At 55.8% G+C, this 57,671-nt stretch carries 51 protein-coding genes and 1 pseudogene (1 of these 52 cut by a window edge); 26 read left to right on the top strand and 26 right to left on the bottom strand.

Translation table 11 applies throughout. The features are described from left to right. Positions 1-284: the 3' end of an MFS transporter gene (locus CKK19_RS06120; RefSeq protein WP_063853496.1), read on the top strand. It extends 1,105 nt beyond the left edge of the window; 284 of the gene's 1,389 nt are visible here — the last part of the coding sequence; its start codon lies beyond the left edge, outside the window; it ends in the stop codon at positions 282-284. On the opposite strand, the gene CKK19_RS06115 is transcribed toward CKK19_RS06120, so the two are convergent. From CKK19_RS06115 to CKK19_RS06090, 6 genes are all read right to left on the bottom strand, one after another. Continuing rightward, positions 263-820 carry a hypothetical protein gene (locus CKK19_RS06115; protein WP_157507572.1) on the bottom strand — a complete coding sequence of 186 codons (558 nt, stop codon included), beginning with the start codon at positions 818-820 and terminating at the stop codon, positions 263-265. The two genes, CKK19_RS06120 and CKK19_RS06115, sit on opposite strands and share 22 nt — an antisense overlap. A gap of 120 nt (positions 821-940) precedes the next feature. Beyond that, positions 941-2,077, bottom strand: coding sequence for a type 1 fimbrial protein (locus CKK19_RS06110; RefSeq protein WP_032624240.1), 1,137 nt, complete (start codon positions 2,075-2,077; stop codon positions 941-943). Between the two features lie 23 nt (positions 2,078-2,100). After that, positions 2,101-2,679 carry a fimbrial protein gene (locus CKK19_RS06105; protein ID WP_063853494.1) on the bottom strand — a complete coding sequence of 193 codons (579 nt, stop codon included), beginning with the start codon at positions 2,677-2,679 and terminating at the stop codon, positions 2,101-2,103. Further along, positions 2,679-5,261 carry a fimbria/pilus outer membrane usher protein gene (locus tag CKK19_RS06100; protein WP_063853493.1) on the bottom strand — a complete coding sequence of 861 codons (2,583 nt, stop codon included), beginning with the start codon at positions 5,259-5,261 and terminating at the stop codon, positions 2,679-2,681. The genes CKK19_RS06105 and CKK19_RS06100 overlap by 1 nt, the downstream gene beginning before the upstream one ends. 38 nt (positions 5,262-5,299) lie before the next feature. After that, positions 5,300-5,983: a fimbria/pilus periplasmic chaperone gene (locus tag CKK19_RS06095; protein ID WP_063853492.1), complete on the bottom strand. Its 684-nt coding sequence runs from the start codon at positions 5,981-5,983 to the stop codon at positions 5,300-5,302. A 44-nt stretch (positions 5,984-6,027) separates the two neighbouring features. Next, positions 6,028-6,555, bottom strand: coding sequence for a fimbrial protein (locus tag CKK19_RS06090; protein WP_022648149.1), 528 nt, complete (start codon positions 6,553-6,555; stop codon positions 6,028-6,030). 367 nt (positions 6,556-6,922) lie between these two features. Between CKK19_RS06090 and CKK19_RS06085 the strand changes: the two genes are divergently transcribed. Genes CKK19_RS06085 through CKK19_RS25355 form a run of 4 tightly spaced genes read left to right on the top strand, consistent with a single transcriptional unit; the run spans position 6,923 to position 11,900 of the window. Beyond that, positions 6,923-7,534: a fimbrial protein gene (locus CKK19_RS06085; RefSeq protein ID WP_063853491.1), complete on the top strand. Its 612-nt coding sequence runs from the start codon at positions 6,923-6,925 to the stop codon at positions 7,532-7,534. A 59-nt stretch (positions 7,535-7,593) separates the two neighbouring features. Then, positions 7,594-8,262 (top strand): molecular chaperone, encoded by a 669-nt coding sequence (locus CKK19_RS06080; protein ID WP_023300135.1) that lies wholly within the window; start codon positions 7,594-7,596, stop codon positions 8,260-8,262. Positions 8,263-8,306: 44 nt separating this feature from the next. After that, positions 8,307-10,811 carry a fimbria/pilus outer membrane usher protein gene (locus tag CKK19_RS06075; protein WP_225455056.1) on the top strand — a complete coding sequence of 835 codons (2,505 nt, stop codon included), beginning with the start codon at positions 8,307-8,309 and terminating at the stop codon, positions 10,809-10,811. Positions 10,812-10,826: 15 nt separating this feature from the next. Continuing rightward, positions 10,827-11,900 carry a fimbrial protein gene (locus CKK19_RS25355; protein WP_023306219.1) on the top strand — a complete coding sequence of 358 codons (1,074 nt, stop codon included), beginning with the start codon at positions 10,827-10,829 and terminating at the stop codon, positions 11,898-11,900. Positions 11,901-11,903: 3 nt separating this feature from the next. Here the strand turns inward: CKK19_RS25355 and CKK19_RS06065 are convergent, their stop codons facing one another. From CKK19_RS06065 to CKK19_RS06055, 3 genes are read right to left on the bottom strand one after another with little or no spacing between them, the layout of a single operon-like run. Next, on the bottom strand, positions 11,904-12,899 hold the full coding sequence (locus CKK19_RS06065; protein WP_063149941.1) for a DUF2891 domain-containing protein: 996 nt from the start codon (positions 12,897-12,899) through the stop codon (positions 11,904-11,906). Positions 12,900-12,908: 9 nt separating this feature from the next. Beyond that, positions 12,909-13,895: a DUF979 domain-containing protein gene (locus CKK19_RS06060; RefSeq protein WP_038416071.1), complete on the bottom strand. Its 987-nt coding sequence runs from the start codon at positions 13,893-13,895 to the stop codon at positions 12,909-12,911. Further along, complete coding sequence (locus CKK19_RS06055) at positions 13,892-14,614, bottom strand: DUF969 domain-containing protein (protein WP_022648156.1); 723 nt, start codon at positions 14,612-14,614, stop codon at positions 13,892-13,894. Before CKK19_RS06055 ends, CKK19_RS06060 begins: the two co-directional genes overlap by 4 nt. 224 nt (positions 14,615-14,838) lie before the next feature. Between CKK19_RS06055 and CKK19_RS06050 the strand changes: the two genes are divergently transcribed. Beyond that, a complete protein-coding gene (locus CKK19_RS06050; protein ID WP_022648157.1) occupies positions 14,839-15,387 on the top strand; it encodes a winged helix DNA-binding protein in 549 nt (182 codons plus the stop codon). On the opposite strand, the gene glgX is transcribed toward CKK19_RS06050, so the two are convergent. Genes glgX through treZ form a run of 3 tightly spaced genes read right to left on the bottom strand, consistent with a single transcriptional unit; the run spans position 15,384 to position 21,727 of the window. Further along, complete coding sequence (glgX, locus tag CKK19_RS06045) at positions 15,384-17,459, bottom strand: glycogen debranching protein GlgX (RefSeq protein ID WP_022648158.1); 2,076 nt, start codon at positions 17,457-17,459, stop codon at positions 15,384-15,386. The genes CKK19_RS06050 and glgX overlap by 4 nt on opposite strands. Before the next feature lie 15 nt (positions 17,460-17,474). After that, a complete protein-coding gene (gene treY, locus CKK19_RS06040; protein WP_063853489.1) occupies positions 17,475-19,943 on the bottom strand; it encodes a malto-oligosyltrehalose synthase in 2,469 nt (822 codons plus the stop codon). After that, complete coding sequence (treZ, locus tag CKK19_RS06035; protein ID WP_063853488.1) at positions 19,940-21,727, bottom strand: malto-oligosyltrehalose trehalohydrolase; 1,788 nt, start codon at positions 21,725-21,727, stop codon at positions 19,940-19,942. The genes treY and treZ overlap by 4 nt, the downstream gene beginning before the upstream one ends. A 130-nt stretch (positions 21,728-21,857) precedes the next feature. Between treZ and CKK19_RS06030 the strand changes: the two genes are divergently transcribed. The 4 genes from CKK19_RS06030 (at position 21,858) to CKK19_RS06015 (ending at position 25,376) form a co-directional block, all read left to right on the top strand. Further along, a complete protein-coding gene (locus CKK19_RS06030) occupies positions 21,858-22,385 on the top strand; it encodes a GNAT family N-acetyltransferase (protein ID WP_022648161.1) in 528 nt (175 codons plus the stop codon). Between the two features lie 111 nt (positions 22,386-22,496). Continuing rightward, positions 22,497-23,381, top strand: coding sequence for an SDR family oxidoreductase (locus tag CKK19_RS06025; RefSeq protein WP_022648162.1), 885 nt, complete (start codon positions 22,497-22,499; stop codon positions 23,379-23,381). Positions 23,382-23,488: 107 nt separating this feature from the next. After that, positions 23,489-24,466, top strand: coding sequence for an MBL fold metallo-hydrolase (locus CKK19_RS06020; RefSeq protein WP_063841992.1), 978 nt, complete (start codon positions 23,489-23,491; stop codon positions 24,464-24,466). 1 nt (position 24,467) lies between these two features. Beyond that, positions 24,468-25,376, top strand: a complete 909-nt coding sequence (locus CKK19_RS06015; RefSeq protein ID WP_045622684.1) for a LysR family transcriptional regulator — start codon at positions 24,468-24,470, stop codon at positions 25,374-25,376. Here CKK19_RS06015 and CKK19_RS06010 read toward each other — a convergent pair. Next, on the bottom strand, positions 25,367-26,251 hold the full coding sequence (locus CKK19_RS06010; protein ID WP_063853487.1) for a LysR substrate-binding domain-containing protein: 885 nt from the start codon (positions 26,249-26,251) through the stop codon (positions 25,367-25,369). The genes CKK19_RS06015 and CKK19_RS06010 overlap by 10 nt on opposite strands. Before the next feature lie 111 nt (positions 26,252-26,362). Between CKK19_RS06010 and CKK19_RS06005 the strand changes: the two genes are divergently transcribed. The 3 genes from CKK19_RS06005 (at position 26,363) to CKK19_RS05995 (ending at position 29,558) form a co-directional block, all read left to right on the top strand. Continuing rightward, complete coding sequence (locus CKK19_RS06005) at positions 26,363-27,844, top strand: UbiD family decarboxylase (RefSeq protein ID WP_063853486.1); 1,482 nt, start codon at positions 26,363-26,365, stop codon at positions 27,842-27,844. A 129-nt stretch (positions 27,845-27,973) separates the two neighbouring features. Then, the gene (locus tag CKK19_RS06000; protein ID WP_023300148.1) at positions 27,974-28,261 is read left to right on the top strand and encodes a VF530 family DNA-binding protein; all 288 of its coding nucleotides are present in this window, start codon (positions 27,974-27,976) and stop codon (positions 28,259-28,261) included. A 7-nt stretch (positions 28,262-28,268) separates the two neighbouring features. Continuing rightward, entirely contained in the window at positions 28,269-29,558 is a 1,290-nt protein-coding gene (locus CKK19_RS05995; RefSeq protein WP_022648168.1) for a glycoside hydrolase family 10 protein, read from the top strand. Positions 29,559-29,596: 38 nt separating this feature from the next. Here the strand turns inward: CKK19_RS05995 and dsbG are convergent, their stop codons facing one another. From dsbG to CKK19_RS05940, 11 genes and pseudogenes are all read right to left on the bottom strand, one after another. Next, complete coding sequence (gene dsbG / locus CKK19_RS05990) at positions 29,597-30,373, bottom strand: thiol:disulfide interchange protein DsbG (protein ID WP_022648169.1); 777 nt, start codon at positions 30,371-30,373, stop codon at positions 29,597-29,599. A 41-nt stretch (positions 30,374-30,414) separates the two neighbouring features. Next, on the bottom strand, positions 30,415-30,972 hold the full coding sequence (locus CKK19_RS05985; protein WP_022648170.1) for an RNA polymerase sigma factor: 558 nt from the start codon (positions 30,970-30,972) through the stop codon (positions 30,415-30,417). Between the two features lie 5 nt (positions 30,973-30,977). Then, positions 30,978-31,391 carry a hypothetical protein gene (locus CKK19_RS05980; RefSeq protein WP_032624227.1) on the bottom strand — a complete coding sequence of 138 codons (414 nt, stop codon included), beginning with the start codon at positions 31,389-31,391 and terminating at the stop codon, positions 30,978-30,980. A gap of 191 nt (positions 31,392-31,582) precedes the next feature. After that, entirely contained in the window at positions 31,583-33,133 is a 1,551-nt protein-coding gene (locus CKK19_RS05975) for a methyl-accepting chemotaxis protein (RefSeq protein WP_063853485.1), read from the bottom strand. A gap of 95 nt (positions 33,134-33,228) precedes the next feature. Beyond that, complete coding sequence (locus CKK19_RS05970) at positions 33,229-34,245, bottom strand: LacI family DNA-binding transcriptional regulator (RefSeq protein WP_017693400.1); 1,017 nt, start codon at positions 34,243-34,245, stop codon at positions 33,229-33,231. Between the two features lie 28 nt (positions 34,246-34,273). After that, positions 34,274-35,680 carry a sucrose-6-phosphate hydrolase gene (locus CKK19_RS05965; RefSeq protein WP_063853484.1) on the bottom strand — a complete coding sequence of 469 codons (1,407 nt, stop codon included), beginning with the start codon at positions 35,678-35,680 and terminating at the stop codon, positions 34,274-34,276. Continuing rightward, entirely contained in the window at positions 35,680-37,050 is a 1,371-nt protein-coding gene (locus tag CKK19_RS05960; RefSeq protein ID WP_038416083.1) for a sucrose-specific PTS transporter subunit IIBC, read from the bottom strand. Before CKK19_RS05960 ends, CKK19_RS05965 begins: the two co-directional genes overlap by 1 nt. A gap of 66 nt (positions 37,051-37,116) precedes the next feature. After that, entirely contained in the window at positions 37,117-38,634 is a 1,518-nt protein-coding gene (locus CKK19_RS05955; protein WP_063853483.1) for a carbohydrate porin, read from the bottom strand. 171 nt (positions 38,635-38,805) lie between these two features. Then, on the bottom strand, positions 38,806-39,702 hold the full coding sequence (locus CKK19_RS05950) for an aminoimidazole riboside kinase (RefSeq protein ID WP_063853482.1): 897 nt from the start codon (positions 39,700-39,702) through the stop codon (positions 38,806-38,808). A gap of 88 nt (positions 39,703-39,790) precedes the next feature. Further along, positions 39,791-41,002: pseudogene (locus CKK19_RS05945) on the bottom strand (diguanylate phosphodiesterase). Between the two features lie 87 nt (positions 41,003-41,089). Continuing rightward, on the bottom strand, positions 41,090-42,565 hold the full coding sequence (locus CKK19_RS05940) for an alpha/beta hydrolase (RefSeq protein ID WP_032676226.1): 1,476 nt from the start codon (positions 42,563-42,565) through the stop codon (positions 41,090-41,092). Positions 42,566-42,832: 267 nt separating this feature from the next. Here CKK19_RS05940 and CKK19_RS05935 point away from each other — a divergent pair, with 267 nt between their 5' ends. Genes CKK19_RS05935 through CKK19_RS05905 form a run of 7 tightly spaced genes read left to right on the top strand, consistent with a single transcriptional unit; the run spans position 42,833 to position 49,661 of the window. Next, a complete protein-coding gene (locus CKK19_RS05935; RefSeq protein ID WP_023300159.1) occupies positions 42,833-43,687 on the top strand; it encodes a MurR/RpiR family transcriptional regulator in 855 nt (284 codons plus the stop codon). A 12-nt stretch (positions 43,688-43,699) separates the two neighbouring features. Continuing rightward, the gene (ddpX, locus tag CKK19_RS05930; protein ID WP_225455055.1) at positions 43,700-44,272 is read left to right on the top strand and encodes a D-alanyl-D-alanine dipeptidase; all 573 of its coding nucleotides are present in this window, start codon (positions 43,700-43,702) and stop codon (positions 44,270-44,272) included. A 15-nt stretch (positions 44,273-44,287) separates the two neighbouring features. Further along, positions 44,288-45,820 carry an ABC transporter substrate-binding protein gene (locus CKK19_RS05925; protein ID WP_063853480.1) on the top strand — a complete coding sequence of 511 codons (1,533 nt, stop codon included), beginning with the start codon at positions 44,288-44,290 and terminating at the stop codon, positions 45,818-45,820. 23 nt (positions 45,821-45,843) lie between these two features. Then, a complete protein-coding gene (locus tag CKK19_RS05920; protein WP_003857077.1) occupies positions 45,844-46,866 on the top strand; it encodes an ABC transporter permease in 1,023 nt (340 codons plus the stop codon). Beyond that, complete coding sequence (gene ddpC, locus CKK19_RS05915; RefSeq protein ID WP_022648185.1) at positions 46,863-47,759, top strand: D,D-dipeptide ABC transporter permease; 897 nt, start codon at positions 46,863-46,865, stop codon at positions 47,757-47,759. The genes CKK19_RS05920 and ddpC overlap by 4 nt, the downstream gene beginning before the upstream one ends. Then, on the top strand, positions 47,756-48,742 hold the full coding sequence (locus tag CKK19_RS05910) for an ABC transporter ATP-binding protein (RefSeq protein ID WP_063841978.1): 987 nt from the start codon (positions 47,756-47,758) through the stop codon (positions 48,740-48,742). Before ddpC ends, CKK19_RS05910 begins: the two co-directional genes overlap by 4 nt. Then, positions 48,735-49,661 (top strand): ABC transporter ATP-binding protein, encoded by a 927-nt coding sequence (locus CKK19_RS05905; protein WP_023306245.1) that lies wholly within the window; start codon positions 48,735-48,737, stop codon positions 49,659-49,661. The genes CKK19_RS05910 and CKK19_RS05905 overlap by 8 nt, the downstream gene beginning before the upstream one ends. Before the next feature lie 30 nt (positions 49,662-49,691). On the opposite strand, the gene CKK19_RS05900 is transcribed toward CKK19_RS05905, so the two are convergent. Together CKK19_RS05900 and CKK19_RS05895 are read right to left on the bottom strand one after the other, a co-directional pair. After that, entirely contained in the window at positions 49,692-50,120 is a 429-nt protein-coding gene (locus CKK19_RS05900) for an OsmC family protein (protein WP_003857069.1), read from the bottom strand. A gap of 69 nt (positions 50,121-50,189) precedes the next feature. Then, positions 50,190-51,077: a LysR family transcriptional regulator gene (locus CKK19_RS05895; RefSeq protein ID WP_074172137.1), complete on the bottom strand. Its 888-nt coding sequence runs from the start codon at positions 51,075-51,077 to the stop codon at positions 50,190-50,192. A gap of 111 nt (positions 51,078-51,188) precedes the next feature. Here CKK19_RS05895 and CKK19_RS05890 point away from each other — a divergent pair, with 111 nt between their 5' ends. The 6 genes from CKK19_RS05890 to CKK19_RS05865 all read left to right on the top strand — a co-directional run bounded on the left by CKK19_RS05890 (position 51,189) and on the right by CKK19_RS05865 (position 57,493). Beyond that, positions 51,189-52,040: a Vmh family MBL fold metallo-hydrolase gene (locus CKK19_RS05890; protein ID WP_063853479.1), complete on the top strand. Its 852-nt coding sequence runs from the start codon at positions 51,189-51,191 to the stop codon at positions 52,038-52,040. Positions 52,041-52,091: 51 nt separating this feature from the next. Next, positions 52,092-52,613 carry a VOC family protein gene (locus tag CKK19_RS05885; protein WP_023306248.1) on the top strand — a complete coding sequence of 174 codons (522 nt, stop codon included), beginning with the start codon at positions 52,092-52,094 and terminating at the stop codon, positions 52,611-52,613. Positions 52,614-52,754: 141 nt separating this feature from the next. Then, complete coding sequence (bdm, locus tag CKK19_RS05880) at positions 52,755-52,970, top strand: biofilm-dependent modulation protein (RefSeq protein ID WP_022648192.1); 216 nt, start codon at positions 52,755-52,757, stop codon at positions 52,968-52,970. A 95-nt stretch (positions 52,971-53,065) separates the two neighbouring features. Then, entirely contained in the window at positions 53,066-53,203 is a 138-nt protein-coding gene (gene sra / locus CKK19_RS05875; RefSeq protein WP_023300167.1) for a stationary-phase-induced ribosome-associated protein, read from the top strand. A 176-nt stretch (positions 53,204-53,379) separates the two neighbouring features. Then, complete coding sequence (locus tag CKK19_RS05870) at positions 53,380-55,077, top strand: NAD-dependent malic enzyme (protein WP_022648194.1); 1,698 nt, start codon at positions 53,380-53,382, stop codon at positions 55,075-55,077. Positions 55,078-55,783: 706 nt separating this feature from the next. Next, positions 55,784-57,493 (top strand): ABC-F family ATP-binding cassette domain-containing protein, encoded by a 1,710-nt coding sequence (locus CKK19_RS05865; RefSeq protein WP_063853478.1) that lies wholly within the window; start codon positions 55,784-55,786, stop codon positions 57,491-57,493. Positions 57,494-57,671: the final 178 nt, after the last annotated feature.

Below are 57,671 nucleotides of genomic sequence, written 5' to 3'. Positions count from 1 at the left end.
GAAGCCTGGTTTGCGGGATGGGATTTGGCTGCTTTCAGAGTCCCAATAACCGGGAAATGCTCTCAAACGTTAGTCGTGACTATGCGAGCTATGCATCCGGTGTGTTATCCATTATGCGCACGTTCGGGCAGTGTCTGGGGGCCGCCGCTGTGGGCGTACTGCTGGCGACAAATGAGAGAGCAATTCATGCTGCACTGTGGATCGCTGCGGCGGCTTCTGCCGTAGCGGTCATCGTCAGCGCGAGCCGACTGCGTAAAATCACTCATCCTGCGGAAACAGGTTGAGCGAGCAAAAGCTCCCGGGTCGCATCTTCAAAATTAGGGCGCGGCCCGTACACCACTTTTACATGCTGTAATTCATTAATGATTTCATTACTGATGTCGTGACCATAATCCACTGTAGAGGCGCTATCTTTATTGAAAACGACCGAATAGTGATGATCTATTCTGTATCTTTCAACGGTATCAGAAATAACTCGCTGGCTTATATGCCGCAGGCGACCCTGCTCTGCCCGCAGTTGCGTGTTTTTACTCATATCATCGATCGCTTTCATTTCACGGCGCAAGGGTTCTGGCAGAGCATAATATTTTTTCTCAACTTCAAGCGCGGATTTTTTAGCTAATGCGAGAAGTATTTCGTTCTGCTTTTTTTCCTGTGCCAGTAACGGTGATTCACGCAGGATCCGCTTGTAAGAAATACATGCAACCCCTTTTTGTCCGGCGTGAGGCTTAAGGTGACCGTTAAAAGAATATAATCCTACAAGACACACAAAAATTAACAGAATGACTGAAAAGCGTGGCTCAGACCGTTTAGTAATCATTGTCAGTTCCACCGAAAAAATAGGGTCGCAGAGGAAATGTACACGACAAAAACACATAACGGTAGCGCAGAGGTGTACAAAAATAAACCGCAGCGCTACCCCCTGTCATGATCAAAGGTATCAATTATATTTAAGGGTGATTGTCCCGGTGGCATTTGCTTGCCCTGGCGTGACAACGTCACTGGTTTTGTAATACCACGCTTTGAAACGTAAGGTTTCAGACTCTCCGGCCCCGCCTGCATTTGCCGGATCGCTATAGGTTGTTGCGGAGCCGATATCAGCAAGCGCGGTACCATCGGCAGCCAGCCCACTGCCTTGTGATGCGGCTTTTACACGACTGGAATTAAAAGCTTGTACCTCCTGACCAATGGCCCAGTAGGTAAAACTGCGTAGCGCCGGTTGATAGGCTGATATCACGACCCCCACACCGGTCGCCGTCGTACCCGATTCAGACTGGTCTAAAGCAATCACTGAACCATCATCGTTGTCGCCCTCGGCAAGCGGCCCGTTGATGGTCAAGGTCACGTTGGTGCCTGGCTGACAGCTCAGACCAACATCCTGTTCGGGTCCTTCCACCATCTTAAGATTATCAAACGCAGAGGTATCCACATCGCCCATATTAAACAGCAGGGAAGAAACGGATGCTGAGCATCCCATCGCATAGACTTCTATCTGTGTATTTGACAAATAGACTTCTGACGCATTATCACCGTTATCCGAACTGCTTTGCCCTTCACGAAATTCCACTGTCGCCAGTTTGCCGCTCTCAAGGGCCAGATTACCGCTCGGGATTGTACCCCCCGTCGCAATCAACTGCACACGATAGGCCGAGCCCGCCAGCGTATGGCTGCTCTCGCCATCGCCGGACTGCCATGAGTTATCAACCGCACGTTCATAATCATACGGACCGGCCTGGTTAAGCGTGTAGGTCTTAATGCCGATACCCGGTATCGTGGTCGGGTAGATATTATCTCCCACCGGCGACGCCGACGCTAAATGAGTCGGGTTATAATGAAATCCTACGTAATAATCCCTGCTACAGTTTTTAATCGTGACATCCCCATCCGTCCCGCTGATATATCCAGAATCGTATAACACTTCGCCAAAGGTATAATTTTTCGCACTGACCAACAGTTTCGAGGGTAATGGGATCGTCGTGACGGTAACATCATCGCCGTTATCCCGGTTACAGGCTGCATGACTTAATAGTGGGACTGTCCCCAGCAATAACACCAGATAATATAAATATTTTGACATGAAATTAGTCTGCTCACTTAAGCTCAGTTATAAACAACATTCAATGTAATCGCACTGCTGAATGCACCCGGTGTTGGGGTCCCATGTGGGGTATACATTCGGGCAGTAAAAGTCATCGCGCCGGTTTGGTTTTCGAGCGCAACCGGGTAGCTCACGCCGTTGGCCAGCGCGACACCGCTGATGGGATGTTCGTGGTCACGGATAAACAACTGAAGGCCGACATCGGTCGCGCCGCCTGCATCTGCCGCCACCTGATTGGCGTAAATGACAGAGGCATAAGCCGGATCTTCAGCGTAAGGTGCGCCTGTAAAGGTAACCGTTGCCTGGCTTAACCCTGCGGTGCAGCTGTCAAACGCGATGGTCACTGGCACATTTCCTGTGTTCCCCCCCGCTACGGCAAAGTCTTTCCAGTAATATTTCCCGAGGTCGACTGCCTCCGGTTTGGTGACGTTACATGAGCCATCAATAATGTTTCCGGTGACATGGAACTCAATATCATTGCGATCGGTGTACGCCATTGCCGGCGGCACGCTCAGCATGAATACCATTCCCGGGCCGATGAGCGATTTAAGGCCGGAACGGAGAATAATGAAGCGTGACATTAATTTGCTCCCGATACGGGATGGCAAACCCCGTTGATGAATAAAATATCGGCCTCTGTTTTAGCGCCGGCAAGTGTGTAATCAACGGCGCACTGCTTGTTCGCCGTCTCCCCCCACTTAACAATTAACCGCCCTTTCCCGGCGAGCCCGACGAGATACACTTCCCCGCCGTCGCCAACAATACTGCTGCGCGTGTCATCCGACTCGCCGCTGGTTTGTGTTACTACTGCGCCAAACGGCACCGGTTTACCGTTGTAGGTCAGCGTCATCATCGCCTTTTGTCCAATCCAGGTGTTGTACTTCACGCGTACTACCGCCCCTTTGGTCGGCACCACGGTTTTGGCGATGTTATCAATGGCCGCAGAAGTATCGCTGGCATCCACTGTGTTGAGTGAGATCGAATTGCTGTGATACGGACGAACGTACGGCACAATGGCGTTACCGAAATAATCGGTATGAACGTTCGTCTGCCCGTTGATCGGCATACCGGAAACACCCGGTGTTTCAACCAGCGCTACGCTATCGTTGAGCTGACGCGCCAGGGTGATACCGTCGCGATGCAGCACCATGCCCCCGCGCAGGCTGTAATTCACTCGTCGGCTGTAATCGTCGTAGCTATAGCCTGCGGACATATCGGCATAAGTACTTTGATAACCCACAGTGACATTGCCGTTAGTAGCTTCAGAATCGGCGTTATAGCCTTCTGAAACCTGCCAGTTCAGCTGGTTTTCCTGCATCGCGGTACCGGAAATTCCGATGTTGTGCGTGGTATCGCCGTTTTTACTACTGTTCATCGAATAGTTAGCCGAAACAGACCGGGCCGCTTCACTGTGGCTGAAGGCGCTGAACGGTACGCTCAGGTTAAGCGAGAAGACGTTATCGTCGTCGTAGTTATCGGAATCGTTATTGTAACCGCCATTGACGTTTTTAGAGTGGGCATAGTTCAGCGAGTACGACACCGGTCCAAGCGTGCTGCTGAAGCCCAGGTTCATGGAGTCCGCATGTTCACTGTTCCAATAAGAGGCGTCGTACATGCTCAGTGACAGGGTGCCGAAAGGCAACGTCTGTGAGATTGTCACATCAAAACGGTTTCGCTCGCGGCCATTATCAATAGTGCTATTGCCCGGATCCCAGTCATTGAGGAAGTCCTGAAACGAAAGATAACCCCGGGTTGAAAATTTATAACCGGCGACGGCAATATCGGTGTTGGTCTGCTGAAGCGTCTTACTGTAGCGCACGCGATACGACTGGCCGCTATGGTGTTCCTGTTGTCGCATGTTGTCCGGCTGCGGGATATCCGCCCACGACTGGGAAATATCAAATGAGAGCGCTCCGGCGCTGCCCATATTAAAACCGGTTCCGGCAATCAAGTTGGAATAATTGTCTTCCGCCTGAATATAGCCGCCGTAAAGCGTGATCCCTTTTCCGACGCCCCAGGCCGCTGATCCCTGAATAAAGTTAAAATCCTCTGCACGTGAACCCGACCCGTCCTGACGGGTTTTGCCCGCCACCAGGCCATACTGCACCTGACCTTCACGTTGCAATACCGGCAGCGTGGCGTAAGGCACAATAAAGCTACTTTGCGTACCGTCGGACTCTTTGATCACCACCTGTAGATCGCCGGAGCTGCCGGTCGGATACATATCGCTGAATTCAAACGGCCCCGGCGGCACGGTAGCCTTATAAATGCTGTGACCGTTCTGGTATACCGTCACTTCGGCATTGCTGCGGGCTATACCGCGTATTACACGGGCGAAGCCTTGCATGCTGTCCGGCTTCATATCGTTATCCGAGTACATCTGCACCCCGGTGAAACCGACGCTATCAAAAATGCCGCCGCGCGTGGTTCCTTGTCCCAGTACCAGCTGGCTTTTAAGAGATTTAATATCCCGTGAGGCGTAGGTATACACGGAATCCCAGTCATTTTCGGATTCGGAATGGGTATAGGTGGAATAGTTGCGAAAGCGCCAGGCGCCTACGTTCAGCCCCGGTTGCAGGCTAAGAAACTGATTACTGCTGTCGGTGCCGTTGCGTTGATGCAGATCCTGTTGACCTGAGACGCTGTAATTAAGTAAACCCGCCGTGATCCCTTCATCCCAGCGCTCCGGTGAAACATAACCCCTTGCGGTGTTAAATAAAGCAACCTGCGGCAGGATCAGGTCGAAACGCTGCTGCGCCAGATCGATTTTTTCGTCCGCGCCGGGGATGGTAAACAGATCCACACATTCGCTGGCTTTTTCCTGTTCGCCAAAATAGTTATCGACACGAACGTTCCAGGCTTTCAGCTGAGTGACGTTTAAGCATGCCCCTGTGCGGTCTGACGTAGGGGCACTTTTCAACCGTCGAAAAGAGAGGGTTTTACTGTCTACCAGATTGCCGTTGATAAAAATGTCGACGTTATAGTCCCCGGGCGGCACCTCATCTTTGGCAAACAGACTGAGATCCATTGCTGGCACTTCTGCGCTGTCTGTTTCCAAAAGATGAGGGTTGAAATGTTCCTGCGCACGTGCGCTGAAAGAACTAAAGACAACACTGAGCCCGAGCCCTAAAGAAAGGACGTAGGTTTGTTTCACTTTTTCCATTGTAACCCTGTATCCGTGCGGGAGACTTACGGTGTCGATTAATATGAGGTGACTTTGTCCGGGCCTTTCACGCCATAATCATTAATAAGCGACCAGGTTACTTTGCCGTGAGGTGACATAACACCTTCAGAAATACTCAACGTGGAGAATGGCGCGACAAAATACTGCCCGCTTAACGCCTGGTGATTAATTTCAATTCGTGAGAAGTTCATATAAAAAGGTGTCGGGTTATTGACCTGTAAACCCTTCGCGGTCAGGTTCCACTTAAGCTTTTCCGCATTGGATTCTGGCGTCTGCCCCTTTAATGCTGCCGGACGGTAGATCAGCTTAATCTTTGAGTTGATGGCAATTTGCATCGTATTTTTACCTTCACTACCGTCGGTAGCGGGGATCCCTTTCACGTTCAGCCATAACAGCGATTCACGATCTTCCGGAACAGGTAAACCTGAACGCACAATACGAATTGACGCTTTTTTCCCGGCTTCCAGACGGAATAGCGGTGGCGTAATAATCATATTTTCTTTTTTTAACGGGCTGCCTTTAGCCGGGCTAATCCACGACTGTACCAGGTTGGTAACCTTGTCAGAGTTTTCAACGGACAAAGAGGCGGCCTGGCGGGAGCCATCAAAAATAACCCGCGTACTCCCGGTAACAATACTGGCGGACGCGTTCAGGCTGGCGGCGCTGGCCACGCAAAAAATAACAGCGGCGATGGGTTTCATAATGCACTCACAAACTAAAAAGGAGGGTTTCCCCTCCTGTGGAATCAGTTATAACGGACGTTATAGGTAATAACAGCGTTAACATCGCCGGCAACGGCCTGCCCGGTGGCAATCATCTGCGCGGTATAGGTTTGACTCGCTGTGCCATCGGTGAAAGTAATAGGATCGTTATCTGCATTATTTTTGACGATGGTACCATTTGAGCCGCCCTGCTTGAGCTGAACGGCCACGTTGGTTGCCGCACCCAGCGTAGCAGTGTTTGCAAAATAGGATGGATCGGCTGCAACAGCATCAACAGGGCCTGAGAAAACAATATTTGCAGTCGTGCTGGTTGGGCAGTTATTCAGGTCGAACACAAACTGTTTTGGCGCGCCAAGGTCGCCTTTTGTAGCGAGGTCGGTTGCCGCCGTTGAGCCCAGATCAACGGTCGCATTTGCCGTGCCGCCATCAACGGCAATATCACAACCCTGATCGAGCACCGTTCCATTAAATGTGATAGTGTTAGAAGCCGTCGCCGCGCTCGCGCCACAAAAAGTCAGAATAAGCGTCGCACCAATTTTAGTCAGTTTCATTCGTTGATATCCCAATAGAAATAATAAATATCTTCATTTTTATTCCTGCCAGGACGAGACAATAACAAAGTAGCTCCACTGAGCTCACAATGAATAATGCACCGTTTGTGACAAGGCAAATATAAACCCTCAGGCAGGAATTAGATTCGCAACATCAATAAACGACATCAGCAAACCCGAAGTAAGGTTACAAGAAAGTTACGGAGTTTCGTAAAATAAAGTAATTTAATTTTAGACAACCTTTTGTTATGGCCTGGATTGGCATTTTGTTAGCATTCGCGCTGTTTTTTCTGAGCAATAACGCCACCGGCAGTGTTGCTAGCAGCATATCCAGACTGACATATTTGAGCGAATGAGAACAATTGGCATGATCAACAAAAAAAACATGATCGCGTTAACCCTTTGTGGCCTGATGATGGCAAGTGGCAGTGCGCTGGCGGGCCTTCCTTCTGGTGACAGCGACAATAATATTAATACCAACCCAGAGAACGATGCGGGGACTCAGGGCACGGGCGGCGTAGTCCATTTTACCGGTAAGATTACCGATGCATCCTGTAATATCACCACCGACTCAGCAGGGCAAACCGTTGAATTAGGCACCTGGGCTGCAAGCTACTTTGCCACCCAAAAAGAGACCACGCGCACGCCTTTCCAGATCTCAGTTGAAGGTTGCCCGGATTCCGTTAAAACCGTTGCCGTGTTGTTTGATGGTAACAAAGATGCGAATGATAATACCCTGCTGGGTTTAAATTCCTCCGTGGACAGCGATGGCAATACGGCGACTGGCGTTGCCGTTAAACTCTATGAAAGCGACCGTAACACGCAGATTAAAATTGGTGATATTTCTCAGAGTATCGACCTTGCCGAAGGGGAAGATTCAAAAACACTCAATTTCTACGCCAATTATAATGCCACCAACGATGTCGTCAGCACCGGAGAAGCCGACGCAGATGCCAATTTCCTGATGGTTTATAACTGATCGACTGATGATAAGCAGAGCTTGCTCTGCTTATCTTTTACCTCTACGGGGATCTGAAAATGAAGAAACTCACCGCGGCCCTGTTCTTTTATTCGCTCGGCATGAGTCTGTCAGCACACGCGGGGGTTGTGATGGGCGGTACGCGTGTTGTTTACCTTGAGGGGCAAAGAGAAGTGGCATTTTCCATTACCAATATGGAAAAAGAAACCCCTTATCTTATTCAGTCGTGGATTGAAAATATTGACAGTAAGAATAAAACCGCTCCGCCCTTTATCGTGACGCCTACGTTATTTCGTTTAGATGCGGAACAGAAAAACTCGCTGCGCATCAATTATCTTGGAACGCCATTACCCACTGACCGGGAATCTGTTTTTTGGCTTAACATCAAAAATATTGCCCCGAGCAAAAAAGCAAACAGCAACAAATTGCAGATTAACGTGAAGTCAAAATTCAAGTTATTTTTCCGTCCCGCAGGGTTGAAAGGCAATGCCGAACTTGCCTACAAAAAATTAAAATTTACCTGTCGTAATAATACGCTTAGCGCACACAACCCCTCGCCCTGGTTTGTATCGTTTTACAAGGTCAGCGTTGGGAACACCGACGTTGAAATGCCGGGAATGATTGACCCCTTCTCCGATCGTCAATGGCACATTCCCTGCTCGGGGACCATTCGCTGGCAGGCGATCAACGATTACGGCGGGCTGACGAGAGTCGCCACGCAATCCTGACGCTGTGACAACACGCCTTTGGCGAATGTAGCCAACGACCGCACATGCATTCTCTCGTCCCACGCAATTTACCCCGCATTTATACGCTCGCGATGCTTGCGGGTGCGGTCACGTCTGGCATTCATGTGCGCCGGGCACAGGCCGATGAGTACTTCGATCCTCAGGCGCTGGAGATCACAGCAGATCAGCAGCAGGCTAGCGACTTAAGCTATTTTTCCCGACAAGGCGGTCAGCAGCCGGGACATTATCGTGTCGCGGTTGTTGTTAACCAGACGCAGCGGGATGAGCGCGAAATTGCATTTGTCGATACCGGGGGAACGCTCTCACCAGTCCTGAACCTGGCGTACCTCAAGAGACTTGGGGTAAACATCGCGGCCTTCTCTTCGTTCGATGCGCTGCATGACGAGGAGACATTTACGGACATCGGCAAATATATTCCCGATGCGTCGACGCATTTTGACTTCACCCATCATCGGCTGGTTTTCAGCATTCCGCAGGCAGCCATGTTGCAAAAAAGTGCCGATTATATTCCTCCCGAACAGTGGGACGACGGCATCCCCGCTGCTTTTGTCGATTACAATCTTACGGGCTCGACAACCAACATCGACAATATTCATGACAACAGCAGCTATCTGAGCCTGCGATCCGGTATCAACCTGGGGGCGTGGCGTTTACGCAATTACGCCACGTTTGAATATGGTAATACCCATCACTGGCAGTCTCAGGGAACATCACTCCAGCGGGCCATTACGCCGCTGAAGAGCGCGTTAACAATAGGGAATGCCTACACGTCTGGCGAGGTTTTTGACAGTTTTCAGTTTACGGGGCTTCAGCTTGCCTCGGATGAGAATATGCTGCCGGACAGCCAGCGCGGTTTCGCGCCCACGATCCGCTGGGTCGCTCACAGCAATGCCCGCGTCAGCGTTCGCCAGCACGGTTACACCATCTATGAAACCTATGTTGCGCCTGGCGCATTTGTCATTAGCGATCTCTTCCCCACTTCGCAAAGCGGCGATCTTGAGATCACGGTCCATGAAAGTGATGGCAGCGAACGCACGTTCACCCAACCCTACTCCTCGGTGGCCTTCATGCTACGGGAGAAACGACTGAAATTCAGCGCCAGCGCCGGACGGTATAACAGCCCTGACGCCGAGGGCGACACCCCGCCGTTTGTTCAGGCCTCCGCCTTTTACGGATTGTCTTCAAGCCTGACGCTGTACGGCGGAGCGGAGCTTTCCGGCCACTATCAGGCTCTCGCGCTGGGATTAGGTAAAGATTTTGGCCGGTTTGGGGCACTGGGTGTGGACACCGTTGCGGCGAAAGCACACCTCAGTGATGACAGGCTGGCCCTCGGGCAGCAAATACGCGCTCAGTACCAAAAAAATCTCGCTGAAACGAACACGTCGCTCACCCTTTCGACCAGCCATTACACGACGCATGACTTTTACAGTTTCAGTGAAGCAAATGATGACAGCGATCCAGACCAGCACGTGCATAACCGGCGTAACCGCACACAGTTCAGTTTGACGCAGGATCTCGGTGCGCTGGGCAATATCAGCGCATCCTTTTACCGTCAGGATTACTGGAACGCCTCGGCGGTCGATCAAACCGTCCATCTTGGCTATTACGCTAACTACAAAGGGGTGTCGTTGAGTGTTGGGTATTATCTCACCCGCTCAAGCGCTGATGATAGCGACAACGAACGGGCGATAAACCTTAGCATCAGCGTCCCACTCAGCCGCTGGCTACCCGGCGCAACAACCAGCTACAGCCTCAACAATAACCTTGATGGCCATACTACCCGGCAGGTTTCGCTGTATGGTACGGCCCTGGCCCACGATCGCCTGAACTATAACCTCCAGCAGGGCTTCGACAACCAGGCCAATACCGCGAACAGCAACCTTGCGCTGGCTTATCACGGCGGTTATGGCAGCGCCAGTCTCGGGTACAGCCACGATCGCTATAGCAACCGCGTGAACTACGGCGCGGCAGGCGGCATTGTGGCAACACAGTATGGGGTGACGTTGAGCCAAAGCCTTGGGGATACCCTGGCGCTGATCCGCGCTGACGAGGCGTCGGACGTTCAGGTTGAAGGGGCGACCAATGTTCACACCGACTCCCGAGGTTATGCCGTGATGCCAACCTTATCGGCGTATCACAAAAACACCATTTCGCTGGATACCGAAACGCTGGCAGAAAATGTCGATCTGGACCAGAACAGCAGAACGATTGTGCCGACCAGCGGCGCGGTCATCCTGGCGAATTACCATACCCACGTGGGCATCAGAACGCTCATCACCCTTACGGCACGCGGGCGCCCGCTTCCATTTGGCGCCAGCGCGTATGTCTCGAACGGGACGTCTGCGAAATCAAGCGTCGGCATCGTTGGCGAAGCAGGACAGGTCTATCTCAGCGGCGTGCCGCTACGCGGGACCTTGCATGCCAGCTGGCGGCAGAAAGGCCAGGATATGCGCTGTAGCGCCCCATTACGCCTTCCGGATACCGCTGGCCGCACTCCGGTCACGCTTATGAACCTTCAGTGCCAATAACTTACTGAGATATCTGTGAACAATATCAACCGTTTAATCAATCTCCTGATGCTCGCTTTTTTGCTGATTCACGCTACGGCAAGGGCGTCTCAGACCTGCCCGCCGACCATGGGCGATGCGGTCATTAACTTTCAAAACTACTCGATCACTGATAACCCATCGATCCCTCCGGGGTCGATGCTTTCAGGCGCTATCCTGGGCCAGGAAAACCGCTCGTTTTATAACTGTCCTGAGGGAACCGGCCCGGTAACGATGCGCTTTGTGGCCAATAACGCCTTAACCGTAGCGCCCGTCAGCGGCGTGGCGCCGAACGGTACGGGCGCCCCGGCCTCCGTTTATGACGTGCCAGATATTCCCGGCGTCGGGTTTGCGGTGGGCATTCGCGAAACCACGCACTGTGCAGCCGAACCCGTGCATTACATCGCCTCGGGGGATGACAGCGTTGCGATTTGCAGCACAAACGATCCCTCGCAAATGGCGACCCAGTTCTTCGTCGTGTTTTATAAAACCGCGCAGGAGATTGTCTATGAACAGCCGAACAGCGGGCAAATTCGCGCAGGAACGCTGATTCTGGAGGATACTAACGGCGCGGTGATATCTGAAGCTGGCGTGACGGTGGAAGTCGCTGCCGCCGACCTGAAAGTGCATAAATCGAGCTGTTATATCTCGGATAACAACATCACCGTCAATATGGGACAAAGTAGCGTAAGCGATCTCAACAAAGGAATGGATGGGGATAAACACCGCTTCATCATCCCTCTGGTCTGTGACGCATCCCAAACGGCAGCGGTGAAGATCGGGTTCTTTGGTCCGACTGAAAAAGACGCGCAGAATCACGATGTGCTGGCGCTAAGTCAACAGGAGAGCGCCGCTACCGGCGTGGGGATCCGCATTCTGTATGGCGATAACTACGGTGCCGCCAGAGGTACAACCGTTCCTCTCAACAGCACCGGTGTCGAACCTTTTGCCAACGCTGCCCGGCAGACCGCGTTTTCCCTGGATTACGACGCACAATATGTGCGCACCGAAACCCAGGCCACCGCGGGGCTGGCAGACAGCCTGGCGACATTTAGTCTGATATACAACTAAGCGCTACTCCAGTGCCAGCAGCGCAAAACTCGCCAGCCAGTGCCCGCCGCTGTAGTGACTGCCGACAACATGCTCCACGCTTGCCGAGAGATGGCGCGCAACGGCATCGCGTAATGGCTTCCGGGCGTGATGATTTTCCGGCAGGGCGCGGGCAATGTGCTTCATACACCAGGCACGGCTGAGGTTGAGACCGTCCAGATGCGCGATTTTCGGGTCGGTGCGATCGCTCACCTCAGCCGGGTTCATGAGCGCAGAAACGGCGCCCACTTCAGGCAGAAACGCATCGAACCAGGCCGGGAAATCCTCCACCACCTTACTCATCAGCAGGGCCTCGGTCAGCGCTCCGGAGATATACTCGTCGCCACCCGGCTCATAATGCGCAGGATAATGCGTGTCCGCGAGGTAAAACCGCGTTGCCGCGTCCAGGATGGCGCGCTCAAGCGTGTCATCGTTCACCGCCCGGGCATAATCCAGCCCCAGCGCGAGCGCAAACGCCGTGTTGTAGTGCGTCCCGACGCGGATCGGATAGGTAAGCTTGCTGAGGTAATCCACCAGCCGCTGGCGAATATCCCGCGTTAACGGTTGCAGCGTCTGGTACCAGCGCTCCGCCTGCGGCAGTGACGATTGTTTCAGCTCCTGGGCCAGCGCCAGCAGCCAGCCGTAGCCATAAGGTCGCTCAAACGACGCGCGGAACGGCGCGGTAAAATAGGCCAGCTCCTTCGCCACCTTCTCGTCGGTCAGGTGTTCTTCGAAGAGAGTGATGATCTCTTCCCGACACGGCAGTTCGGGCCAGAGACGCAGGCAGCGCAGCAGCAGCCAGTAGCCGTGCACCGCAGAGTGCCAGTCAAAACAGCCGTAAAAGATCGGGTGCAGCTCGCGAGGCGGCAGAACGTCGCCGTCATCGTTGAGCAGATGCATAATGTGGTTCGGGTATTCCTGACGTAGATAGGTCAACGGCATTCTGGCGAAGGCGTCAGCCTGATGTTGCGTTAATTCCATTGCAGCTCCTTAGCGAAACACGAGGAAATACATTAAGAACACGTTCACCACCAGCAAGGTTAACGCGGTCGGGATCTGGATCTTGATAACCTGATATTTGTCTTTTAGCTCAAGCAGCGCGGCGGGCACAATGTTGAAGTTGGCGGCCATCGGCGTCATCAGCGTGCCGCAATAGCCAGCGTACATACCGATAGCCAGCAGCGGCGCCGGGTTACCGTGATGGACGTTAATCAGGAATGGCAGAGCGATACCGGCGCTTAACACCGGGAAGGCTGCGAAGGCGTTACCCATGATCATGGTAAACAGCGCCATCCCCACGCAGTAAATCACCACCAGCATGAAGCGGCTGTCCGGGTTCACAAACAGGCTGACCACCTTTTGTACCGATTCGCCGGTATTCGCCACCACAAACACCCCGCCGAGCATGGCGAGCATCTGCGGCAGGATCACCGCCCAGCCAATGGTATCGACCAGCCGACGCGACTGACGAACCGCATGCAGCGGCGTACCTTTTGTCAGCCACCAGCCGGTGAGGATAGCCGCCACACAGGCCACGCACAGCGCTGCCAGCGTAAGCTGCTTCTGGTCGAGCAGATAGACACCGCCAATCGACACGCCTTTCAGAAACAGCGTCCCGATGACCGTCACCACCGGGATCATCAGCGCGGGCAAGAATAGCCAGTTTTTCAGCCGGTGTGATGAGGCAACCCGCTCCTCCTCGGTGGACATTTTATAATGCCCCTTCCCGACCAGCCCGAAACCGGCCAGTAGCGCAATCACGATAACGGCGCCGCCAATAATGCGATACGCCAGCGACTTACCCAGCTCCTGCACCATCAGATCGCCAAACAGGAAGATCCCGCCAAACAGAAACCAGAACAGCGCGGTGGTATAGCGTTTCGGGTTAGCGCGATCGCGAAGGGTCATCACAACCAGCAGCATCACGACAAAGCCGATCAGGTAGTACACGCGGTTAATGGTGATAAAGGTCATCATGGTGCGATCTCCTGCGTACCCTGCTCTGCTCTCCAGGCCATCACGTCGCGACGAATGCTGGCGTCGAGGCGCAGCAGACGCGTCATATGGATGATCAGTGCCGCAATAGCGGTCGGAATGGCCCACAGGCCGATATGCAGCGGTTCGATCCCCTCGATCCCGTTCTCTTTCAGGAACGCATCAATCAGCAGTACCGCGCCAAAGGCGATAAAGATATCTTCCCCAAAGAAAACCGCGATATTGTCACACGCGGCGGCATGGGCTTTGATTTTGTCGCGGATAGTCTGCGGCAGTTCGCCGTATTCATTCAGGGCCGCCCCTTCGGCCATCGGCGCCAGCAGAGGACGCACCGTTTGTGCGTGGCCGCCAAGCGACATCAGGCCCAGCGCAGCCGTCCCTTCGCGGGCAACAAAGTAGAGCATCAGGATACGCGCCGAGGTGGCGCTGGCGATCTTCGCGACCCAGGCCTGGGCGCGCTCTTTCAGCCCGTAATACTCCAGCAGGCCAATCACCGGCAGGATCAGAATGAAAGTGGCGAGCGATCGGCTATTCACGAACTTTTCGCCAAAGGTTTCCAGCAGCATACCGAAATCCATGCCAACCAGCAGGCCCGTTGCCAGCCCCGCCACCACGACAACCAGCAGCGGGTTGAAACGCAGTGCAAAACCAATAACCACCACCGGAATCCCGATAAGTGGCAACAGTGTAGAACTGTCCATAAACGTTACCCTATCCAAAGTGAGCGTTGCGCGCCGACGGCTATTTTTTATACTTCGCAGCAGAGCGAAGCCGGTGCATTACGGCGCGCGATGTTGTGTGTTGCGTGAGGCTCCACAGAACCTGCACTAAAAAGCTATATCTGAACGTCAAAAACATGTAAACAATTTATCAATAAAATGTTCTTATTTTATCGACGGGTTTACATTCTGGAGAAAGGATCGGTATGACGACAAAGAAAACGAAAACAGCGTTAAACCACGACGATATTGCGGACGGGCGTATCGTCTCCTCCCGCCATCTCGTCTCAGAGCGGTGTGCTGAATTATCAGAGCTGGAATATGCGCTGATCATGACCAGCAATGCGTTTAACAAATGGATGGTGCGCTGCATGACCGCAGCAGGTGAACCGGATATGGGCGCTTTCGACGTCTCGCTTCTGCACCACGTAAACCACCGCAACCGCAAGAAAAAGCTGGCCGACATCTGCTTTGTGCTGAACGTGGAAGATACCCACGTGGTGACGTATGCGCTGAAAAAGCTGGTAAAGGCGGGTTACGTCACCAGTGAAAAAGCGGGGAAAGAGCTCTTTTTCTCGACGACGGAGGAAGGTAAAGCGCTGTGCATGAAGTACCGGGAGGTACGGGAAGCCTGCCTGATCAACATTCATGCGGAAAGCGGCATTCCAGGCGCGTCGATTGGTGAGACCGCGCAGTTACTCCGCGCGATCTCCTCCCTGTATGATACCGCCGCACGCGCGGCGGCCTCGCTTTAAGGACGGCGGAAAAGCGTTATGCTCCGCCCGGCCAGTTCATAATCGACGGATTCCGTGATGATTTCCCCTGTGGGGGCATCATCCGCCGTCGAAAGCTCCAGCACCCAGCCCCCTTCGCCAAACTGCGGGATCTGGAATGGCACCGTGCCTTCAAACGGGTTAAACAGCATCAGCACGTCGTGCCAGATGCCCTCTTCCTGCTCAAGATCAGGACGGCTGATGGCAAGACCAAGAGTGGAACCCTCGTCCCACTGTTCCGACTGCTGCGGTCCGCCACCGGCGTTAAACCAGCGGATCTCAAGCCCGTCGCGCCAGTTTTCACGGCGCAGCAGCGGCTGCTCAGCGCGCAGAGCAATCAACCGACGGGTAAAGTCGCGCAGCTTCTCGTCGTTTTCAGAGAGTCCTTCCCAGTTTATCCAGGAGATCTCGCTGTCCTGGCAATAGCCGTTATTATTGCCCTTTTGCGTCCGGCCAAACTCATCACCTGCCAGCAGCATCGGCGTGCCGTGGGAGAAGAAGAGCGTGGTGAGGAAGTTGCGCTTTTGCCGCTCGCGGGTGGCGATAATATCCGGATTCTCCGTCGGCCCTTCTTCACCGTAGTTATACGATCGGTTATCGTTATGTCCGTCGTTATTATCTTCCCCGTTATCGGCGTTATGCTTCTCGTTGTAGGATACCAGGTCGTTCAGCGTAAAGCCGTCATGCGCGGTGATAAAATTGACGCTGGCCCACGGACGACGTCCGCGCAGATCGTACAAATCACCGGACCCTAACAGACGGGCGGCAAAATCGTTAGAAACGTTATCTCCCTTCCAGTATTCACGTACCGTGTCGCGGTATTTGTCGTTCCACTCGCCCCAGCCTGGCGGGAAGCCCCCCACCTGATACCCCCCTGGGCCAATATCCCACGGTTCACCGATAAGCTTCAGCTTCGACAGCACCGGATCCTGGGTCACGGCATCAAAGAAGCCGCCGCGCGGGTCGAATCCCTCCGGCTCGCGTCCGAGAATGGTTCCGAGGTCAAAGCGGAAACCGTCAATCTGCATCGATTCCGCCCAGTAACGCAGGGAGTCCATGACCATCTGCAACACGCGCGGGTGCGAGGTGTTTACGGTGTTTCCGGTGCCGGTGTCGTTGATGTAATACCGATGCTGATCCGGCATGGTGCGGTAATAGCAGAAGTTATCAATCCCCTTAAACGACAGGGTTGGCCCCAGCTCGTTGCCCTCCGCCGTGTGGTTATAGACCACGTCGAGGATCACCTCGATGCCCGCGTCATGATAAGCACGCACCATGTCGCGGAAACCCTGGATCCCCGCCGGGCCGTAATAGCGGGACGCTGGCGCAAAGAAACCGAGCGAGTTATAGCCCCAGAAGTTTTTCAGGCCGCGATCGAGCAGGTGCTGATCGTCAGGGAACCAGTGAACCGGTAGCAGCTCGACCGAGGTAATGCCGAGGCTTTTGATGTACTCCACCGAGGCTTTATGCCCCATCCCCTCAAACGTACCGCGCAGTTCAGGCGGAATAGCCGGGTTAAGCTGGGTAAAGCCTTTTACGTGGCTTTCATAGACCACGGTATGCGGCCACGGGATATCGGGCCGGCGTGAGTCCTGCCAGTCAACGGCATTGGGGTCGATGACCTTACATTTGGGCGTAAACGGCGCGCTGTCTCGCGTGTCAAAACTGAGATCCAGCTCGTCGTGTCCCAGCTCATAGCCGAAGTGGGCATCGTTCCACTCAATTTCACCTACCAGTTCACGGGCATAGGGGTCAATAAGCAGCTTATTGGGGTTGAAGCGGTGACCGTTCTCCGGATCGTAGGGGCCGTAAACGCGGTAGCCATACAGCGCCCCCGGTTTCAGGTCCGGCACATAGCCGTGCCAGACCTCATGGGTATATTCCGGCAGTTCCAGACGGGCGATTTCTGTTTTTCCCGAAGGATCAAACAGACACAACTCCACCCGCTCAGCGTGGGCGGAAAACAGGGCGAAGTTCACCCCTTTCCCGTCATAATTTGCGCCCAACTGCTGGCCATGACCGGCCCGAATTTCAAACGTTGTATCCTTTGGCATTTTTGTTCTCCTCGATTATTCGCAGGTAAGCAGAACCAACAAACATCCCTTTTCAGACGTTAAATCCAGCGTCTCTGGCAGAAGGCGACGCTCACCGGTAAACAGATCCCGGTAGTGCTTCCCGGCCAGCGTCTGGGGTATGGCCACGGTAGTATTGGCCCACAGCATCGCATTATCGGTGACGTCAAACACCAGGCGCGGCACGGCGACGATCAGCGCCTCGTCATCTTTGATGCGGGCATAAACGATCAGATTCTCCTCCCGCTCGCCGGTTACCTTCAGCGGCAGCCAGTCGCCGTAGCGGAAAAGCGCGGGGTAATGTGGCCGAAGCCGTAACAGCGTGGCGGTGACGTACTGCTTCACGCTGCCGTCTCGCCAGCGTTGCGCATCGTTAAAAACGGTGCCATCCGCTACGCTGAGGTTTTCCGCCAGTGCGGCGAAATCCGGTTCGCGGCGGTTATCCGGGTCGACGAGGCTGAAGTTAAGCCCCTCGCTGCCCTGGTAGATGTCCGGTACGCCAGGCGCAGTCAGTTTGATCACCGTCTGGCTCAGGCTGTTCATTAACCCAGCCCAAATAAACGGCTGGAGTGCGGCACTGAAATCACGCAGGAACAGGGTGTTATCCGGGGAAAGCAGATGGCGCACGTAGTCCAGGACCACGCTCTCGTAACCTTCGTTGCTGTCGATCCAGTCGGTACGCAGCTTGGCCTCGCGCAGGGCTTTCTCGATAAAGCCGAGGAAACGCTCTTCCAGTGACTTAAGGCCATCACGATCCTCAGGCGACAGGGTTGCTGGCCAGACGCCCGCCAGCGCCTGGAAGATCATCCAGGTGTCGGCGGCGTTCGGCGCGGTGCCATCGTTGAGGAATCGGACCTGCGTCTGGTTCATCTGCCGCCAGCGCGCCAGATTTTCTCCCCACAGATCTGGCGCTTCCGTCAGCGTATACAGACGAGCTCGTGCATCCTCGCCGCGTTTGGTGTCGTGGGTGGAAGTTCCCAGCAGCGCATCGGGCTGGCGGGCAAGTCGAATACGCATCTCCTGATGAAAACGGGAAAGTGAAAACGCGCGCGGCGTCGGGTCGGCGCCGACTTCGTTCAGGGCCAGCTCAAGGTTATGGCGGAAGAACAGCGTATCCTCTACCGATTTCGCCATCAGCGGCCCGGTCAGCTGCTGAAAACGGGTGCGGAAAAGCGAGGCCAGCGCGTGGTCATGCGCCGGCAGATCGCCGGTAAGAATACGCACGATAAGGCTCAGAGCGGGTTCAGAGGTGTTGACGCTGGCGACCACGCGGCTGAGCAGCGCCACATCCGGTGACGTCAGCCCCTCAGCGGTGCCGTAGGTGCGATACACCGGAAACGCGATAAGCAGCTCGCGCAGGGCATGGCGGATATCCTCATGCTCCACTTCGGCACCGTTATGCCCGGCCAGCTCGCTGGCTATTTTGAGCAGCGTGGTAAATTCACCTTCAAAATTACGATCGGTCATCAGGCCTTTGGCGTTGCGAAGTTCCGCCTGCCTGTCAACGGTCGTACCCAGTGTCTCGTCGTAGAGCGTCTCCAGCCGCGAGAGGTTGGTATCATCCACCAGCACTTCCGCCAGGGAGGCGATAAACTCATAGCCCGTAGTACCTGAGATGGGCCACTCCGGAGGAAGCTGTTCCCCTTTGGCGAGGATCTTCTCTACCGTGATGTAGCAATCCGGTCCGGTCGCCGCACGCAGTCGCTGCAAATAGCCCAGCGGATCGGCAAGCCCGTCCACATGGTCAATGCGCAGGCCGTCGACAACCCCGGCGTGGACAAGCTCAAGGATCAGGCGGTGCGTGTCTGCGAATACCGCCTCATCCTCTACCCGCACGCCGACCAGCCCGGTGATTTCAAAAAAGCGCCGCCATGAAAGCTGTTTCGGCGCTTCCCGCCAGGACATCAGCCGCCAGCTTTGCGTCTCGTGGATCTCAGCGATGCTCTTGCCTTCGGCATACGTGCCGGGATTAAGCGGATAGGCGGTATCATAGTAAACCAACGCCGCGCTGTCGGTGACACTGTCACGTTTTAGGGTGATAGCCCCCCGCTCCAGCTCGGCTTCAAAGGTGTCGCCAAGAAACGGCAACGTCAGCGGTCGGGACCAGTCGATATCAAAATACGCCGCATAGCGGCTCTGCCGACCGTGCTCGATAACATCGCGCCACCAGCGGTTTTCCAGCGAGGTCGACATATGGTTAGGAACGATATCCAGAATCAGCCCCATCCCCGCCTGTTTCAGCGCTGCCGCCATGCGGTCAAACCCTTCCCGCCCGCCAATCGCCGGGTCGATTTCGTTGGGGTCGGTCACGTCATAGCCGTGGGTGGAATCCGTGGTTGCGGTGAAAACAGGCGACGCGTAAAGATGGCTAATTCCGAGGTCTTTCATATACGGAATCAGGTCCACCACGCGATCGAAGGTCATGCCGTTGCGAAACTGAATTCGGTAAGTAGAGGAAGGGATCATAGCGCTGCTTCTCCATCAGCAAAGCGAACAACAATGCTGTTCGGCGGCAGGTTTTCGACTGCCTCCGGCCAGCTAAAGATCGTTTTTCCGGGCAGGTCCGCTAAGGCGAGGGGCTTTTTGCCGATATTCAGCGCCAGCGACAGCGTACCGGACGGAAAACGCCAGCTCACGGCAACCATGCCGAGCGCCGTTTGCAGGACGTTACCCTCCACGGCGCCTCGCTGTTTCAGTAACGGGACGATAAAGCGTTGACGCAGCGCAATCAGTTCGCGCGTAACGTGCAGCCACGCCCTGCCTTCCTCTGTGTCTGCCTTGTTCCAGTCAAGCTTCGACCGCATAAAGGTATTTACGTCATTGGGATCCGGTACGGTTTCATCGTGCCCGGCATGGCCGGTAAACTCTTTCGCGCGACCCTCCCGCACGGCTTTCGCCAGGTCGCCGTGGAAGTCGGTGAAAAAGAGGAACGGATGCGTTTCGCCATACTCCTCACCCATAAACAGCAGCGGGATATGTGGCGACAGGAGCAGCGCCGCGAACAGCACGCGCGTTTTCTCCGCCCCAGCCAGAGAGATAAGCCTCTCCCCCTGGGCACGGTTGCCGACCTGGTCGTGATTCTGAATAAAATCGACAAAAAACTGCGGTGGTTGCTCGCGACACTCTACCCCGCGCGATTTCCCGGTCTGAAGCGAGATTTCCCCCTGGTAGACAAAGCCCTCTGCCAGCGCCCGCGCCAGCTTTTTCTCCGGCTCAAAGGCAAAATCCTGATAATAGGCGTGTGATTCCCCGGTCGCGAAGACATGCGCGGCGTTGTGAAAATCATCATTCCATTCGGCGGTGAAAAGCAGCGTCTGACCATGCTCATCGCGCGGATGCAGGAAAATCACGTTGCGACTGTCTTCGGTGGTCAGATGGATATGCCGATCCGGAAAGGCGTCGCGGATCCGTTGCGCTATCTCGGGAAGAATATGGGTCTCAGCGTTGTCATGGATCTGGTCGATGGCGTCGAAGCGCAGACCGTCAAGATGATACTCCGAGAGCCAGATTAACGGCGCCTCAGCGATGTATTGCCGGACGGCTTCAACCTCATAGGCAATACCGTTGCCCCACGGGGTCATACGATCCTGATGGAAAAACGCCGGCGAGAGCAACGGCAGGTAGTTCCCTTCCGGGCCAAAGTGATTGAGTACAATATCCAGCACCACGGAAAGCCCGAGCGCGTGGGCGGCATCGATGAAGGCATGAAAATCATCCGGTGTGCCATAAGCTGAGTGCGGGGCATACAGCAGTACGCCATCATACCCCCATCCGCGCGCGCCCCCGAACTGGGACACGGGCATCACTTCCAGTTGCGTAATACCCAGTTCGGCCAGATAAGGCAATTTATCGATGGCCGCCCTGAAGGTTCCTTCCCCGGTGAAGGTGCCGATATGCATCTCGTAGATCACCGTCTCTTCCCATGGCCGCCCTTGCCATTCCCGCTGTGCGGGCAGGTTGTGACGCGGGTCGATTACCACCGACGGGCCGTTGACGTCAGCCTGTTGCGCGCGGGAGGCCGGATCCGGCACCGCCATTCCATCCTGTAAAACAAACTGATACGGCGTACCGTGTCTGACGCCGGGCACGTCAACCTGAAACCAGCCGTCGCCCACCGCCGCCATCGGAATGTCGGTGTCGGTTAAACGCAACGTGAGATCTTTCTGCCCTTCTGCCCAGACGCGAAAACGTACAACGTCATCGGAAATAAACTCAGCACCCCAGTGCCTGCGACATGTTCTGAATTCCATTCATTGTCCTCGAATGACCACATTTTACGCGGAACGAAATACAAGCTTAGACCAGGATGAACAGAGTGTTATGCCAGCAGGGTATGCCGCTTCGTCTATTATCTATTTATAACTCCACTTAAGGAATACTATGCATATTCGAAAAGGATTAAGCACCGACCTCGCCCGTCTTGAATGTTGTGATTTTTCTTTTACGGTCGATGAGATTGCCAGAGAGCCTTTTCTCAATGGTGATTTGCATATCGAGGCGCTAACCGATCCTTATCATAAAACCTATGAACTGGATCTCCAGACGCTGGAAAATCATTGCGTTAATCCCGATTCAATATTTCTTATCGCCGAAACGGATGACGGTGAAATCGCCGGTTTTATTACCGCGTCCTGCAACTGGAATAAATTTATTTCGGTGGATTACATTGCCGTGGAGCGTTCAAAACGCCGAACGGGCGCGGCGCACAAGCTGATGTCCGCCACCCACGTCTGGGCGCGAAGCCTCAATGCGCCCGGCTTACGGCTGGAGACGCAGAACGTTAATGTTTCTGCCTGCCTTTTCTATCGTCACTATGGGTTTATTCTGGGCGGTTACGATCGTTACCTTTACAACGCCCTGCCGGAAAAAGATGAGGTCGCCCTTTTCTGGTATTACATGCTGGCTTGAGAAAATATTTTATATCCGCCACTGGAATATAGATTTGTCTGAATTTGTCAATTTTGCCCGCTTACGTTTAATTAACGACTAATCTTGGAATTCACTATTAAGGAGGCCGGTATGTCTACAGGAAATAATCACACGCTGCATTACCCTCGTCCACCGTTTGCAGAACAACCGCAAAGGGCTCCCGGGCTGGCATCGGAAATGAAGCCAATACCGGATCATGGTGAAACAAGTTATATCGGGTCAGGAAAACTGGCAGGAAAAAAAGCGCTGATTACCGGCGGTGATTCCGGCATTGGTCGCGCGGTAGCCATCGCCTATGCCCGTGAAGGTGCAGATGTCGCTATTGGCTATCTGCCGGAAGAGGAGTCCGATGCGGCATCGGTCATTGCGCTGATTCAGGCCGAAGGCCGTAAAGCGGTCGCCATTCCCGGCGACATTCGCGTGGAGTCCTTCTGCGACACGCTGGTGGAAAAAGCCGTTGCCGAACTGGGCGGCCTGGATATTCTGGTGAATAACGCCGGACGCCAGCAGTACTGTGAATCTATCGACGATCTCACCACGGCAGATTTTGACGCGACGTTTAAGACCAACGTCTATGCCCCCTTCTGGATCACCAAAGCTGCGCTGCGCCATTTGCAGGAAGGCGCCGTGATCATCAACACCACTTCCGTTCAGGCGTTTAAACCGAGCGCGATCCTGGTGGACTATGCGCAGACCAAAGCCTGTAACGTGGCCTTTACCAAATCTCTGGCCCAGCAGCTGGGACCGCGTGGCATTCGGGTGAATGCCGTTGCGCCAGGTCCGTACTGGACCCCCCTTCAGTCCAGCGGCGGTCAGCCTCAGTCTAAAGTTCAGAAATTCGGGGAAGATACGCCCCTGGGCCGACCGGGTCAGCCGGTTGAAATCGCACCGCTGTATGTGCTGTTTGCCTCCGATTCCTGCTCATACGCTTCCGGGCAAGTGTGGTGCTCTGACGGCGGTACCGGCGTGCTGTAAAGCATCCTCTCAGACCTATCCATTTCATGGATAGGTCACATTCACTCCCCTGCTGTTCTCAAAAATCGCAGTTGAACTATGATGAACTTACTATTAAGGAGCCCATCATGTTTACTGTGAAAAAACTTGCGATATCAACCCTGTTGACCGGTTCAGTTTTATTCTTTCCAGCGATCCACGCGGTGGCCAGCGTTCCGCAGCATGTGGTGAAACAGCAGGCTGGCGGCTACAGCGTTCAGGTTGGCGACACGATTATCACCGCCTTTACGGACGGCAGCGTGCCGCAGGATCTTCACGCCTTACTGCGCCGGACGACGGCGGAAAATACCGATGCGTTACTGGCCAAAAACTTCCAGGCCAATCCGGTGGAAGCATCGATTAACGCGTTTTATATCGCCTTGCCCGGTCACAAAATCCTGGTGGATACCGGTTCCGGTCAGCTCTTTGGCCCCGGCAAAGGCGGGCGGCTGATTGAAAGCCTGGCGACCCAGGGCATCAAACCCGAAGATATTACCGATATTCTAATCACCCATGCGCACTCAGATCACGCTGGTGGCCTGGTCAAAGACGGTCAGCGCGTGTTTACCCGCGCGCAGGTCTATGTCGGCAAACCGGATATCGATTTCTTCTTTAACGACAAGAACCAGAAAAAGTCTGGCTATGACCAGAACTACTTCGATGTCGCGCACAAGACATTAAAGCCTTATCTGGATGCCGGAAAAGTGAAGACTTTCTCAGGCACCGAACAGCTTCTGCCGGGCATCAGCGGTACGGTTCACCCGGGCCACACCCCAGGTTCCGCGTTTTACACGCTGGAGAGCAAAGGTGAAAAAATTACCTTTGTCGGCGACATCATCCACGTCGCCGCAGTTCAGTTCCCGCAGCCCAACGTGACGATTGCTTACGATGAGGATCAGGACGGCGCCGCCCGGGTGCGCAACGCAGCTTTCGCTGAGTTTGTGAAAAACAAAGATCTGATTGCGGCGCCACATCTGCCTTTCCCCGGGATCGGCTATGTGACGAAAGGTGAGCGGGAAGGCTACGCGTGGGTCCCGGTGACCTATACCAACCGTGACGCAAAATAAGATGTCCCCCTCCGATATGGATATGGACCTGATCCTGACGCTGGATGCGTTACTCAGGGACCAGAATATCACCCATGCGGCCGCGCGGCTGGGCATCAGCCAGCCAGCAATGTCTGCCCGCCTGGCACGCCTGCGCGTGTTGTTTGGTGAGCCGCTGTTTGTCCCTTCCCCACACGGACGTGGGGTGTTACCGACGCCGCGCGCCGAAGCGTTAAGGCCGCAGGTCGCGACGGTTTTGCAGGGCATAGCGGCGATGCTTGAACCCACCACATTCAACGCGCAGAACAGCAACCGCACCTTTGTTATTGCCCTGCACGAAAACCCGGCGCTAATGCTGGGGGCTGAGTTGCAGAATCAGATTAGCAGTGCGGCACCAGGTATCCGCCTGCGTTTTGCGCTCCCGGAAACCCAGCTGCTGTCAGCGCAGATGGAAAATGGCGATGTGGATATTTATATCGGCGTTAACGCGGGGGCGCACGATGCATGGGTCAGACGCAAACTGTTTGACGATGAATATGCCACAGCCCAGCGGAAAGGCCATCCGCGCGGTACGGGGCCGGTGGATCTGGAAAGCTATTGTAGTCTTTCACACCTGGTGGTTTCATCCGAGGGCGATCCGTTCGCGGGCTTTGTCGATCAGCATCTGGCGGGGCTTGGCCACCAGCGTAACGTGGTGATGTCGACGCAAAGCTATGCGATGGCGCCTGCGATTGTTGCCGGTACCGATTTGCTCTGCACCCTACCCAGACGCATGTTGCTACGCTTTACGCAAACGCTTGATATTTTTCCGCCGCCGCTGGATCTCCCGCCGATCGTCATCGGTATGTACTGGCACCCGAAAAACAGTCAGGATCCGGCTAATCGCTGGCTACGTGAACAGCTTCTTCAGGCCGCCGGACGTCAGGTATGATCGAGGATACTCATCAATTTTTTCAGCACCTCAGAGCGAATAATCCGGTGGCAAACCAGCGTCAGCTCGCTCTCCCGGAGTCGGTCAAGAATATCCACAAAGACGACGTTTTGTACGCATATCGCCTTCGCTGAAGCTGGCAGCATGGCGATGCCAAACCCTGCCGAGACGAGGCTTATCACCGTGGGGACATCGGTGGCATTTTGCACAACGTCAGGCTGTACGCCCGCGCTGTGGCAGGCATCAAAGAAATATTGCTCCAGCCCCATCCCCTCCGGGTCGCGCAGGGCGATCCACTTCTCCTCTTTCACCGACGCAAGCGTCAGCGCGGCGGAGCCCGCCAGACTGTGTTGACGAGGTAAGGCCAGCACGGCTTTTTCCGTTGTGAAAGGACGACTTTGAAGATCGTCAGGCAGCAGCGGTAACGGGGCACGAATAATGGCCACATCCAGCTGGTTGCTTTGCACGCCGGTATAAAGGGTTTGCACGTTTCCCGTCATCATGGAAAGGCTGATGGCTGGCCATTTCTCATGTAAAAGCCGCAGCGCGTCGGGCAGCTTACTGTCGAATATCGCACTTGAAACGCATCCGAGATTCAGCACACCCTGTTCCCCTCTGGCCGTCTGTCTGGCATCCAGAATCGCCTGATCGGTCATAAAAATCGCCACTCTGGCTTTACTGAGAAACGCCTCACCGGCTGGCGTCAGCGTCAGGCGACGATTCGCCCGGCTAAAGAGCACTACCCCCAGACGATCTTCAAGCGTTTTGATTTGCTGGCTTAGTGCCGGTTGCGCCATGTTAAGGCGCTCCGCCGCACGATGCATGTGAAGCTCTTCCGCCACCACGATAAAATTGCGCATCAGTTGAAACTGCATACTGTGCCTTCATTATTGATAATAAAATTCATATTAAAATAGCATGAATGATGCAATTGATAGCCTTCTTCGTCCGGTTAAGAATGGATGCAATCATCCGAGGGGGAAAATATGGAAAACCACATCAACGATCTCAGAAGTGCTATCGAACTGCTCAAACGCCATGAAGGTCAATACCTTGAAACCAACCATCCGGTCGATCCTGACGCGGAGCTGGCGGGAGTGTACCGGCATATTGGTGCTGGCGGCACGGTAAAACGTCCGACGCGCATCGGCCCGGCCATGATGTTTAACGCTATTAAGGGGTATCCCGACTCCCGTATTCTGGTCGGTATGCACGCCAGCCGCGAGCGGGCGGCGCTCCTGTTGGGCTGCGAGCCCTCTGAACTGGCAAAACATGTCGGCCAGGCGGTGAAAAACCCGATTGCTCCCGTTGTGGTCCCGGCGGCCCAGGCGCCGTGTCAGGAGCAGGTGTTTTATGCCGACGATCCGGACTTCGATCTGCGTAAATTGCTTCCGGCACCGACCAACACGCCGATAGATGCCGGTCCGTTCTTCTGTCTGGGGCTGGTGCTGGCAAGCGATCCGGAAGACGCCTCGCTGACCGATGTCACTATTCACCGTCTTTGCGTTCAGGAGCGCGATGAGCTCTCCATGTTCCTTGCCGCGGGCCGCCATATTGAAGTGTTCCGTAAGAAAGCCGAAGAGGCGGGCAAACCCTTGCCGGTCACGATCAATATGGGTCTCTATCCCGCTATCTATATTGGCGCCTGTTTCGAAGCCCCTACCACGCCCTTCGGCTACAACGAGCTGGGTGTCGCCGGCGCGTTACGTCAGGCCCCCGTCGAGCTGGTGCAGGGTGTGGCCGTACAGGAAAAAGCGATTGCGCGTGCGGAAATAATCATCGAAGGCGAACTGCTGCCGGGCGTGCGCGTAGAAGAAGATCAGCATACCCACACCGGGCACGCGATGCCGGAATTTCCCGGCTACTGCGGGGAGGCTAACCCCTCCTTACCGGTAATCAAAGTGAAGGCCGTCACGATGCGTCATCAGGCGATCCTGCAAACCCTGGTAGGACCGGGCGAAGAGCACACCACGCTGGCCGGTTTGCCAACGGAGGCCAGCATCCGGAATGCGGTGGAAGAAGCCATCCCCGGTTTCCTGCAAAACGTCTATGCGCATACCGCTGGCGGGGGCAAATTCCTTGGGGTATTGCAGGTGAAAAAACGCCAGCCTTCTGACGAAGGACGTCAGGGTCAGGCGGCCCTCATCGCGTTAGCCACCTATTCCGAGCTTAAGAACATTATTCTCGTCGACGAAGACGTGGATATTTTCGACAGCGACGACATTTTGTGGGCGATGACGACCCGTATGCAGGGCGATGTCAGTATCACCCATCTGCCGGGGATCCGCGGTCACCAGCTCGATCCGTCTCAGGCGCCGGACTACAGTCCCTCAATTCGTGGCAACGGGATCACCTGCAAAACGATTTTCGACTGTACGGTGCCCTGGGCGCTGAAGTCCCGCTTTGAGCGTGCACCCTTTATGGAGGTAGACCCGACGCCGTGGGCACCTGAACTGTTTAAAAAATAGTATTAACCGGAAATCCTCTTCACCCTTTACGGGTGAAGAACCTCACGCTGAAATTGCCGCGTCCCCTGCTTTCTTGTAACCTTTGAGCGTTTATCACATCCCCATAAAAAATGAGACTACCGGACGCCTATGACAGCACATATTTCCAACGATCCTTTGCATGGCGTAACGCTTGAAATGCAGGTTAACGCGCTGGTTGCGCGATATGGCTGGAATGAACTGGGCAACCGAATCAAAATCAACTGTTTTCGCAAGGACCCGAGTGTTAAATCGAGTCTGAAGTTCCTGCGCCGGACCCCATGGGCGCGGGCGGAAGTTGAAGCCCTCTACCTCGACTCCCTTCACGATGACGGTAACGAGGAACAGGACGAACCGGCGTTTAATCCCTGGACGGATGGCCGGACACCCAGGAGCTAACACGCAAATGATGCGACACGTAAAACGGACTGGCGCGCTGCTTGGCTGCGCGCTTTTACTGGTAAGTTGCACTTCCAAACCACCCAAATCACTCGTTACCCCGCTGCCGCAGGCGAAACCTGTACAGCAGACTAACGAACCCATGCGCGGGATCTGGCTGGCGACCGTCTCCCGTCTTGACTGGCCCCCCGTGTCATCAGTGAATGGCCGCAGCGCGGACCAGCGTATCGCCCAGCAACAGAAGGCGCTGACGGACAAGCTCGATAAGCTGAAAAAGCTTGGGATCAACACCGTCTTCTTTCAGGTAAAACCGGACAGTACGGCGCTGTGGGCCTCTGAAATACTGCCGTGGTCAGATACCCTGACCGGGACTATCGGGGAAGACCCCGGTTACGATCCGCTCCAGTTTATGCTGGATGAAGCGCACAAGCGCGGGATGAAGGTTCACGCCTGGTTCAACCCTTACCGCGTCTCCACCAACACGAAGCCGTCGACCATCGCGGCGCTTAACCGTACCTCGTCGCTTCATCCCTCCAGCGTCTACGTCCAGCATCCAGAGTGGATCCGCACCTCGGGGGATCGTTTTGTTCTCGACCCGGGCATTCCCGAGGTGCGGGACTGGATAACCCAGGTGGTGATGGAAGTGGTGAATCGCTACCCTGTCGACGGCGTTCAGTTCGATGACTATTTTTACACCGAGACGCCGGGCTCAACCCTGAACGATGCCTGGACCTTCAGGCGCTACGGCGAGGGATTTGCGTCGAAAGCTGACTGGCGTCGGCACAATACGCAGCAGCTGATTGTGCAGGTATCAAGGGCGATCAAGCAGGCAAAGCCTGAGGTTGAATTTGGCGTCAGCCCGGCGGGTGTATGGCGCAACCGCTCCTTCGACCCGGCAGGATCGGACACGCGCGGTGCCGCAGCCTACGATGAATCCTACGCTGACACGCGTAAGTGGGTACAGCAGGGTTTACTGGATTACATTGCGCCGCAGATCTACTGGCCCTTCGCCCGCGACGCGGCACGATACGATGTGCTGACAAAATGGTGGGCTGACGTGGTGAAACCGACCCATACCCGCCTGTATATCGGGATCGCGTTCTACAAAGTGGGCGCACCTTCCAGAAACGAACCGGACTGGACGGTGAACGGCGGCGTACCGGAGCTGAAAAAACAGCTCGACCTCAACGATTCACTGCCAGACGTAAAAGGCACCATCCTGTTCCGTGAAGACTATCTTAACCAGCCGCAGACGCAGGAAGCCGTAAATTACCTCCGGGGGCGCTGGGGTAGTTGACTGACAAAAGGCAGAAACGTCCTGTTTCTGCCTTTTTTTTACGGCTTCGGCCCGAACATCGCCTCAAGCTGTTTTGCGTCTGGCATGCCCACGACCTGCTGCAGTTCGTTTTGCTCATTCAGGTAATAAATAGCCGGTGTGGCATTTGCGCCGAGACTGTCCATAAGCGTCTGGTGATTTTGCAGGATCTCAACGGTTTCCCGTGAAGCCGCCCCTTCAGGTTTAGGCAGCTTTTTCCCGCCGGACAGCTCGTACTCTTTCCAGGCCGACACCGGATCTTTGGCATTCAGGATCGCGGAGGCGTTACGCCCGCTGTTCGGGTTAAGAAACGCAACCAGCAGCGTGTTGAGCTGGACCTTGCCGGCCTTCACCCACGGCTGCGCTTCAGCCCAGAACTGCTTGCAGTACGGGCAGAACGGGTCGGCAAAAACAAAGACTTTGCGCGGGGCGCTCTCCGCGCCCTCTTTCAGCGGATGCGCCGCATTGAGCTTTTTCCACATCTCGCGGCCCATCGGGGCGTAGATCTCTTTCTGGAAAAAGGCCTCGCTGAGGTTGGTTCCCTTCTCATCATACAGATAGCCAGACACCACGTGCTTTCCGTCAGGGGTCAGAAAGAGCGTCACGCCCATGTCCTGATACTGCCCCAGCCACGCTGGCGCGCCGCCGGGGGCATCAATTTTCTTAATGATTTTGATATCCTGCTGCTCACTGAAGTGCTTCACCACATCCGGAAGCGACTCCTCTGCCCTGACCAGCCCTGAAAACAGCAGAGCAGAGAGTAACAGCATCTTTTTCTTTGCTAACAGTTGAAGCATAACGACCCCTCTAAGATATTGTTTTTCAGAGTGGTCGAACTTTATTGCCCTGTCAACGCTTCATAAATATCCTTGAGGCGACTACGCAAAAATCGCACGGCTTTGTGTTTGCGGGATAATAACGCCTGCACGCTGTCGCCCGTTTCCTCCGCCAGCGCCTTCATGGTGTATCCCTCAAATTCCGTTTTTTCAAACACCTCGCGCTGTGGTGGCGGCAGTTCCGACAGGGCTTGCCCCAACTCTTCCCACAGCAGCATGTTGAGATACTCCTCCTCCGGCGTTTGCGGTACGCCGAATAACGTTTCTGCAATCTCCTGCTCCGGAAAGTCCTCGTCATCTGCCGTCAGGTACCCCGGCAGTGAAACCTCATGCTTTTTTCGCGCCCGGTCGATCATCTCATTTCGCGCGGCGCGAAACAGCCAGGCGGCTACGTTCTCGACCGGTTGTTCCACTTTCATCAACTGCCAGGTCACTTCCTGAAGAATATCATCGACATCATCACGAACCGCAGTCCGTCCGCGAATGAAGGCTTTTAGCCGTGCGCGGCAGGCATTGAGTGCCGAGATCAGTAATGATTCCCCCGCCTCACCGGCTTTCATATCGCTCACTCGGCTTCCGGCGCTTTCGCAGCGTTATCATCTCGCTTCTCATCCCGGCCATCGTGCCACCGGCAATGACCGTGACGACCAAATCCTGCCCGACGCTGCTGAATGAAGGCCTCCCGTTGTTCGGGGGTCATATTCATCCATTGTGCGTGCATACGACGGTGTGCACCGAACCTGCCTGGACGAAAACCCAGCCCACCGAAAAGAATGCGGCTCAGCAGCAGTATCCCCAGCGCCTGCCAGAAGCCAATGGCTTTAACCCCCAGGATGGCAGGGAGCAACGCGTTCCAGAGGGACATGACCAGCAGGCCAAGCACCACGAACAGGACTGCGCCTATCACGATGCCCTTGTACATACGATGGCGGCCCAAACCACGTCCGTGACCTTTTCCGTGCATATCAAAATTTCTCATGCGTACCTCGTTTATGTTGAATGATTATGGTCTCTGATGAGGTAGACGGATGAGGAACAGAAATATTGCCGGGGAAAGATAAAATTTATGTGATAGCGGCTTTGTACGGATAACAGTAATGGCTGAAGGAGATTGTGCAGCGGCTGAATGCAGACATTAAAAAGGCTCCAACAGGAGCCTTCCTCATTTAATCACGCAATTGCCGGCAGACGAAAACTCGAAATACTCTGCGACAGCTGCTGCGCCTGCTCCTCCAGCGAGGCCGCGGCTGCGGCGGATTGCTGCACCAGCGCCGCGTTCTGCTGGGTCACACCGTCCATCTCCGTTACGGCCTGCCCAACCTGACCAATTCCACGGCTCTGCTCTTCTGAGGCAACCGAAATCTGTTCCATCAGCGTATGCACTTTATTCACAGAGCTGATAATAGAATCAATCACCTCTCCCGAACGATTCACCAGTTCCGCACCGTTTTTCACGCTGGAAACAGACTGGGCGATAAGGCTTTCGATATCCTTCGCCGCCACCGCGCTTTTCTGGGCCAGGGTGCGCACTTCACTTGCCACCACGGCAAATCCTCGCCCCTGAGTACCGGCACGCGCCGCTTCAACGGCCGCGTTCAGCGCCAGAATATTAGTCTGGAAAGCAATACTGTTGATGACGCTGGTGATGTCCTCAATACGCTTCGAGTTGGACGCGATAGTATTCATCGTTTCGATGACTTCACGGGTTACCGCTTCACCGGTATGGGCATTTTTCACGGCATCCTGCACCAGCTTACCGGCCTGGAAAACGTTATCGGTATTATTCGCCACCGTCGCGCTCAGCTCTTCCATGCTGGCGGCCGTCTGGGTCAGGGCAGAAGCCTGTTGCTCGGTACGGGAGGCCAGGTCGATATTGCCGGAGGCAATTTCCTGCGCCGCATGCGTTACGGTGTGGCTGGCATCGCGCACCTGAGAAATGGTGGAGAGCAGCGCCTGGCGCATCTGCTCCATCGAGGACATCAGGTGATCGATTTCATTCCCGGAATCACGCTTGATCGGTACCGGTACGTCCAGCTTCCCGGCCGCAATCTGTCGACAGTGCTCGCGCGCCAGGTTCACTGGCGCAAAGACCACGCGTTTCATCAGCAGGCTGACGACGAGGATCACCACCACGAACAGCACCGCAATGCAGGCGATAATAACCAGACCCGACACAAAATTATGGCTCGCATCCTCGTTCAGCGTTTTGGCGTACTTCTGGTGAACGGAGAGAACCTGATCGAGCACAATTTCATATTGGCGATCGAGTTGAGACACCACGGGAATAAGAGCGTTGAACCGCGACACATCGTGAGCGGCGGCAGCGGCAATCAGCGGTGCCAGTCCCTGGTTACGGTAATTTTGCCACGCTTGCTGGTAGGCAGTGACCAGCGGGGCTTCGTCCTGCAAACGCGGCGAGGCCATAAACGCCGAAAATGCACTATCGGCTTTGGTCAGCGCCTCTTTAACCGAGACCAGTTTCGCAGACGAGTCGGTGGCGTCCCCCGCTTCCACCATTTTTACATACTCCATAACCCTGACGCGCAGGGTTCGGCTATGGTTAATGGGATCAATAATGGACAGGACCACCTGAATTTCTTTGTTCACATTATCCAGTGAAGTATTACTTTTAATGATGAGCCCAACGCTGGTGATGGTGCTGGCCACAAAGAAGAAAAGCAGGGAAAACAGGATAATCAGGGATGATTTTTTCAACGACATAACACACCTCAGGGATATAATTTCCCTTTGGTTATCGGCTGAATCCGATCTTTAATTAATTAAAGTTATTGATATATCCGTCAGACGTTACCCTGTCACTCCACGGCCTTGTATCGCCGTTGCAGTGTGGCATCCAGTTTACGCTGGATTGGCTCCGGCGTTTCCCCTTCAATCAGTTTGCCAATCAGATCAAAGCAGTGCCAGGCGAGCTGACGGTTATCCTGACGAACGGTATCGACAGGAATGGTCAGAGAATCATAGAGATAGTGATCGTCAAAGCTGGCCAGACGCATATCGCTTTGCAGCAGATTATGTTGCCCCATATAGCGCAACACCCCTTCCAGCAGACCGCAGGCGGCGGTAAAAAGGGCTTTTGGCGGGCGGCCCAGGCGCGCGCAAAGTTCGGCAAACATTTCGTAGCCGGAGCTCGGATGGTAATTACCATGAATAATCCACTCCGGACGTAGCTCGACGCCAGCGTCACGCAGCCCCTGCTTAAACCCTTCCAGACGGTCACGCGTCGGGGAAAGCCGCGGCTGGCCGCCGAGGAAGTAGAACTCATCCGGATGCTGGCGCGCAATGTCGGCCACCAGCGTGGCGGTCGGGGTAATTGAATCGGTGAGGACCAGCGGCAGAGAACTGTCGTTCATATGACGGTCAAAGAGCACAACGGGCAACTGCTCGCTCAGCTTTTGATAATCCGCGTCGTTGAGCATGCTGGAGGCGACAATCAGCCCGTCCACCTGGCGGGCCACCATGTTATTGACCACCACCGTCTCCTGGCCCGGATTTTCATCGCTACAGGAGATCAGCAGCTGAACACCCGCCTCACGGCAGAGGGTCTCCAGCTCATGAGAAAAAACGGCAAACCCGTAGTTGGTGATTTCCGGCACCACCAGACCAATGGTGTGGCTGCGGTTGTCCCGCAACGAACGGGCGTGAATACTGGGCTGATAATGATGTTCTTTGGCAATCGCCAGCACACGCTCGCGTGTCTCCTCCGCCACCCGAAGCTCTTTGCTGCGGCCGTTCAGAACCAGACTGGCGGTGGCTTTTGATACCCCCGCCAGCTCCGCGATATCTTTAATGGTGACGCGTTTTGTTTTTCTCACAACGACTTAGATCCGGCTGCCAAAACCCCTATTCTATCATGCAGCTGCGCAGCGACCAGTAGCGTAATGTGATGTCGGACGCACCTTCGAAGCGAACCTGGGCCGGATGGTCAGGAAAATAGCGGCTGCTCATGACGCCTTCACCGTGATTGATGAAAATTTCGACGCTGGAACGGTCACACAGCACGCATAAATGATGAACAGAGCCCTGCCAGTAGCGGGTCAACGTCTCTCCGGTTTCCAGGCTGGCGCGTTCCAGACGGATCCCCGCATCATCCACAATCAGCCGCAACGCGCCGGCAAAATCCACGTTTACGCACGATGCGCTCAGTTCGAACTCAAGACGCGTTCCCTCCAGCACCGGGGCATCGCTGGCGCGTCCCTGCCAGTGATGTTCATCCTCGCGCAGCGTTTCCAGCTCTCGGACCGGCGTTTGCCAGAGCTTACCGTCGCGGTAGCGCAGCTCGCGCGGACAGGTCATCTGGTGGATCCAGCCGTGCACCCGTGTAGGCTGGAGCATCTCTTCGCCGTCCGGCACGCCCATCCAGCCGATGAGGATGCGGCGGCCGTCTTCTGCCACCGTGGTTTGCGGCGCGTAAAATTCGAAACCGGCATCAAGCTCATGCAATTCGTCGTGCGCAAATGCAGGCGTTTGATAATCAAATGCCCCACTCATCCAGACGGCCGGATAGGTGTTGAGATAGCGATGCGGTTTGCGCGCCAGCCCCTGCGGGCAGCAGATCAAGACGTGTGTGCCATCAAGCGCAAACAGATCCGGGCACTCCCACATATAGCCCGCATCCGTGAGTCCGTTGACGCCGTGACCGGCGATTTCGCCGCAGGACGCCCAGGTGTGCAAATCGGCTGACGTAAACAGCAGCACCTTGCCGCGCTTATGCTGATCCTGCGCCCCGAGCACCATGTACCACTGCCCGTCATGGCGCCACACTTTCGGGTCGCGGACGTGCCCGGTATACCCGTCCGGCAGGGGCAACACCGGTCCCAGTTTGGCAAACGTGCCGTCGTCATTTTGCACCGCCAGACACTGCCAGGCGGTGCGGCCGCCATCGTCAAACTTAACGTTGCCGGTATAGCACAGGGTCAGCACGCCGTTGTTATCCACGGCGCTGCCGGAGTAACAGCCATTGCGGTCATACTCTTCGTCAGGCATCAGCGCCATTGGCTCGTGCTGCCAGTGCACCAGATCTGCTGAGCTCCAGTGTCCCCAGCACTTGTAGCGATGATCGCAGCCCAGCGGGTTCCACTGATAAAACAGATGGTAACGTCCGGCAAACCAGATAAAGCCGTTCGGATCGTTCATCAGCCCCGTCACCGGCGCAGGATGCCACTGCGGATAGTGGCTGTCCGCCAGCGCACGCGGCTGGCCTTGCATCACGGCCTGCAACACGGCAGGCCAGCGGGAAGGTAAGGTCATTATTCAGAGTCCGTTTTATATTTCAGCAGCAGAGAGACGGTGAACGCCACGCCAAAGGCAATCACCATGCCGATAATATAGTTGAGCAGCGAGCTGGCCTGAACGATCGCCATACCGGGAAGCGCCGTCAGGCCAACGGCGGTCATGTAGACATGCACAGACACCACCCAGGCACCGCCCGCCGCACCACCGATCAGCGCCGCGATAAACGGCTTCACGAAACGCAGGTTGATGCCAAAAATTGCCGCTTCGGTGATGCCCAGCATCGCGGAAAACGCCGACGGTAAGGTAATGGCTTTGATTTTGGCATCACGGGTTTTGAACCACACCGCCAGACACGCCCCGCCCTGCGCCACGTTCGCCATCGCCCAGATCGGCAGCAGGAAGTTCACGCCAATCGACGGGTTACCCAGCAGTCCGGCCTCAATAGCGTGGAAGCTGTGGTGAATGCCGGTAATGACAATCACCGAATAGAGCCCACCAAACAACAGCCCGGCCAGCCAGCCCGCGTGGGCAATCAGGGTGCTAAGAATAAAGGAGATCCCGTCGCCCAGCGCGCGTCCCGCCGGGCCAATGATCAACAGCGCGATAAAGCCGGAGATAATGACGGTCAGGAACGGCGTCAGGATCAGATCTAACGCATCCGGGATCGCCCGGCGAAGCTGTTTTTCCACAATGCTCATAAACCACACCGCCAGCAGTACCGGGAAGACGGTTCCCTGATAGCCAATCATGGCGATTTCAAGACCGAAGAAGTTCATGGTGTGGAAGCCGGATGCTACGCCCCAGGCGTTGGTCAGCGCCGGATGAGTCAGGATGCCGCCGAGCGTTGCGCCCAGATACGGGTTGCCGCCAAACTCCCGCGCGGCGGTGAAGCCAATCAGGATCGGCAGAATAATAAACGCCGCCGAGCTGCACATATCCAGCATGATATAGAGCGCGTTATCCGGATTAACCCAGCCGTAGGTTTTAACCATCCCGAGCAGGCCCATCAGCAGACCCGAGGCCACGATCGCCGGAATAATCGGCACGAAGATGTTGGAGAGCAGACGCGCGATGCGCTGGAACGGGTTCAGCTTGCGGGCTGCAATATCCGCCGCTTCCGATTTACTGGACTCGCTAATCCCTGCCGCCTGAATAAACGCGGTGTAAACCTTATTCACCACCCCTGTGCCGAAGATCACCTGCATCTGCCCGGCATTTCGAAAACAGCCTTTCACGCCTTCAACCTTGCCGATAGCCTGCTGGTCGGCAAGCGCATCATCGACCAGCACCAGACGAAGGCGCGTGGCGCAATGTGCCGCGCTGGCAATGTTCTCTTTGCCACCGAGCAGCGGAATCAGCTCGCGCGCAATATGATTAAAATCCATAGATACCTCTTCCTGACCTCTTTTTATGATGTTCGAAACGCCCCCGCAATGCGGGAGCGTGAAGGGTTAAAACCAGGTTTCCATCTGCACCCCAAAGTTCCATTCCCCGCCCGCGTTGAAGCCGCTGCTGCCAAAGGCGTCATCGCTGGCGTAGTTATCCAGCTTGCTGCTCCAGTCCATCCAGGTGGCGAACAGGCGCAGCTCCGGACGGCTGAAGAAATCGCCAATCTTGCCCGCCTTTAACGTCGGGGCAAAGGTTAGCTTGTAGAAGCTACCGTTAACCGCATTGCGATCCTTGTAGCCTTCCGGGTTTAAATCCATGTATTGATAACTGCCCTCGAACGCGAGGGCGAAATTCTGGGTCACCTCTTTGATCAGACGCGTATTGAGCGTGACCCACTCATAGCTGTCGCCCTTCACGTAGCGGTCCTTACTGCTTTGCGCGAGTACGGCGGGCGCAATGTGCCAGCCACCGCCCAGCGGCGTGACACCGTAACTTGCAAAACGCCAGGTATCGGCTTCTGACAGCAATGCGCCGTCAGCACCAATGCTTTTCACCTCGGCCCCCAGACCGTGGCCGTAAAGCAGCGCCGTTTTGGCGGAACCTTCCCGCAGGCCGTAGAAGCTCTCGTTATGCAGACCCACCAACGCATGCACCCCGTTATTCGCCGCATCGGTTTTAATCGGATCGCCGTTGCTGTCCTTACGGTCGTCATTATCTTTTGCCCGTAAGCCGCTGACCATCAACTGCACCGGCCCGGCGAAGTGGTTCATGCTTAAGATGTAGTTCTGGACGTTGTTGTCGATCTCCTCTTCGCTGCCGAAATTACGGCCATAAAGGGAGAAGTTACTGCGCAGCGTATCGTTCCACTTCACGTCGTAGACGCCGCCGCCGGTCCCGGCGAGAAATACCACGTCGGAATCCAGCCAGTGAATGTCGAAGTTGTCGCGGTCAAAACGCTTACCCGCCCAGAAGGTGCTGCCTTTCAGCGCACCGGTAACGTCCGGCAAATTGCCCAGCTCGGCAAAGGCCTGACGAATGTTCAGGTCGCTGCTGTCTGCCGACCAGTCGTTATAGGTTTTCTGACCGTCGGCCAGCATCGCCTTAAAGCGCGTCGTCGCACCATTCTCCAGCGTCTGTTTGTGCTCAACATTCAGCTCAACGTAGGTATCCGCTTCGTTCCCCAGACGCCCAATGGCCCCGCCCGTTTCCCCGGCGGGCGTCAGATAAGGGCCGCTTTTGCTGCTGGAGGCCGCGTCGTTCATCAGCAGGCCGGAACGGGCGTAACCGTGAAACTCAAAACCGCCTGTCCGATCGGCTTTCTCTTCCAGCGCCGTGGTACGTTGCGCCACCGCCTGTGTGGAGGTTTGCGCTTCCTGCTGTGCAGCCACCAGTTGCTGCGTTTTCTGTTCCGCTGCCGTGGCGCGTTTTTCAGCAACCTGCGCACGGGTTTCCGCCTCCTGCAAACGCTGCTCCAGCGCTGCCAGGCGCGCTTCGATACGGGTCATATCCGTCTGGGCAAAAACAGAGGTACAGCCGGCCAGCATGCCTATCATCACGGCAAGTCTGCGTTTTTTATACATTTTGTCGCATCCCTAATAACTATCGGTAAATGTGCTAAATTGCTAAACCGGTTTAGGTGAGTGATACTAAACCGTTAAATTTTGAATCGGCAACGTTTTTTGCTAAACCGTTTTAGTAAGTGTGATCGAGGCGACAATTCAGGCCCCCGACCGGAGGCCTGGCGACGTGAATTACAGTTCGTGATGATAAGGCAGCGCGGTCATGGCCCCTTTTGCGGTTGTCGCCTGCGCTCCGCAGCGCTGCGCTAACGTGATGACCTCTGAGAGCCGGGCCTGGCCATGACATGCCAGACCGAACAGCAGCCCGGCGACGAAAGCATCCCCCGCACCGGTGGTATCAATGCATTCCACGGGTGATGCAGGATAGTGCGTCAACGCGCCTCCCTGCCAGGCGGTCACGCCCTCTTTTCCCTGCGTCACCAGCACCAGCCTGGCCGGACAGGTGCGCATTAGCTCCGCCAGCCCCTCATGGACCTGCGCATTTCCGGTCAAGAACGCCAGCTCTTCCACCGAGATTTTCACCACATCTGCACAGGCTAATGCCCGCTCAAGACACTGACGCAGCTCGACTTCATCGTGCCAGAGATCGGCGCGGATATTGGGGTCAAAGCTGACGAATCCCCCCGCCAGTCTGATAGCGGACATCGCCTGAAACGTCGCGGAACGGCTGGGTTCGGCGCTGAGCGCGATAGAGCAGACGTGCAGCCACTCCCCGGCGCGGAATGGCGGGAGATCGGCAGAGTCGAGGAATAAATCAGCGCTCGGGCGAACCATAAAGGTAAAGGAACGTTCACCGTCGTTATCGAGATCCACCACCACCGTGGAGGTGCGATGCTGCGGGTCCAGGCGCAGCCATTCTGTATTAACCTGCTCATCCGCAAGCGTTTTTTGCATAAAGCGCCCGAAGGGGTCGTCGCCCACCCGGCCTATAAAGGCGCTTCTGCCTCCCAGACGCGCTACCCCTACCGCAACGTTGGCCGGTGCGCCGCCAGGACATTGCAGCAGTTTGCCCTCTCCGTCGGGCAACAGATCCACCACTGCATCGCCAAGTACCCAGATCGTCTCCATATCACCTTCTTAGCTAAATCATGTTAAACCGGTTTAGCTATTTAAACACAGGCAGGGTGTCGGGGAAATATGGCGAGGGAAAATTTGCTTAACCTACCCGTTGGGGCCAGTGGATATCACCCACGCCATTGAGCTGCGGGCGGGCGAACAAAAAGCCCTGGAAGCGGCGAATACCGGCGGATTCAAGCCAGCACTACTCTTCTACCTTCTCAATGCCTTCTGCGACCAGCGTAATCTCCAGATCAGTGCAGCAGCTGATTATCGACTTCACAATCGCCTGCTTGGGTCCGCTCTGGTGAATATCGCTGACGATCTCCCTGTCGATTTTGAGCTTATCCGGCTGGAACCGGGTGAGCAGCGACAGACCGGCATAGCCGGAACCAAAATCATCTATTGCCAGCCCAACCCCTTCCGCCCGCAGCTGTTTAATGGCGCTGTTAAACTGGTTAAAGCCGGATATCATCTCGTTCTCAGTGACTTCAATGACCACCTGCTCTGGCTGTAGATTGTGCTTTTTGATCTGCGTTACCAGGAACTCTACCGCGCCCGGCACGTTAACCAGCGACATTGGCAGCAGGTTCACCGCCAGTTTGTGGCTGCCGATGCCGAGCTTTTGCGCCAGCGCAAAGGTCCAGGCTTTGGTTTGCAGGTCGACTTCGTAAATCTGTTCACGATCGAGACTATGGAAGAAATGCTCCGGGCTGCCGCCGTCGTTTCCGCGTATAAGCGCTTCGAGAGAACTGATTTTGCCTTCGGACGGCTCGACAATGGGTTGCAGCGCAAACTGGCAGGGCTGTCCCGCCAGCAGACCTAACCCTTTACCAAACGGCGCGCGCTCTCGCGAAAGCGTCCATTTATCAGGCTCATAGTCCGAAGCGGGTGGGATAGCGGTTTTGCCGGTGATAAAGGTCTGAATAAATTTGAAGACCCGATCCTCAGAAGTCAGATAGCTTTCCAGCTTGCTGTAATGCAGAACCGACGCCAGAACCGCTTTCGGGGTCTGAACATCCAGGTCAAACAGCAGCATTCCCACGTCTTCGAAACGTCTGCGCGGGCCGTAATCGCGCATCAGCTCCACCACGCCGGTATGCCGGTCATCCGCACGGATGGTGTTAAAAAGCGCGACGACGCTCTGTTCCGTGCCTTCGAGAATTTGCAGAACGTCACGTCCACGGGAGAGAAGAATGCCTGAGATGCCCTGCTCCGTATTACGGATCCTGGCCTGTTCAACCAGCGCGCTTAACGCTGCGGAGGTGCAGGTTAAGCTCAGCTGGCTTCGATAAATGAGAGTTGTCAGCACAGAAACGGGGTCCGGTATGGGGTATACGCCTGAACGGTATTGTTTAACACAGTTCCCCGGTGTGACCTAATCTATTCCACGTCGGGCTTAATTCTCCCCGATACGGCTGTCGATCCGCGTCTGCATATAGTCGTAGAACGGATTCGACGTCACGCGCATCAGCGCATCTTTGCCGACACTCAGAACCGATGTTTCTCCCCACAGGGCTATCGTCCCGAGACTGATTCCATAGCGGTTTTTCACCTCAGGATGGCGGCCATACAGATCGTCTTCAGGCGGGAACGGAATGGCAATATGCGACAGGGAATAAACTTCCTGCGGATACGAGACCGACAGCGGCGTCACCGTTTCCCGGGTGCTGCCCGCTGGCGTTGTCTTTGCCACCATATCAAACCTGTCGGGGCTGGCATTGGTCACAATTGTGACACTGTAACGTCTTTTCGCCTCGGGCAGCAGGTCAGCCACCGCCGTCCAGGATGATGGCCTGAACAGTGGACGGAAACTCCCGGCCTGATTGATGTCAAATACCACCAGTTCGCTGCCATTTGCCGGAAGCTGGTCAAACAGCCCGCTGACTACGGCGCGGGTACTGACCGTTGAATCCATGACCGACTGAAACGCCAGTACCGGCGGAAGCTGCGTTAGTTTGTGATCATGAACATCGCGGTTTATCTGCTCATGCAGCGCCCGGGTAAGCAGCCAGGACTGACGTGCCGCATTCACCGGGAACGAATTGTATTTATAAGGATTATATTCCGGCGAAATGTTGAGCCACGCGGCTTTGGCAAACGCCGGTAACATAGCCGGTAGCCCGGCGAATCCGGCAAAGCGCGCAAACGCCGTGACGCCAATCATCGGTGAGAGCAACACGATCTGCTGAGGTTTACGCAGTTCAGGCGCATCAAGGGCGTCGAGGGCGTATTTCATCGCCAGCGCACCGCCGTTGGAATAGCCCACCAGGTGCAGGGGGAGATCGTTCCCCGTCAGGCGTGTTGCTTCACGAACCGCAAGGCGCGTAGCTGCCAGCCACGCCTCCCAGTCAACGTCTGTCAACGCACCCGGCGCCGTGCCGTGTCCGGGCAAACGAGGTACTACGGCCACAAAGCCGTGCTTTTGATAATTCACAGCCAGACGCCTGACGCTGTAGGGCGAATCCGTCAGACCGTGCAACAACACTACCGCCCCGCGCGGCTTTCCGGCAGGCATCAGCACAAACGACCGGTTTGCATCCGGAGTAAAGTGTCCTGGCCACACCAGGCTCTGACGGTAATAGCGGTTCAGCGGCGTGCGCTCTGCGGGGGTGACTTTCGCCGTCACCTCAGCATCAAGAGCGGTGAAGATGGCGTTTTCCCGCGCGACATAGGCTGCGAAGGTCGCGTTATCCATCTCCTGCACGGACATTTCGTCAGCCCGCCATGTATGCCAGTGATGCAGGGCCGGCCCCTGCTGCGAGAGATAAACCCGCACCGCCAGCAGAACGAGCACAATGATCCCGATGACCATCGCTATTTTTTTTGCGAGAGCCATCAGGCGCACGCTGACCCGCCAGGGCAAATTCGCCATGTAAGGCTCCCTCTCTTATCCACAGAGCTTTCATCTTACCAAAAAATGTGAAGAGGCTGTCGTATTCACCAAATAGATATCGCTCAGGCCGGACACTGCACCAAAAGTGAACTACGCTGCACAAATGTTGAGCATCTGTTAAACAAATATTGCATTAACTTTGCTGCACAGCGCGTTTTCGCCGCAATGTGAACATGGCACGCGTCCTGCATTGTTAATCTGATAACAGAAACCCGGCCTTTGACAGCCAGTTAACAGCGAGGCGGTATGACGACCAAACCTGAGGTGTTGAGCCGTATCGAAGCGACCTTCAGCCAGCTCACCCCGAGCGAAAAGCGGGTGGCAAGCTGGATGCTGGCGCACGTCGGGCAGATCCCCTTTGAAACGGCTGAGAGCGTGGCGCTGGCCACGGCCACCAGCGGGATCACCGTCGGACGCTTTCTGCGCAAGCTGGGCTATCGCAACCTTGATGACGCCAAAAAAAGCCTGCGCGATCCCCATCAGCCCTGGGGCATTAACGAGCGTCTGGACTCCTGGAAACAGCAACAGCCGCTGTCGGATCGCCTTCAGCACTCCCTGTCGCTGGAGGTGGATGCCATTGCCCATGTCTACCAGCTGGCGCAAAGCGAAACGTTCAGGCAGGTGGTCCAGCAACTTTCCCATGCCGACGCCGTCTTCGTGCTGGGGATCCAGTCCACGCGCGGGATCGCCAATGCGTTCTTCAGCCATCTGGAGTATCTGCGCCCGCGGGTAAGCTATTCCGAAGGGCTCTCCGGTAGCTGGGTGGAGTCGCTTAACTCCGGCTTTGCTAACCCGTATATCGTGCTGACCGATACCCGCGCCTACTCCGCCATTGCCCGCCAGTACTGCCGCGTGGCGAGCGAAAAAGGCCTGGCGATGGCGCTGATCACCGATATCTGGTGCCCGTGGGCGCGGGATTACCCGATTGATTTACTCCAGGTGAAGACCGATACCGGCCATTTCTGGGACTCGCTGGCGCCGGTGAGCTGTCTGTTCAACCTGCTGCTGTCGGGCGTCGTGGAGGCACTGGGGGAAGCGCTGCCGGAACGTCTGGCAATCAACCGACAACTACAACAAGAATTTGGTCAATTTGAACGCTAAAGGAGCGGAGCTATGCCTGAAGAGAGTCAACTGATTGATGTGGCGAAAACTTTTCCCACGCTGCATATCGATCTGAAATACGCGACCGCCGATAACATTACCGGCCGCCCGATCCATCAGCACGCCGCGTGCCTGCTGCACACGGATGCCGCCACCGCGCTGGCGAAATCGATCAGTATCGCCGCGCTGGCCGGTTTGAAGCTGGTGGTCTACGACGCCTATCGCCCGCAGCAGGCACAGGCGCAACTCTGGGATGCCTGCCCCAATCCGGAATACGTGGTGGATGTCGCGATTGGCTCGAACCACAGCCGGGGCACTGCCATTGACGTCACGCTGATGGATGAACACGACAACGTGCTGGATATGGGCGCCGGGTTTGACGAAATGCACGACCGTTCTCATGCCTGGCACCCTTCCGTTCCGCCCGAGGCGCAGCGAAATCGTCTGCTCCTGAACGCCGTTATGTACGGCGGCGGTTTTGTGGGCATCAGCAGCGAGTGGTGGCATTTCGAGCTGCCGAACGCCGCCAGCTATCCGCTGTTAGATGACCAGTTCGCCTGTTATCCGACCACACACTCACTGTAATTCTGGAGCCCGGCCATGAAAACAACGCTGCTTACTACCCTGATTGCCGCTACGCTCGCCCTGAGCACCCTTCCCGCTCTGGCGGCGGTGCCAAAAGATATGCTGGTGATAGGGAAAGCTGCCGATCCGCAAACGCTGGATCCGGCGGTCACTATCGATAACAACGACTGGACGGTGACCTACCCCTCGTACCAGCGTCTGGTGAAATACAAGCCTGGCACCACGGAGGTGGAAGGCGATCTGTCGACGGGCTGGAAGGCGTCAGACGACCAGAAAGTGTGGACGTTCACCCTGGCAGATAATGCAAAATTCGCCGACGGCACGCCGGTGACCGCCGAAGCGGTCAAGCTGTCGTTTGAACGTCTGCTTAAAATCAACCAGGGACCTTCCGAAGCGTTCCCGAAAGATTTGAAAGTGGACGCGGTGGATGAGCATACGGTGAAATTCACCCTCAGCCAGCCGTTTGCCCCGTTCCTCTACACGCTGGCCAATGACGGCGCGTCGATCGTCAACCCGGCGGTGCTGAAGGCCAATGCCGCCGACGACGCACGCGGTTTCCTGGCGCAAAACACCGCGGGTTCCGGACCGTTTATGCTGAAAAGCTGGCGGAAAGGTCAACAGCTGGTGATGGTGCCCAACCCACACTGGCCAGGTGAAAAGCCGCACTTTAAGCGCGTCTCGGTGAAGATTATCGGTGAAAGCGCCTCGCGTCGCCTGCAACTTTCCCGTGGCGATCTGGATATCGCCGACGCCCTGCCGGTGGATCAGCTTGCTGCTCTGAAGCAGGAAGGCAAAGTGGCCGTGGCGGAATACCCGTCCCTGCGGGTGACCTACCTCTATCTGAACAACAGTAAGCCTCCAATGAATCAGGTGGATTTGCGCCGCGCGGTCTCCTGGGCGACCGATTACCAGGGGATGGTGAAAGGCATTCTCAGCGGGAACGGCAAGCAGATGCGCGGCCCGATCCCGGAGGGCATGTGGGGCTTCGATGCGAACGCCATGCAGTACAGCTTTGACGAGGCCAAAGCCAAAGCGGCGCTGGAGAAAGTCAAAGATAAACCTGCCAGCCTGACGTTCCTCTATTCCGATAACGACCCGAACTGGGAGCCTATCGCCCTCTCCACGCAGGCGAGCCTGGGCAAGCTGGGGATTAACGTCAAGCTCGAGAAACTGGCGAACGCCACCATGCGCGACCGCGTCGGCAAAGGTGATTATGACATTGCGATTGGTAACTGGAGCCCAGACTTCGCTGACCCGTACATGTTCATGAACTACTGGTTCGAATCGGACAAAAAAGGGCTGCCGGGGAACCGCTCATTCTATGAGAACAAAGAGGTCGATGCGCTGTTGCAGGCGGCACTGAAAACCACCGTTCAGGCGGAACGCACCAAAGATTACCAGCAGGCGCAGAAAGTGGTGATTGACGAGGCGGCTTACGTTTATCTGTTCCAGAAGAACTACCAGCTGGCGATGAACAAAGAGGTCAAAGGCTTCACCTTTAATCCGATGCTTGAGCAGGTCTTTAACATCGCCACCATGAGTAAGTAACGGCCCACGCCGGGGGGAAGTGTATGACGTTCTGGAGCATTGTGCGCCAGCGCTGCTGGGGGTTAATCCTGGTGGTGGCCGGTGTCTGTATTATTACTTTTATTATTTCACACCTGATCCCCGGCGATCCGGCCCGCCTGCTGGCCGGTGATCGCGCCAGCGATGAAATCGTGCAGGGCATCCGCCAGCAGCTGGGGCTGGATCAACCACTCTATATTCAGTTTGGCCGCTACGTTGAGGCGCTGGCACATGGCGATCTGGGCACGTCTATTCGCACCGGTCGCCCCGTTGCGGAAGATTTGAAAGCTTTTTTCCCCGCTACGCTGGAGCTTGCCTTTTGCTCCCTGCTGCTGGCGCTGGTGATTGGCGTGCCGCTGGGCATTTTATCGGCGGTGTACCGTAACCGCTGGCTGGATCACCTGGTGCGACTGATGGCGATGACGGGCATCTCGACGCCTGCCTTCTGGCTGGGACTGGGAGTTATCGTTCTGTTCTACGGGCAACTGCAAATTCTGCCCGGCGGCGGCAGGCTGGACGACTGGCTCGATCCGCCCGCCCACGTTACCGGTTTTTATCTGCTGGACGCTCTGCTGGAAGGCAACGGCGAGGTGTTTTTCAACGCCCTGCAGCACCTGATTTTACCCTCCCTGACCCTGGCCTTCGTGCATCTGGGTATTGTGGCGCGTCAGGTACGTTCCGCGATGCTGGAGCAACTGAGCGAGGATTATATTCGTACCGCCCGCGCGAGCGGGTTGCCGGGCTGGTACATCGTCCTGCGCTACGCCTTACCCAACGCCATGATCCCCTCCATTACCGTTCTCGGGCTGGCGCTGGGCGATCTGCTGTACGGGGCCGTCCTTACCGAAACCGTGTTTGCCTGGCCGGGAATGGGGGCCTGGGTGGTGACCTCCATTCAGGCGCTGGACTTCCCCGCCGTCATGGGCTTCGCGGTCGTGGTATCGCTGGCCTATGTCTTCGTTAATCTGGTGGTGGATCTGCTGTACCTGTGGATCGACCCGCGAATCGGGCGCGGAGGTGCCGAATGATGTTAACTCAGGAAACGCCCGTCCCTGTCAGCACCGCTAAACAGCGCATCAACTGGGCAAAGCTGTTCTGGATGTTACGCAAAAGCCCGCTCACTCTGATCGGCGGGGTCATTATGATCGTGATGCTGCTGATGATGGTGGTCTCGCCGTGGATAGTCCCGCACGATCCGAACGCGCTGGATCTGACCGCGCGCTTGCAGGCACCGTCAGCCCAGCACTGGTTTGGCACCGATGAGGTGGGCCGGGATCTGTTCAGCCGCGTGCTGGTGGGCAGCCAGCAGTCCATCACAGCGGGGCTGGCGGTGGTGGTGATTGCGGGCGGCATCGGTTCGCTGCTCGGCTGTTTGTCCGGCGTACTTGGCGGGCGCGGCGACGCCATCATTATGCGCATCATGGACATTATGCTCTCCATCCCCTCGCTGGTGCTGACGATGGCCCTGGCCGCCGCGCTCGGCCCAAGCCTGTTTAACGCGATGCTGGCGATTGCGATTGTACGCATTCCGTTTTACGTGCGGCTGGCACGCGGGCAAACGCTGGTGGTGCGCCAGTTCACCTACGTGCTGGCCGCCCGCACCTTTGGCGCATCGCGCTGGCACCTGATCAGCTGGCATATCCTGCGTAACGCCCTGCCGCCGCTGATCGTACAAGCGTCGCTGGATATCGGCAGCGCCATTCTGATGGCCGCCACGCTGGGCTTTATTGGATTAGGCGCGCAGCAGCCGACCGCCGAATGGGGGGCAATGGTGGCCGTGGGGCGTAACTACGTGCTTGACCAGTGGTGGTACTGCGCGTTTCCGGGGGCGGCAATTCTGATCACGGCGGTTGGCTTTAATCTGTTTGGCGATGGTCTTCGCGACCTGCTGGATCCCAAATCAGGAGGGAAGCAGTCATGAGTGATTCCGTATTATCAATTGAAGATTTGCACCTGAGCTTCCCCATTTTTCGCGGTGACGTCCACGCGCTCAACCACGTCTCGCTGGAGATTGGCCGGGGTGAAATTGTCGGCGTGGTGGGCGAATCCGGCTCGGGAAAATCGGTCACCGCGATGCTGGCGATGCGCCTGCTGCCGGAAGGCAGTTACCATGTTCACCATGGCCGGGTCACGCTGCTCGGGGAAGATGTGCTGAACGCGTCGGAAAAACAGCTTCGTCAGTGGCGCGGCGCCAGGGTGGCGATGATTTTTCAGGAGCCGATGACGGCGCTTAACCCCACGCGCCGGATTGGCAGGCAGATGGTGGAGGTGATCCGCCAGCATCAGTCGCTTTCCCGCCGCGACGCGCGGCAGAAGGCGATCTCCCTGCTGGGCGAGATGCAAATCCCGGATGCGGCGCAGGTAATGGATCGCTATCCGTTTGAGCTTTCCGGCGGTATGCGCCAGCGGGTAATGATCGCCCTTGCCTTCTCCTGCGAGCCGGAGCTGATCATCGCTGATGAACCCACTACCGCGCTGGATGTGACCGTCCAGCTTCAGGTGCTGCGTCTGCTGAAACATAAAGCGCGCGCCAGCGGAACGTCGGTGCTGTTTATCAGTCACGATATGGCGGTGGTGTCGCAGCTTTGTGACCGGATGTACGTTATGTACGCGGGCAGCGTGATCGAAAGCGGCAGCACGCAGACCTTGATCCACCATCCTGTGCACCCCTATTCGATTGGCCTGCTGCGGTGTGCCCCGGAAAATGGTAAACCGCGCGAGATCCTCCCGGCCATTCCCGGCACGGTACCTAACCTCAGCCACCTCCCGCGCGGATGTGCTTTTCGCGAACGCTGTTTTGCTGCCGGGGCGAAATGCAGCGAAACGCCGCGCTTAATTTCCACGGGCGCAGAAGGCCAGCAGGCTGCCTGCTGGTACCCACAACAGGAGAGACGCCATGTCTGAGGTACTGCTGGAACTGGATAGCGTGCATGTGAATTTTCCTGCGCGCAAAAACTGGCTGGGGCGCGTGACGGAACAGGTACACGCCCTTAACGGCATGGATCTCCGGATCCATCGCGGCGAAACGCTGGGCGTTGTGGGGGAATCCGGCTGTGGAAAGAGCACGCTGGCGCAGCTGCTGATGGGCATGCTCAAACCGAGTACCGGTGCCTGTCAGCGCGCGAATGCGGCGGGTGGTATGCAGATGGTATTTCAGGACCCGCTCTCGTCCCTCGATCCGCGTTTACCCGTCTGGCGCACCATCACCGAGCCGGTGTGGATACAGCAACGTCGCAGCGAACGGGAGCGTCGTCAGTTGGCTGAAACGCTGGCGCAGCAGGTTGGGATTCGAGCGGAATATCTTGACCGCCTGCCGCATGCGTTTTCGGGCGGACAGCGCCAGCGCATCGCTATTGCCCGGGCGCTCTCTTCGGATCCGGACATCATCGTGCTGGATGAACCCACCAGCGCGCTGGATATTTCCGTCCAGGCACAGATCCTCAATTTGCTGGTTGCCCTGCAACAGCAGCGAAATCTGACCTACGTGCTGATCTCGCACAACGTCTCGGTGGTCCGGCACATGAGCGACCGGGTGGCGGTAATGTATCTGGGGCAAATCGTGGAACTGGGTCCGGCGAACCAGGTGCTGGGTCAGCCGCGCCATCCTTATACGCAGCTGCTACTTGACTCCGTTCCCCGGACCGGAGAACCGCTGGATGAGGATCTGGCGTTGCGAAAAACCGATCTTCCGGGTAATCGCCACCTGCCCGTTGGGTGCTATTTCCGCGACCGCTGTTCGCTGGCGACGCAGGGATGTGAACAGCCGCAACAGCTCCAGCCCTCTTCCGCAAGCCGAAGCGTGCGCTGCTGGCGTAACCGTTAAAAATGAGCCGGGCATGCGCCCGGCCCGATATCAGTTCAGTTTGTAATCCAGCGTGATTTCCGCTTTCAACAGCTGCGAGACCGGGCAACCGGCCTTGGCTTTCTGGATAATGCCGTCGAACTGCTGCGGATCGATACCCGGTACCGTCACCTTGCTTTGCAGCGCGACTTTGCTGATGGCAAAACCGCTGTCGGTTTTATCCAGCGAGACATCCGCCGTGGTATCGATGGAATCGGCGGTATAACCCGCTTCGCCCAGCATTAGCGACAGGGCCATAGAGAAACATGCCGCGTGCGCTGCGCCAATCAGCTCTTCCGGGTTAGTCCCTTTCTCGCCCTCGAAGCGGGTGTTAAAGCCGTAAGGTTGCTGGTTAAGGACGCCACTTTCGGTCGATACCGTCCCTTTGCCGCGTTTGATGTCGCCAGACCAGTGTGCTGAACCGTGCTTATGAATCGTCATTCTTGCTCTCCTTTTGGCTTACAAAGGGATAAGTATAGGACGCATAATCTATTTTGCAGGGAAGACAGACTAGTCCGATCGCGTGGCAAGGTGGTTTGCCAGCGCGTCGAGGAACACACGCTGCGCCGCAGGCTGATAGTCTCGCGACTGATAAATACCAAAAATGCCGATCGGTTTTGGCGTATAGGCGCTGAGCACCGGCACCAGGCTTCCCTGCCGTAGCGCCGCGTCGGCCTCGCGCTCGGGCAGCATGGCAATACCACAGTGATTTATCGCCGCCTCCATCAGCAGAGATGAGATGCTGGCGCTGAGATTGCCGCTGACCGCCGTCGTGACCGGCTCCCCTGCCGGCGTTAAAAAACGCCACGACTGACCGGCAAAAAAGCTGTAATGCAGGCAGTTGTGCCGGGCTAAGTCTTCCAGCTCCTCTGGAACGCCCCGGCTTGCAAGGTAGTGCGGCGAGGCGCAAAGCACGGACCGACACTCTCCCAACCGGCGAGCGATCATACCCGGTTCGGGGTTATCGGTGATGCGGATCGCCACGTCAATTCGCTCGCCCACCAGGCTCACCGGATGGTTGTTAACATCCAGCTCAATGCGCAGTTGAGGGTAACGCTGCAACAGTTCGGGCAGCACCGGAGCGATAATCTGCATCGCGGTAAAATGCGCGCAGGCGACGCGAAGCGTGCCTGAGGGTAAATCCTTCACTGACTGATCTTCAATTTCCTGAGAAATTTGCGATAGCGTGCGCGTCTTTTGCAGGACTTTCTCCCCCGCCGCCGTCAGCGTCAGCTTGCGGGTGGAGCGGTTAACCAGCCGCGCCCCAGCCCACTTCTCCATCTGCTCCAGATAACGGCTCACCATCGGACGGGAAATCCCCAGCGCCCGCGCCGCCGCGCTTAAACTCCCCAGCTCACAGATGCGGTTGTACACCTGGGCGGCAATAACGCGATCCATTTTGACCTCTATTTGCTCGATCTATGAAACTAAGCATCTCCTGTTTCAGGAATTCTGGCAAATGAAGAGATCCGTACAATAGAGACTTTCCTGAAGAACAGAGACCTGACCATGACAATCGCCCGCCTTGCTTTGCTGACAACCCTTTTCACTCCGGCCGTCTTTGCCGCGCCGTTGGCCGTTGATACGTATAACCCGCAGGAAAAAGGCATTTTTGCCGTTTCTTCCACGCTGGTATCTGGTCCGAAAGAGGCGGTACTGTTTGACGCCCAGTTCAGCGTGAAAGATGGCGAAGCGCTGGTAGAAAAAATTCGCCACAGCGGTAAAACGCTGAACAAAATCGTGATCACTTCCGGCGATCCGGATTTCTATTTCGGCCTGCAACCGCTGATGAAAGCCTTCCCTAATGCCAAAGTTGTCGCCACGCAACAGGTGGTGAACCATATCAGGGCCACAAAAGACGCAAAGCTCGCCTTCTGGGTTCCACAGATGAAAGATGGCGCGCCGACGCAGCTCTACGTGCCGCAAGTGCTTGCCTCAACCACCTTTATGATTGACGGTGAGAGAGTAAGCATTGAAGAGCCTGAAAGCTATGCGGCGTACGTCTGGATCCCATCCGCCAAAACCATCCTCGGCGGCACGGGCGTCTCATGGGGCATTCACGTCTGGACGGCGGATACCCAAACGCCGGAAAGCCGTAAACAGTGGCAGCAGACGCTGGATAGCATGGCTGCCCTAAAGCCCGAACGCGTTATTCCGGGCCACTACCTTGGGACACCGCCAGCGGGTACCGGCGCTATCGACTTTACCCGTCGCTATCTACAGCAGTTTGAACAGGCCCTCACGACACATAAAGCGTCTTCCGACGTCATCATCGCGATGAAAAAACAGTGGCCGAACCTTGCGGAAGCCAGTTCGCTGGAACTGAGTGCCAAAGTGAATACCGGCGAAATGAAGTGGTAATAGCCTGATTATCTCCTGCTATATTTAAATTTTTTATAGCAGGAGTTTACTATGACATCGTCAGTAAGGGGTATTGACCATATCGGTATTACGGTGCCCGACATTGAAAAAGCCACCCTATTTTTTGAACGCGCTTTCGGCGCACAGGTTTTATATCATTCTGTCGATGCAGAAACCGATAATATCGATCAGCCCGCCCAGCAACACACCTTAAAATTATTTCCCGGCACTAAAATTCATGCCATTCGCATGCTTGTTATGCCGCACGGACCCGGCATAGAACTTTTCGAAATGCATGGCCCTGAACAGGGAATGCCCGCTCGCGCCAGCGACTTTGGACTTCAGCATTTTGCTGTTTATGTTGATGATTTTGATAGTGCCATCGCGGCTTTCACCGCCGCCGGCGGCGAGATGTTCACCGCGCCGAAGCCGCTTAGCTTTCCGGATGAGCAAGGTGAAGGCAATGCTTTCTGCTATGGTCAAACCCCCTGGGGCAGCATTGTGGAATTGATCTCCTGGCCGACGCCCATGCCTTATGAAAAAACCACGAATTTACGCCGCTGGAAACCCTGAGTTTTATTTCTGTGCTACGGGAGATGTTATTTTTAATTCCAGGACGAATCTGAACCACAACGGCAAAAATATTTGCCAATCTGAATGTGAATTACGATTTTGCACGCCGTAACATTAAACAGACAACGACACGGAGGCAGCATGTTTACTTATTACCCGGCACATACCACAGCAGCACAACCGGAACTTGTTAACGCGATCGCACAAGGTCTTCACGCCGAGCACGGTGTTGTTACTGAAGATGACATTTTGATGGAACTGACCAAGTGGGTGGAAGCCACGGACAATGACATCCTCAGTGACATCTACCAGCAAACCATCAACTATGTGGTTAGTGGGCGAAACGCACCTCTGTAAAAACCTGCTAAGCTGGATCTGCAACCTAAGGGGTTACATTTCGTTTGCGTAAGCAAGCTTGTCCTTAAAACTATCAACAGGATTGAGGAGTTAACATGAAATCGAACCGTCAGGCACGCCATATTCTGGGACTGAACTACAAGCTTTCTAACCAGCGTAAAGTGGTTATTGAGGAGGGTAGCGAAACGCAAGTTACCCACGCCACCGGCAGGAAACGCCCTTCCGGCAAGTAAGTTCCGGCACGAAATTCACAACACCATCGGTAATCCCGATGGTGTTTTTGTTTATGTGTTGCGGTAATTAATATTCAGCTCCTTTATAATACCAACCGACCGCACCCCGTAGCACAGGCCAGAAAGATGACAAACAGCAGTGTCAGGGACGGATCTTCTTAAAAAGAGTGAGTGACATGGACAACAAACTGAAAAAACATCGTTCCCTTTATATTCCTTACGCCGGTCCGGTTTTACTGGAGTTCCCCCTTCTGAACAAAGGCAGCGCCTTTAGCATGGAAGAGCGCAGCAGCTTTAACCTGCTGGGCCTGCTGCCTGAAGTGGTTGAGACCATTGAAGAACAGGCAGAACGTGCCTGGATCCAGTATCAGGGCTTTAAAACCGAAATCGATAAACACATCTACCTGCGTAATATTCAGGACACCAACGAAACCCTCTTCTACCGCCTCGTGCAGAACCATCTTGAAGAGATGATGCCCGTTATTTACACCCCCACCGTCGGCGCGGCGTGTGAACGCTTCTCAGAGATCTACCGTCGTTCCCGCGGTGTGTTCATCTCTTATCAGAACCGTCACAACATGGATGACATTCTGCAAAACGTGCCTAACCACAACATCAAGGTGATCGTGGTGACCGATGGCGAACGTATTCTGGGCCTCGGTGACCAGGGCATTGGCGGGATGGGGATCCCCATCGGTAAGCTCTCGCTGTATACCGCCTGCGGCGGGATCAGCCCGGCCTACACCCTGCCGGTGGTACTTGACGTGGGGACCAATAACCAGCAACTGTTGAACGATCCGCTGTACATGGGCTGGCGTCACCCGCGCATTACCGACGACGAGTACTATCAGTTTGTGGATGATTTCATCCAGGCCGTGAAGCACCGCTGGCCTGACGTGCTGTTGCAGTTCGAAGACTTCGCACAGAAAAACGCCATGCCGCTGCTGAACCGCTACCGCGATGAGATCTGCTCGTTCAACGATGACATTCAGGGCACTGCGGCAGTGACCGTCGGTACGCTGATTGCTGCGAGCCGTGCGGCAGGCAGCCAGCTCAGCTATCAGAAAATTGTCTTCCTGGGTGCAGGCTCCGCGGGCTGCGGCATCGCCGAGCAAATTATTGCCCAGACCCAGCGCGAAGGCTTAAGCGAAGAGCTAGCCCGCTCCCGCGTCTTTATGGTGGACCGTTTTGGCCTGCTGACCGACGGCATGCCAAACTTACTCCCGTTCCAGACCAAACTGGTGCAGAAGCGCGAAAACCTGAAAAACTGGGATACGGATAACGAAGTGCTCTCGCTTCTTGACGTGGTGCGCAACGTGAAGCCGGACATTCTGATCGGCGTGTCCGGGCAGACCGGCCTCTTCACGGAGGAGATTATTCGCGAGATGCACAAGCACTGCGAACGCCCTATCGTGATGCCGCTATCTAACCCGACTTCACGCGTGGAGGCAACGCCGCAGGACATCATCGCATGGACCGAAGGTAAGGCACTGGTTGCAACCGGCAGTCCGTTTGATCCGGTGGTGTGGAAGGACAAACTCTACCCCATCGCGCAGTGCAATAACTCCTATATCTTCCCGGGTATTGGTCTGGGAGTTATTGCTTCCGGCGCGTCCCGCATCACCGACGAAATGCTGATGTCCGCGAGCGAAACGCTGGCAGGTCACTCTCCGCTGGTGAATAACGGTGAAGGCCTGGTACTGCCGGAGCTGAAAGACATTCACAAAGTGTCCCGCGCAATTGCCTTCGCGGTTGGCAAAATGGCGCAGCAGCAAGGCGTCGCGGTGAAAACCTCTGCCGATGCGTTGCAGCAGGCGATTGATGATAACTTCTGGATGCCGGAATACCGTAGCTATCGTCGTACTTCGATTTAAATCCGGGTGCTGACCGTTCCCTCGCCCCTCCGGGGCTGAGGGATCTCAGTAATTTGAAAGCAGAAGCGATAACCTTGCCTTCGGAATAACCGAAGGCTTTCAGCGAGGCCCTGGTCCGGCTGTAAATCGCTGAGGCGTTTCCTCCCGTCCCCGATAAGCCGGAAGGAATAAGCCGAAGGGACCGCGAAGCGGCGATTTTCCACCGGAAGCCCGGGTTGCCAGGGTGGTGGCGACTGAGCCACCCTGGCACGTTCACCGGTCATGTCATAACAGAGTAGCAAGGAACGTAAAGTGAACGGAATGACCACCACAGCCGTATGTTCCCCTCACCCTGGCCCTCTCCCCTGAGGGGCGAGGGGATGTTCTCTACCCATATTTATTTGTGGGGATCCCTCAGTCCTTTGGAAGAGGGTGAGACATCATGCCCTTCTTCCACTAGCCAAACCCATTTTCCCCCGCTACACTCCCTTCATCCATTAACCTACTGAATATATAAGGAGGCCAATTATGCTGTACTGTGAAATTTTCAATGTTTCACATACATTTGGTGATCGCACCAGCTCAAGCGTTATCGGTATCGTGCTGCGATAACTTCCGCTTGAGCGAAGACACCAACCCCTGAAATCCCTTCTCTCGGGCTTACTGAGTTATCGTCAGCGATGTTTGACGAGGCATAAACATGCCTGTAACTCTTGGGTAAGCAACAATGAGCACTTTACTCACTGCACAATCTTTACGTGTTGATACGGCGTTTGGCACGCTGTTCGACTCCCTCTCCTTTACGCTGAAAAAAGGCGACCGCATTGGCCTGCTGGGCGACAACGGCTGCGGCAAAAGTACGTTGCTGAAGGTGTTGGACGGCACAGACTCCCCTGCTGCCGGAACCGTCGCATTGGCCGGATACTGTCTGATGGCGCGCGTTGAGCAACACCTGCCAGAAGCCATTTATCCCCTGACCATGCTGGATGCCGTGCTGGCGCAACTGCCCGCGACTGAACGCGAGAGTCTGCACTGGAAAGCTGAAACGCTGCTGGCGGGTATGGGCTTTACACCGCAGGACATGGCCTTAACGTCGGCAACGCTGAGCGGCGGGCAGCACACGCGTCTCCTGCTGGCGCGGGCGCTGATCGGCGATCCAGATCTGTTACTGCTGGACGAACCGAGTAACCACCTCGATTTGCCGACCCTGCTCTGGCTGGAACAGTTTTTACAGAACTGGTCCGGCAGCTTTGTGCTGGTCTCACACGACAGGCAACTATTGGATGCCGTCACCAACGGCAGCTGGATCCTGCGCGATAAGATGTTGCACTACTTCGCCCTTCCCTGCACCGCCGCGCGTCAGGCGCTGGTAGCCAAAGACGAAAGTGATGCGCTGCGGCATAAGGCGGAGCAAAAGGAGATTGATCGCGTAACCGCCAGTGCCAGACGGCTGGCCACTTGGGGCAAGGTCTACGATAACGAAGATCTGGCCCGCAAAGCCAAACAGATGGAAAAGCAGGTCGAACGGCTTAAGGAGAGTCAGACAGAGCTCACCGCAGGCAGTCCGTGGACATTAACCCTGCGCGGTGACGCCCTGCGGGCAGACCGGCTACTGGAGATGGAAAACCTAAGCGTAGCGCCTGAGCCTGGCCTGTCTGAGCTGTTTCACGTCGACATTGCGCGGCTTAGAAGTGGCGATCGCGTGGCTATCGTCGGGCGTAATGGCTGCGGCAAATCATCACTGATGAAGCTTATCTGGCGGCATTTCAAAGGTGAACCTTCAGAGACTGGCCTGAAACTTCATCCTCGCGTGTCGCCAGGCTATTACGATCAGACGCTGAATCAGCTTTCGGAGGAGGCAACAATCTTTGACGCGCTGGAGCCTTTCGCGCCAGATCCGCAGACCCGTAAAATGGCCCTCATCAGTGCCGGGTTCCCGTGGGCGCGACACGGACAAAAAGTCAGTACGCTGAGCGGTGGGGAACGTTCGCGCCTGCTGTTCATCGGCCTGACGCTTGCTCGCTATAGCCTTCTGATGCTGGATGAGCCAACCAACCACCTGGACATGGAAGGCAAAGAGGCGCTGGCGGAAACACTGCAACAGTTTGAAGGCGGAGTGCTGCTGGTGAGCCACGATCGTCAGTTAATTAGCCAGAGCTGTAACCGCTACTGGCTGATTGAGGACGGCAGGCTTAGCGAATGGCACGATGCGGAGGCGGTGTTTGAGCGCCTGCGTGCGGGCACCGGTCCGGTGGTGCCTGAGGCGTCGAAGACTGCATCGAAGGCACCACCTTCAGCGTCTGACGATCTGCTCGAACGCCTGGTTGCCCTGGAAATGCTGCTGGAAGAGGATTTGGCGCGCAAGCCAAAACACCAAAAACCGCAGTTGCAGGCGCAATGGCGAAGAGAGATTGAGGAGATAGAAGCCCAACTATAAATCTGTACCCGGCGGTCGTTACGCCGGGTTTTTTACGTTAGCGTTTTCCCCTACTGATTATTAGAGGATCACCGTATTCTTAATCTGAAACTGAATTAATTGATGACATTATGTTGCGGTTGCCTTGCATTACAGCGCCAAAGTATTAATCCTTAATGGGTATTACACCTGCTATGCA

Source organism: Enterobacter sp. CCUG 70166 (assembly GCF_020224095.1).
In the GTDB taxonomy this organism is placed as follows: domain Bacteria; phylum Pseudomonadota; class Gammaproteobacteria; order Enterobacterales; family Enterobacteriaceae; genus Enterobacter; species Enterobacter intestinihominis.
The sequence above is the reverse complement of the archived record's forward strand: the minus strand, read 5'-3'. Positions and strand labels throughout refer to the sequence as shown.

What these genes read in the sequence shown, in the direction of transcription:
- CKK19_RS06115 (WP_157507572.1), bottom strand. Translation starts at nt 820, where the DNA reads ATGATTACTAAACGGTCTGAGCCACGCTTTTCAGTCATTCTGTTAATT.
- CKK19_RS06110 (WP_032624240.1), bottom strand. Translation starts at nt 2,077, where the DNA reads ATGTCAAAATATTTATATTATCTGGTGTTATTGCTGGGGACAGTCCCA.
- CKK19_RS06105 (WP_063853494.1), bottom strand. Translation starts at nt 2,679, where the DNA reads ATGTCACGCTTCATTATTCTCCGTTCCGGCCTTAAATCGCTCATCGGC.
- CKK19_RS06100 (WP_063853493.1), bottom strand. Translation starts at nt 5,261, where the DNA reads ATGGAAAAAGTGAAACAAACCTACGTCCTTTCTTTAGGGCTCGGGCTC.
- CKK19_RS06095 (WP_063853492.1), bottom strand. Translation starts at nt 5,983, where the DNA reads ATGAAACCCATCGCCGCTGTTATTTTTTGCGTGGCCAGCGCCGCCAGC.
- CKK19_RS06090 (WP_022648149.1), bottom strand. Translation starts at nt 6,555, where the DNA reads ATGAAACTGACTAAAATTGGTGCGACGCTTATTCTGACTTTTTGTGGC.
- CKK19_RS06085 (WP_063853491.1), top strand. Translation starts at nt 6,923, where the DNA reads ATGATCAACAAAAAAAACATGATCGCGTTAACCCTTTGTGGCCTGATG.
- CKK19_RS06080 (WP_023300135.1), top strand. Translation starts at nt 7,594, where the DNA reads ATGAAGAAACTCACCGCGGCCCTGTTCTTTTATTCGCTCGGCATGAGT.
- CKK19_RS06075 (WP_225455056.1), top strand. Translation starts at nt 8,307, where the DNA reads ATGCATTCTCTCGTCCCACGCAATTTACCCCGCATTTATACGCTCGCG.
- CKK19_RS06065 (WP_063149941.1), bottom strand. Translation starts at nt 12,899, where the DNA reads ATGGAATTAACGCAACATCAGGCTGACGCCTTCGCCAGAATGCCGTTG.
- CKK19_RS06060 (WP_038416071.1), bottom strand. Translation starts at nt 13,895, where the DNA reads ATGATGACCTTTATCACCATTAACCGCGTGTACTACCTGATCGGCTTT.
- CKK19_RS06055 (WP_022648156.1), bottom strand. Translation starts at nt 14,614, where the DNA reads ATGGACAGTTCTACACTGTTGCCACTTATCGGGATTCCGGTGGTGGTT.
- CKK19_RS06050 (WP_022648157.1), top strand. Translation starts at nt 14,839, where the DNA reads ATGACGACAAAGAAAACGAAAACAGCGTTAAACCACGACGATATTGCG.
- glgX (WP_022648158.1), bottom strand. Translation starts at nt 17,459, where the DNA reads ATGCCAAAGGATACAACGTTTGAAATTCGGGCCGGTCATGGCCAGCAG.
- treY (WP_063853489.1), bottom strand. Translation starts at nt 19,943, where the DNA reads ATGATCCCTTCCTCTACTTACCGAATTCAGTTTCGCAACGGCATGACC.
- treZ (WP_063853488.1), bottom strand. Translation starts at nt 21,727, where the DNA reads ATGGAATTCAGAACATGTCGCAGGCACTGGGGTGCTGAGTTTATTTCC.
- CKK19_RS06030 (WP_022648161.1), top strand. Translation starts at nt 21,858, where the DNA reads ATGCATATTCGAAAAGGATTAAGCACCGACCTCGCCCGTCTTGAATGT.
- CKK19_RS06025 (WP_022648162.1), top strand. Translation starts at nt 22,497, where the DNA reads ATGTCTACAGGAAATAATCACACGCTGCATTACCCTCGTCCACCGTTT.
- CKK19_RS06020 (WP_063841992.1), top strand. Translation starts at nt 23,489, where the DNA reads ATGTTTACTGTGAAAAAACTTGCGATATCAACCCTGTTGACCGGTTCA.
- CKK19_RS06015 (WP_045622684.1), top strand. Translation starts at nt 24,468, where the DNA reads ATGTCCCCCTCCGATATGGATATGGACCTGATCCTGACGCTGGATGCG.
- CKK19_RS06010 (WP_063853487.1), bottom strand. Translation starts at nt 26,251, where the DNA reads ATGCAGTTTCAACTGATGCGCAATTTTATCGTGGTGGCGGAAGAGCTT.
- CKK19_RS06005 (WP_063853486.1), top strand. Translation starts at nt 26,363, where the DNA reads ATGGAAAACCACATCAACGATCTCAGAAGTGCTATCGAACTGCTCAAA.
- CKK19_RS06000 (WP_023300148.1), top strand. Translation starts at nt 27,974, where the DNA reads ATGACAGCACATATTTCCAACGATCCTTTGCATGGCGTAACGCTTGAA.
- CKK19_RS05995 (WP_022648168.1), top strand. Translation starts at nt 28,269, where the DNA reads ATGATGCGACACGTAAAACGGACTGGCGCGCTGCTTGGCTGCGCGCTT.
- dsbG (WP_022648169.1), bottom strand. Translation starts at nt 30,373, where the DNA reads ATGCTTCAACTGTTAGCAAAGAAAAAGATGCTGTTACTCTCTGCTCTG.
- CKK19_RS05985 (WP_022648170.1), bottom strand. Translation starts at nt 30,972, where the DNA reads ATGAAAGCCGGTGAGGCGGGGGAATCATTACTGATCTCGGCACTCAAT.
- CKK19_RS05980 (WP_032624227.1), bottom strand. Translation starts at nt 31,391, where the DNA reads ATGAGAAATTTTGATATGCACGGAAAAGGTCACGGACGTGGTTTGGGC.
- CKK19_RS05975 (WP_063853485.1), bottom strand. Translation starts at nt 33,133, where the DNA reads ATGTCGTTGAAAAAATCATCCCTGATTATCCTGTTTTCCCTGCTTTTC.
- CKK19_RS05965 (WP_063853484.1), bottom strand. Translation starts at nt 35,680, where the DNA reads ATGACCTTACCTTCCCGCTGGCCTGCCGTGTTGCAGGCCGTGATGCAA.
- CKK19_RS05960 (WP_038416083.1), bottom strand. Translation starts at nt 37,050, where the DNA reads ATGGATTTTAATCATATTGCGCGCGAGCTGATTCCGCTGCTCGGTGGC.
- CKK19_RS05955 (WP_063853483.1), bottom strand. Translation starts at nt 38,634, where the DNA reads ATGTATAAAAAACGCAGACTTGCCGTGATGATAGGCATGCTGGCCGGC.
- CKK19_RS05950 (WP_063853482.1), bottom strand. Translation starts at nt 39,702, where the DNA reads ATGGAGACGATCTGGGTACTTGGCGATGCAGTGGTGGATCTGTTGCCC.
- CKK19_RS05940 (WP_032676226.1), bottom strand. Translation starts at nt 42,565, where the DNA reads ATGGCGAATTTGCCCTGGCGGGTCAGCGTGCGCCTGATGGCTCTCGCA.
- CKK19_RS05935 (WP_023300159.1), top strand. Translation starts at nt 42,833, where the DNA reads ATGACGACCAAACCTGAGGTGTTGAGCCGTATCGAAGCGACCTTCAGC.
- ddpX (WP_225455055.1), top strand. Translation starts at nt 43,700, where the DNA reads ATGCCTGAAGAGAGTCAACTGATTGATGTGGCGAAAACTTTTCCCACG.
- CKK19_RS05925 (WP_063853480.1), top strand. Translation starts at nt 44,288, where the DNA reads ATGAAAACAACGCTGCTTACTACCCTGATTGCCGCTACGCTCGCCCTG.
- CKK19_RS05920 (WP_003857077.1), top strand. Translation starts at nt 45,844, where the DNA reads ATGACGTTCTGGAGCATTGTGCGCCAGCGCTGCTGGGGGTTAATCCTG.
- ddpC (WP_022648185.1), top strand. Translation starts at nt 46,863, where the DNA reads ATGATGTTAACTCAGGAAACGCCCGTCCCTGTCAGCACCGCTAAACAG.
- CKK19_RS05910 (WP_063841978.1), top strand. Translation starts at nt 47,756, where the DNA reads ATGAGTGATTCCGTATTATCAATTGAAGATTTGCACCTGAGCTTCCCC.
- CKK19_RS05905 (WP_023306245.1), top strand. Translation starts at nt 48,735, where the DNA reads ATGTCTGAGGTACTGCTGGAACTGGATAGCGTGCATGTGAATTTTCCT.
- CKK19_RS05900 (WP_003857069.1), bottom strand. Translation starts at nt 50,120, where the DNA reads ATGACGATTCATAAGCACGGTTCAGCACACTGGTCTGGCGACATCAAA.
- CKK19_RS05895 (WP_074172137.1), bottom strand. Translation starts at nt 51,077, where the DNA reads ATGGATCGCGTTATTGCCGCCCAGGTGTACAACCGCATCTGTGAGCTG.
- CKK19_RS05890 (WP_063853479.1), top strand. Translation starts at nt 51,189, where the DNA reads ATGACAATCGCCCGCCTTGCTTTGCTGACAACCCTTTTCACTCCGGCC.
- CKK19_RS05885 (WP_023306248.1), top strand. Translation starts at nt 52,092, where the DNA reads ATGACATCGTCAGTAAGGGGTATTGACCATATCGGTATTACGGTGCCC.
- bdm (WP_022648192.1), top strand. Translation starts at nt 52,755, where the DNA reads ATGTTTACTTATTACCCGGCACATACCACAGCAGCACAACCGGAACTT.
- sra (WP_023300167.1), top strand. Translation starts at nt 53,066, where the DNA reads ATGAAATCGAACCGTCAGGCACGCCATATTCTGGGACTGAACTACAAG.
- CKK19_RS05870 (WP_022648194.1), top strand. Translation starts at nt 53,380, where the DNA reads ATGGACAACAAACTGAAAAAACATCGTTCCCTTTATATTCCTTACGCC.
- CKK19_RS05865 (WP_063853478.1), top strand. Translation starts at nt 55,784, where the DNA reads ATGAGCACTTTACTCACTGCACAATCTTTACGTGTTGATACGGCGTTT.